At 61.1% G+C, this 55,235-nt stretch carries 60 protein-coding genes and 1 tRNA gene (2 of these 61 only partly in view); 38 read left to right on the top strand and 23 right to left on the bottom strand.

Going from position 1 to position 55,235, the window contains the following annotated elements:
* Positions 1–783, bottom strand: the 5' portion of a protein-coding gene (locus MEFOE_RS05290; RefSeq protein ID WP_067053009.1) for a GNAT family N-acetyltransferase. 60 nt of this gene lie to the left of the window's left edge; the window shows 783 of its 843 coding nt (coding positions 1–783); it begins with the start codon at positions 781–783; the stop codon falls past the left edge of the window.
* Between the two features lie 78 nt (positions 784–861).
* On the opposite strand from MEFOE_RS05290, the gene MEFOE_RS05285 reads away from it, so the two are divergent.
* The gene (locus MEFOE_RS05285) at positions 862–1,644 is read left to right on the top strand and encodes a hypothetical protein (protein WP_067049315.1); all 783 of its coding nucleotides are present in this window, start codon (positions 862–864) and stop codon (positions 1,642–1,644) included.
* Here MEFOE_RS05285 and MEFOE_RS05280 read toward each other — a convergent pair.
* Positions 1,637–2,602, bottom strand: coding sequence for a DHH family phosphoesterase (locus MEFOE_RS05280; protein ID WP_067049312.1), 966 nt, complete (start codon positions 2,600–2,602; stop codon positions 1,637–1,639). The two genes, MEFOE_RS05285 and MEFOE_RS05280, sit on opposite strands and share 8 nt — an antisense overlap.
* 87 nt (positions 2,603–2,689) lie before the next feature.
* On the opposite strand from MEFOE_RS05280, the gene MEFOE_RS05275 reads away from it, so the two are divergent.
* From MEFOE_RS05275 to MEFOE_RS05265, 3 genes are all read left to right on the top strand, one after another.
* A tRNA-Phe gene (locus tag MEFOE_RS05275) sits at positions 2,690–2,763 on the top strand.
* A gap of 402 nt (positions 2,764–3,165) precedes the next feature.
* Entirely contained in the window at positions 3,166–4,512 is a 1,347-nt protein-coding gene (locus MEFOE_RS14680; protein ID WP_328585441.1) for a PKD domain-containing protein, read from the top strand.
* Between the two features lie 568 nt (positions 4,513–5,080).
* Positions 5,081–6,091 (top strand): DNA-methyltransferase, encoded by a 1,011-nt coding sequence (locus MEFOE_RS05265; protein WP_067049305.1) that lies wholly within the window; start codon positions 5,081–5,083, stop codon positions 6,089–6,091.
* Between the two features lie 266 nt (positions 6,092–6,357).
* Here MEFOE_RS05265 and MEFOE_RS05260 read toward each other — a convergent pair whose 3' ends face one another.
* From MEFOE_RS05260 to MEFOE_RS05250, 3 genes are read right to left on the bottom strand one after another with little or no spacing between them, the layout of a single operon-like run.
* Positions 6,358–7,542, bottom strand: a complete 1,185-nt coding sequence (locus MEFOE_RS05260; protein WP_067049302.1) for an ABC transporter permease — start codon at positions 7,540–7,542, stop codon at positions 6,358–6,360.
* The gene (locus MEFOE_RS05255) at positions 7,539–8,219 is read right to left on the bottom strand and encodes an ABC transporter ATP-binding protein (RefSeq protein WP_067049300.1); all 681 of its coding nucleotides are present in this window, start codon (positions 8,217–8,219) and stop codon (positions 7,539–7,541) included. Before MEFOE_RS05255 ends, MEFOE_RS05260 begins: the two co-directional genes overlap by 4 nt.
* A complete protein-coding gene (locus MEFOE_RS05250; RefSeq protein ID WP_067049297.1) occupies positions 8,219–9,439 on the bottom strand; it encodes a COG1361 family protein in 1,221 nt (406 codons plus the stop codon). Before MEFOE_RS05250 ends, MEFOE_RS05255 begins: the two co-directional genes overlap by 1 nt.
* Before the next feature lie 169 nt (positions 9,440–9,608).
* On the opposite strand from MEFOE_RS05250, the gene MEFOE_RS05245 reads away from it, so the two are divergent.
* The gene (locus MEFOE_RS05245; RefSeq protein WP_067049295.1) at positions 9,609–10,226 is read left to right on the top strand and encodes a Yip1 family protein; all 618 of its coding nucleotides are present in this window, start codon (positions 9,609–9,611) and stop codon (positions 10,224–10,226) included.
* Positions 10,227–10,279: 53 nt separating this feature from the next.
* Here MEFOE_RS05245 and MEFOE_RS13670 read toward each other — a convergent pair whose 3' ends face one another.
* The 7 genes from MEFOE_RS13670 to MEFOE_RS05215 all read right to left on the bottom strand — a co-directional run bounded on the left by MEFOE_RS13670 (position 10,280) and on the right by MEFOE_RS05215 (position 15,466).
* A complete protein-coding gene (locus tag MEFOE_RS13670) occupies positions 10,280–10,627 on the bottom strand; it encodes a hypothetical protein (protein WP_153015878.1) in 348 nt (115 codons plus the stop codon).
* Between the two features lie 116 nt (positions 10,628–10,743).
* Positions 10,744–10,950: a helix-turn-helix transcriptional regulator gene (locus MEFOE_RS05240; RefSeq protein WP_067053006.1), complete on the bottom strand. Its 207-nt coding sequence runs from the start codon at positions 10,948–10,950 to the stop codon at positions 10,744–10,746.
* Positions 10,943–11,347 carry a DUF2178 domain-containing protein gene (locus MEFOE_RS05235; RefSeq protein WP_067049289.1) on the bottom strand — a complete coding sequence of 135 codons (405 nt, stop codon included), beginning with the start codon at positions 11,345–11,347 and terminating at the stop codon, positions 10,943–10,945. Before MEFOE_RS05235 ends, MEFOE_RS05240 begins: the two co-directional genes overlap by 8 nt.
* A 69-nt stretch (positions 11,348–11,416) precedes the next feature.
* On the bottom strand, positions 11,417–12,082 hold the full coding sequence (locus MEFOE_RS05230; protein WP_067049287.1) for a DUF4013 domain-containing protein: 666 nt from the start codon (positions 12,080–12,082) through the stop codon (positions 11,417–11,419).
* 144 nt (positions 12,083–12,226) lie between these two features.
* The gene (locus MEFOE_RS05225) at positions 12,227–13,498 is read right to left on the bottom strand and encodes a hypothetical protein (RefSeq protein ID WP_153015877.1); all 1,272 of its coding nucleotides are present in this window, start codon (positions 13,496–13,498) and stop codon (positions 12,227–12,229) included.
* Between the two features lie 206 nt (positions 13,499–13,704).
* Positions 13,705–14,070: a response regulator gene (locus MEFOE_RS05220; protein ID WP_067049283.1), complete on the bottom strand. Its 366-nt coding sequence runs from the start codon at positions 14,068–14,070 to the stop codon at positions 13,705–13,707.
* Positions 14,060–15,466, bottom strand: coding sequence for a PAS domain-containing sensor histidine kinase (locus tag MEFOE_RS05215; protein ID WP_160329492.1), 1,407 nt, complete (start codon positions 15,464–15,466; stop codon positions 14,060–14,062). The genes MEFOE_RS05220 and MEFOE_RS05215 overlap by 11 nt, the downstream gene beginning before the upstream one ends.
* A gap of 144 nt (positions 15,467–15,610) precedes the next feature.
* Between MEFOE_RS05215 and MEFOE_RS05210 the strand changes: the two genes are divergently transcribed.
* Positions 15,611–16,294 carry a 2,5-diamino-6-(ribosylamino)-4(3H)-pyrimidinone 5'-phosphate reductase gene (locus tag MEFOE_RS05210; RefSeq protein ID WP_067049281.1) on the top strand — a complete coding sequence of 228 codons (684 nt, stop codon included), beginning with the start codon at positions 15,611–15,613 and terminating at the stop codon, positions 16,292–16,294.
* A 6-nt stretch (positions 16,295–16,300) separates the two neighbouring features.
* Here MEFOE_RS05210 and MEFOE_RS05205 read toward each other — a convergent pair whose 3' ends face one another.
* Positions 16,301–16,804 carry a hypothetical protein gene (locus tag MEFOE_RS05205; RefSeq protein WP_153015876.1) on the bottom strand — a complete coding sequence of 168 codons (504 nt, stop codon included), beginning with the start codon at positions 16,802–16,804 and terminating at the stop codon, positions 16,301–16,303.
* Between the two features lie 94 nt (positions 16,805–16,898).
* On the opposite strand from MEFOE_RS05205, the gene MEFOE_RS05200 reads away from it, so the two are divergent.
* The 8 genes from MEFOE_RS05200 to MEFOE_RS05165 all read left to right on the top strand — a co-directional run bounded on the left by MEFOE_RS05200 (position 16,899) and on the right by MEFOE_RS05165 (position 26,524).
* On the top strand, positions 16,899–18,545 hold the full coding sequence (locus MEFOE_RS05200) for a 2-oxoacid:acceptor oxidoreductase subunit alpha (protein WP_067049276.1): 1,647 nt from the start codon (positions 16,899–16,901) through the stop codon (positions 18,543–18,545).
* Positions 18,542–19,381, top strand: coding sequence for a thiamine pyrophosphate-dependent enzyme (locus MEFOE_RS05195; RefSeq protein ID WP_067049273.1), 840 nt, complete (start codon positions 18,542–18,544; stop codon positions 19,379–19,381). The genes MEFOE_RS05200 and MEFOE_RS05195 overlap by 4 nt, the downstream gene beginning before the upstream one ends.
* Before the next feature lie 87 nt (positions 19,382–19,468).
* Positions 19,469–20,002 (top strand): ferritin, encoded by a 534-nt coding sequence (locus tag MEFOE_RS05190; protein WP_067049270.1) that lies wholly within the window; start codon positions 19,469–19,471, stop codon positions 20,000–20,002.
* 222 nt (positions 20,003–20,224) lie between these two features.
* Positions 20,225–22,150, top strand: a complete 1,926-nt coding sequence (locus MEFOE_RS05185; RefSeq protein WP_067049267.1) for a methyltransferase domain-containing protein — start codon at positions 20,225–20,227, stop codon at positions 22,148–22,150.
* A gap of 712 nt (positions 22,151–22,862) precedes the next feature.
* Positions 22,863–24,362 carry a DUF2193 domain-containing protein gene (locus tag MEFOE_RS05180; RefSeq protein WP_067049264.1) on the top strand — a complete coding sequence of 500 codons (1,500 nt, stop codon included), beginning with the start codon at positions 22,863–22,865 and terminating at the stop codon, positions 24,360–24,362.
* Between the two features lie 23 nt (positions 24,363–24,385).
* Positions 24,386–24,592 (top strand): DUF2180 family protein, encoded by a 207-nt coding sequence (locus MEFOE_RS05175; RefSeq protein WP_067053003.1) that lies wholly within the window; start codon positions 24,386–24,388, stop codon positions 24,590–24,592.
* A gap of 7 nt (positions 24,593–24,599) precedes the next feature.
* Entirely contained in the window at positions 24,600–25,340 is a 741-nt protein-coding gene (locus tag MEFOE_RS05170) for an MIP/aquaporin family protein (RefSeq protein WP_067049261.1), read from the top strand.
* A 74-nt stretch (positions 25,341–25,414) separates the two neighbouring features.
* Entirely contained in the window at positions 25,415–26,524 is a 1,110-nt protein-coding gene (locus tag MEFOE_RS05165) for a DUF362 domain-containing protein (RefSeq protein WP_067049258.1), read from the top strand.
* A gap of 39 nt (positions 26,525–26,563) precedes the next feature.
* Here the strand turns inward: MEFOE_RS05165 and MEFOE_RS05160 are convergent, their stop codons facing one another.
* Entirely contained in the window at positions 26,564–27,274 is a 711-nt protein-coding gene (locus MEFOE_RS05160; RefSeq protein WP_067049255.1) for a tetratricopeptide repeat protein, read from the bottom strand.
* Positions 27,275–27,361: 87 nt separating this feature from the next.
* On the opposite strand from MEFOE_RS05160, the gene MEFOE_RS05155 reads away from it, so the two are divergent.
* On the top strand, positions 27,362–27,919 hold the full coding sequence (locus MEFOE_RS05155) for a manganese efflux pump MntP (protein ID WP_067049252.1): 558 nt from the start codon (positions 27,362–27,364) through the stop codon (positions 27,917–27,919).
* On the opposite strand, the gene msrA is transcribed toward MEFOE_RS05155, so the two are convergent.
* Complete coding sequence (gene msrA / locus MEFOE_RS05150; RefSeq protein ID WP_067049250.1) at positions 27,912–28,403, bottom strand: peptide-methionine (S)-S-oxide reductase MsrA; 492 nt, start codon at positions 28,401–28,403, stop codon at positions 27,912–27,914. The genes MEFOE_RS05155 and msrA overlap by 8 nt on opposite strands.
* 355 nt (positions 28,404–28,758) lie before the next feature.
* Here msrA and MEFOE_RS05145 point away from each other — a divergent pair, with 355 nt between their 5' ends.
* Positions 28,759–29,442, top strand: a complete 684-nt coding sequence (locus tag MEFOE_RS05145; protein WP_067049248.1) for an endonuclease V — start codon at positions 28,759–28,761, stop codon at positions 29,440–29,442.
* A 37-nt stretch (positions 29,443–29,479) separates the two neighbouring features.
* The gene (locus tag MEFOE_RS05140; RefSeq protein ID WP_067049245.1) at positions 29,480–32,086 is read left to right on the top strand and encodes a heavy metal translocating P-type ATPase; all 2,607 of its coding nucleotides are present in this window, start codon (positions 29,480–29,482) and stop codon (positions 32,084–32,086) included.
* A 164-nt stretch (positions 32,087–32,250) separates the two neighbouring features.
* Here MEFOE_RS05140 and MEFOE_RS05135 read toward each other — a convergent pair whose 3' ends face one another.
* From MEFOE_RS05135 to MEFOE_RS13665, 3 genes are read right to left on the bottom strand one after another with little or no spacing between them, the layout of a single operon-like run.
* On the bottom strand, positions 32,251–32,829 hold the full coding sequence (locus MEFOE_RS05135) for a hypothetical protein (RefSeq protein ID WP_067049242.1): 579 nt from the start codon (positions 32,827–32,829) through the stop codon (positions 32,251–32,253).
* A 17-nt stretch (positions 32,830–32,846) separates the two neighbouring features.
* Complete coding sequence (locus MEFOE_RS05130) at positions 32,847–33,473, bottom strand: hypothetical protein (protein WP_153015875.1); 627 nt, start codon at positions 33,471–33,473, stop codon at positions 32,847–32,849.
* 19 nt (positions 33,474–33,492) lie between these two features.
* Positions 33,493–34,656 carry a hypothetical protein gene (locus tag MEFOE_RS13665; RefSeq protein ID WP_153015874.1) on the bottom strand — a complete coding sequence of 388 codons (1,164 nt, stop codon included), beginning with the start codon at positions 34,654–34,656 and terminating at the stop codon, positions 33,493–33,495.
* Positions 34,657–35,259: 603 nt separating this feature from the next.
* On the opposite strand from MEFOE_RS13665, the gene MEFOE_RS05125 reads away from it, so the two are divergent.
* The gene (locus tag MEFOE_RS05125) at positions 35,260–35,748 is read left to right on the top strand and encodes a pyruvoyl-dependent arginine decarboxylase (protein WP_328585440.1); all 489 of its coding nucleotides are present in this window, start codon (positions 35,260–35,262) and stop codon (positions 35,746–35,748) included.
* 3 nt (positions 35,749–35,751) lie between these two features.
* The gene (locus tag MEFOE_RS05120) at positions 35,752–36,213 is read left to right on the top strand and encodes a hypothetical protein (protein WP_067049229.1); all 462 of its coding nucleotides are present in this window, start codon (positions 35,752–35,754) and stop codon (positions 36,211–36,213) included.
* On the opposite strand, the gene proS is transcribed toward MEFOE_RS05120, so the two are convergent.
* Genes proS through MEFOE_RS05105 form a run of 3 tightly spaced genes read right to left on the bottom strand, consistent with a single transcriptional unit; the run spans position 36,207 to position 39,058 of the window.
* Positions 36,207–37,643 (bottom strand): proline--tRNA ligase, encoded by a 1,437-nt coding sequence (gene proS / locus MEFOE_RS05115; protein ID WP_067049227.1) that lies wholly within the window; start codon positions 37,641–37,643, stop codon positions 36,207–36,209. The two genes, MEFOE_RS05120 and proS, sit on opposite strands and share 7 nt — an antisense overlap.
* Positions 37,644–37,653: 10 nt before the next feature.
* Complete coding sequence (locus MEFOE_RS05110; protein ID WP_067049226.1) at positions 37,654–38,220, bottom strand: stage II sporulation protein M; 567 nt, start codon at positions 38,218–38,220, stop codon at positions 37,654–37,656.
* On the bottom strand, positions 38,213–39,058 hold the full coding sequence (locus MEFOE_RS05105; protein WP_067049225.1) for a DUF63 family protein: 846 nt from the start codon (positions 39,056–39,058) through the stop codon (positions 38,213–38,215). The genes MEFOE_RS05110 and MEFOE_RS05105 overlap by 8 nt, the downstream gene beginning before the upstream one ends.
* 11 nt (positions 39,059–39,069) lie before the next feature.
* Between MEFOE_RS05105 and MEFOE_RS05100 the strand changes: the two genes are divergently transcribed.
* The gene (locus MEFOE_RS05100) at positions 39,070–40,149 is read left to right on the top strand and encodes an NAD(P)-dependent glycerol-1-phosphate dehydrogenase (protein ID WP_067049224.1); all 1,080 of its coding nucleotides are present in this window, start codon (positions 39,070–39,072) and stop codon (positions 40,147–40,149) included.
* Positions 40,150–40,155: 6 nt separating this feature from the next.
* Positions 40,156–40,605, top strand: coding sequence for a UPF0179 family protein (locus tag MEFOE_RS05095; RefSeq protein ID WP_067049223.1), 450 nt, complete (start codon positions 40,156–40,158; stop codon positions 40,603–40,605).
* On the opposite strand, the gene MEFOE_RS05090 is transcribed toward MEFOE_RS05095, so the two are convergent.
* The gene (locus tag MEFOE_RS05090) at positions 40,606–41,490 is read right to left on the bottom strand and encodes an ADP-ribosylglycohydrolase family protein (RefSeq protein WP_067049221.1); all 885 of its coding nucleotides are present in this window, start codon (positions 41,488–41,490) and stop codon (positions 40,606–40,608) included.
* A 57-nt stretch (positions 41,491–41,547) separates the two neighbouring features.
* Between MEFOE_RS05090 and MEFOE_RS05085 the strand changes: the two genes are divergently transcribed.
* The 16 genes from MEFOE_RS05085 (at position 41,548) to MEFOE_RS05020 (ending at position 53,991) form a co-directional block, all read left to right on the top strand.
* Positions 41,548–41,820, top strand: a complete 273-nt coding sequence (locus tag MEFOE_RS05085) for a UPF0058 family protein (RefSeq protein ID WP_235809566.1) — start codon at positions 41,548–41,550, stop codon at positions 41,818–41,820.
* A 5-nt stretch (positions 41,821–41,825) separates the two neighbouring features.
* The gene (locus MEFOE_RS05080) at positions 41,826–43,397 is read left to right on the top strand and encodes a tRNA uridine(34) 5-carboxymethylaminomethyl modification radical SAM/GNAT enzyme Elp3 (RefSeq protein ID WP_067049218.1); all 1,572 of its coding nucleotides are present in this window, start codon (positions 41,826–41,828) and stop codon (positions 43,395–43,397) included.
* Positions 43,397–44,530, top strand: coding sequence for a DNA primase catalytic subunit PriS (gene priS, locus MEFOE_RS05075; protein WP_067049217.1), 1,134 nt, complete (start codon positions 43,397–43,399; stop codon positions 44,528–44,530). Before MEFOE_RS05080 ends, priS begins: the two co-directional genes overlap by 1 nt.
* Positions 44,527–45,222 (top strand): DNA replication complex subunit Gins51, encoded by a 696-nt coding sequence (locus MEFOE_RS05070; protein WP_067049216.1) that lies wholly within the window; start codon positions 44,527–44,529, stop codon positions 45,220–45,222. Before priS ends, MEFOE_RS05070 begins: the two co-directional genes overlap by 4 nt.
* A 153-nt stretch (positions 45,223–45,375) precedes the next feature.
* Positions 45,376–45,654, top strand: a complete 279-nt coding sequence (locus MEFOE_RS05065; RefSeq protein WP_067049215.1) for a 50S ribosomal protein L44e — start codon at positions 45,376–45,378, stop codon at positions 45,652–45,654.
* A 5-nt stretch (positions 45,655–45,659) separates the two neighbouring features.
* Complete coding sequence (locus tag MEFOE_RS05060) at positions 45,660–45,848, top strand: 30S ribosomal protein S27e (protein WP_067049209.1); 189 nt, start codon at positions 45,660–45,662, stop codon at positions 45,846–45,848.
* A gap of 9 nt (positions 45,849–45,857) precedes the next feature.
* Complete coding sequence (locus MEFOE_RS05055) at positions 45,858–46,646, top strand: translation initiation factor IF-2 subunit alpha (protein ID WP_067049206.1); 789 nt, start codon at positions 45,858–45,860, stop codon at positions 46,644–46,646.
* Entirely contained in the window at positions 46,643–46,804 is a 162-nt protein-coding gene (locus MEFOE_RS13315; protein WP_083523345.1) for an RNA-protein complex protein Nop10, read from the top strand. Before MEFOE_RS05055 ends, MEFOE_RS13315 begins: the two co-directional genes overlap by 4 nt.
* On the top strand, positions 46,792–47,538 hold the full coding sequence (locus MEFOE_RS05050; RefSeq protein WP_067049203.1) for a proteasome assembly chaperone family protein: 747 nt from the start codon (positions 46,792–46,794) through the stop codon (positions 47,536–47,538). Before MEFOE_RS13315 ends, MEFOE_RS05050 begins: the two co-directional genes overlap by 13 nt.
* Before the next feature lie 542 nt (positions 47,539–48,080).
* Entirely contained in the window at positions 48,081–49,196 is a 1,116-nt protein-coding gene (locus MEFOE_RS05045) for an endonuclease Q family protein (protein ID WP_067049201.1), read from the top strand.
* A 221-nt stretch (positions 49,197–49,417) separates the two neighbouring features.
* On the top strand, positions 49,418–50,113 hold the full coding sequence (locus MEFOE_RS05040; RefSeq protein ID WP_067049199.1) for an energy-coupling factor ABC transporter permease: 696 nt from the start codon (positions 49,418–49,420) through the stop codon (positions 50,111–50,113).
* A complete protein-coding gene (locus MEFOE_RS05035) occupies positions 50,110–50,400 on the top strand; it encodes an energy-coupling factor ABC transporter substrate-binding protein (RefSeq protein WP_067049196.1) in 291 nt (96 codons plus the stop codon). The genes MEFOE_RS05040 and MEFOE_RS05035 overlap by 4 nt, the downstream gene beginning before the upstream one ends.
* A gap of 40 nt (positions 50,401–50,440) precedes the next feature.
* A complete protein-coding gene (cbiQ, locus tag MEFOE_RS05030) occupies positions 50,441–51,226 on the top strand; it encodes a cobalt ECF transporter T component CbiQ (protein WP_235809565.1) in 786 nt (261 codons plus the stop codon).
* Between the two features lie 8 nt (positions 51,227–51,234).
* On the top strand, positions 51,235–52,392 hold the full coding sequence (locus tag MEFOE_RS05025; RefSeq protein ID WP_067049185.1) for an energy-coupling factor ABC transporter ATP-binding protein: 1,158 nt from the start codon (positions 51,235–51,237) through the stop codon (positions 52,390–52,392).
* Between the two features lie 233 nt (positions 52,393–52,625).
* Positions 52,626–52,805 (top strand): 4Fe-4S binding protein, encoded by a 180-nt coding sequence (locus tag MEFOE_RS13310; protein WP_083523344.1) that lies wholly within the window; start codon positions 52,626–52,628, stop codon positions 52,803–52,805.
* Positions 52,795–53,991, top strand: coding sequence for an NAD(P)/FAD-dependent oxidoreductase (locus tag MEFOE_RS05020; RefSeq protein ID WP_067049182.1), 1,197 nt, complete (start codon positions 52,795–52,797; stop codon positions 53,989–53,991). The genes MEFOE_RS13310 and MEFOE_RS05020 overlap by 11 nt, the downstream gene beginning before the upstream one ends.
* A gap of 50 nt (positions 53,992–54,041) precedes the next feature.
* Here the strand turns inward: MEFOE_RS05020 and MEFOE_RS05015 are convergent, their stop codons facing one another.
* The gene (locus MEFOE_RS05015) at positions 54,042–54,710 is read right to left on the bottom strand and encodes a potassium channel family protein (RefSeq protein ID WP_067049180.1); all 669 of its coding nucleotides are present in this window, start codon (positions 54,708–54,710) and stop codon (positions 54,042–54,044) included.
* 56 nt (positions 54,711–54,766) lie between these two features.
* On the opposite strand from MEFOE_RS05015, the gene rnhB reads away from it, so the two are divergent.
* Positions 54,767–55,235: the 5' portion of a ribonuclease HII gene (gene rnhB / locus MEFOE_RS05010; RefSeq protein WP_067049177.1), read on the top strand. 167 nt of this gene lie beyond the right edge of the window; the window shows 469 of its 636 coding nt (coding positions 1–469); it begins with the start codon at positions 54,767–54,769; its stop codon lies off the right edge, out of view.

Below are 55,235 nucleotides of genomic sequence, written 5' to 3'. Positions count from 1 at the left end.
GCCGCGGTAGATCCTCGTGGTCTCGAAGACCTGCACCATGCCGCGCACCCTCGCGAGGGAGACGGCGACAGGGTTCGGTTCGGGGACATCGAAGAAGACGGGGGCGTCCGGGACCGAAGCCAGCAGGCCGTCGAGCAGAGCCTCCGCGGCGGCGGGAGTGTCGGCAAAGAGGGGGCCGATCTTGTAGCCCTCAAAGCAGGGCCGTATCACGCCGTACCCGGCGATGCCGTCGCGGCCAGAGAGAGCGAGTGCGGTCGCGCCCTCTTGCGAAAGCCAGGGCGCGAGGAATTTCGGCCGTGCCGCGGAGAAGATGCTGGCATCGTAGGCAACGAGGTCAGTGAAGGAAAACGCGGACGCAGGCACCAGGCCGTCGGGCATTGTGCCGCCTCCCGTCCCCCTGTACCTGATATTCCGGTATATGACGTCGAAGCCGAGGTGGTCGTGGTACTTCTGTTGCATCGCAAGGACGCCGTCGCCGCCGATCGTCCGGTCTCCCGCATGGGCGAGTGCGGCCTTTGTGACAGCAAGGCCGTACCCCCGCCCTCTGGCGTCCGGCCTGACGATGAGAAGGCCGAAGAAGGCGAAGCGGTCGCCGTACCGCACCATCGAGGAGCAGGCGATAGGTTCGTCCTCAGCCTCACCGATAAAAAAACCTGCCGGGTCCTGGGCATAGAAGGCGTCGGCGTCATGGAGGCCGGGGTTCCAGCCTTCATCCCGCGCGAGGGCGATGGCGAAGTCGACGTCTTTTCGCTCCATCTGCCTGACAGAGAGCCTGCTATCCATGGAGATCCCTTGCCGCACCGGCACATCTGCCTTTCCTTTCGATCATCCCTATATGGGAGGAGGGCGATTCACTATCCGATGAAGCGGATTGCTGTCAGGACACGCTCATTCGGGGCTGAGGTCGGGACGCCGGCGGTCGACGAACTCGCTCCCTGGATAGAGGAGAGGCGGGGGATAGGCGGTGACCTCACGGCCTATCAGATAGAGCGCTCTTTCGGCCTCCAGCAGGGCGTGGACATCTCCTGCGCGGGCGGGCGCTTCTATGCGCAGCGCGTGCTCGGATGCCTTGAGGGCATCGAGGGTACGGCGGTGACCGGCGAGGTCGGCGTCCGGGCGGAGGAAGCGGTCGTGGATGTCAGGATGCTTGCCCGGCGACAGAAGGGTCTCTGGTTCGCCCTGCCGGCGCCGTCCCTCTTCAAGTTCACGGACGCGTATTATGGCGACGACGACGAGATGACGGAGGAGGTCGTCGATGCCTTCGGCCGCCTGATGCGGGAGATGCGGGACGCGGGCGCGGGCGGCCACGTCCTCATCGCGGAGGAGGCCGGAGAGATCGAACTGGAAGAACTCGCAGGGAAGAAAGCCTGCTTCTTCCCGTTGAAGAGGGATATCGGCCACCTCCAGGCGCTCCTCGAACACCAGACAACGCTGATCACCGACCCGGCCGGGATCGGCGAGGCCGGGCGTCTTGCCGACGAGTACGAGGTCCGCGAACTCGCCCTCCTCCACCCGGCCCACGAAGACCTGATGGCGGCCGCGGGCCACTTCGACGCCGACGAGATCGCGGCCGCGGGCTATACAGAGGAGGGAGAGGAGGAAAGGTGGAAGGCCCTCCGTGAGGAGGCCTATATCCTCAGATAACTTCGGCAACCGCGACGAGGTCGTCGAAGCGACGGTTCTTCTTGAGGAGCCAGAAGAAAAAGCGGTCGATGAGAGTGAAGGGGAGGTTTCCCCCGGCCGCATTCGGGTGGCCGCCGCCGCCGAACTCGCGGGCGATGAGGTGGCTGACCGGCGGGACCGACCTGATGGAGAACCGGCCGTTCGAGGAGACGATCACCTCGATGTCGGTGCCGAGTGCGTCCCTGATCGCATGGGCCGTCTCCGACGGGTAGCCGTAGAGGGGGGCGAAGGCGATCCGGTATTTTTTCCCGTAGATCTTCGCTTCCCTGATGCTCGCCTGGATGTCGGCGTCCATCTCGGCTTTCATCTCGGCATACACCCCCGCCACACGGCGGTCGGTGAACTTTCCCTGCATGAGGAGGTTTCGCACATAGGTGAGGTGCTGGCGGCGCTGGGTCACCTGCCCGAGGACGTCTGACCGCGGGTCCTCCTTCTTCCAGAGGTCATAGTCGCAGACGACCCTGGCAACCTCCGCGGCCGTCCCGTCGCCGGGCATGATATCCCGGGCGACGACGCCGGTGGCGCAGACCGTCGTGTCGATGTGGAGGAGGGAACAGTGCGGTTCGACGAGCGCGGTCTCGGCGGCGGTCCAGCGGTGATGATCGCGCCACTCGACCTTCCAGCCATTCCCTGCCGCCGTCTTCACGATACCCTCGACCCCCTTCTGGTACCCGAGGTCGCTGATCGAGAGGACGTCGAACCGCCCCTTGCAGCCTGCAATGAGGGCGAGGATCGCGGTATACCGACCGACCGACGAGAAGATCGTCGTGATCTTCCCGCACTTCATCCTGAGGACGGCGTCGGCACCGGCGGCGTCGAGATCGTTGTGGGTGAGGTGAAGAACCCCGGCCTTCCTCCCCTCGACCGCGGCGACAATGTCCTCGTCTGTGGTCTTCCTGCCATCGATGACGCTAACCATTACCTACATTCTGGGAGCAGAGGCATAAAAAGGGCGGCGGTGGCAACCGCATCATTTATTAACCGGAAATACCAACATGTAGTGGTCGCCCTAGTAGCTCAGACTGGGAGAGCGCCAGACTGAAGATCTGGTTGTCCCCGGTTCAAATCCGGGCTGGGGCATAGATGGGGATTGTATCAATCCCCGAATTTCTTTTTCTGCACATTTTGATGTGACGACGCCCAGGTGTCGGTGGCAGGCAACCAGTTCCTCGACACGTCCCTGGCCGGGTTTCACGACGGCACCTTTCGTCATGACGACCAATTCCCTCTCTTCCCCGGAGGACAGGCAGGTGCCACCTGAGGGAGCAGACGGCAGGGCCGGCACGTACATGAATGCATTATTATATCTGTCACTTCATCATACTTCCCGAAATCCAGCGGTATGTGGCCATGGCCCATCGGCCGGGAAACCGAGTACGGAGATGCCTGCACGGAGCAGGTCGCCGTCTGCCACCGCCGGACCCGAGGGTTGTCACGGAGGCGAGGCCGCACCACCCGGAAAAAAATGGAGAGACAAAGAGAATGATGCGTACACACAGCATAACCGGAATGCTCCTGCTCTTCGTCCTGTGCATGGCCCTACCAGCAGGGGCGCTGGCCGCAGAAGAGATCAGCCACCTCTCTCTCGCAGGGGGAGCAGGCGACGACACCGCACTGCAGTCCCGGGCGTCCGTCGCCGTGCCGGCGGTCGAGGTGAACACGGTCTGGGAAGGGACGGTGACAGTCGACCCTGACGAGACTTTCATGATCAGGCCGATCAACACCGACACCGACGTTGAGATCAGCCGCAACACCCCGCTCGGAGCACTCGATGCCGCAGCAGAAGCAGGGAACTTCTCGTATGAAGTCTGGGAGGCAGAGTGGGGGTTCTATGTCAACAAAGTCAATGACATCGCCGTGAGTGCGGAAGACAACGAAACGACAATCTGGTGGTTCTATGACGTCGCGACAGCCTATATCACAAACAACGCGACATATAAATCGCTCCGCGACGGCGAGGAGATCAGGCTCATCTACGCACCCCAGACAGACTCCTTCGAACAGACCGTGGAGAGCGCAACCACTGCCGTCGACATGACGATCCGTCTCGCCGGGGAGGACACAGCGAACTTTACGGCAGAACCAACAAGCGGGCCGGCGCCGCTCACCGTGCAGTTCAACGACACGAGCACGGTCAGGGACGTCACCTCATGGTTCTGGGACTTCGGAACCGCCGGCGCCACCTCGACAGAGCAGAACCCGGCGTTCACCTATACCCGGGCAGGCCTCTACAATGTCTCCCTGACAGTGACAGATGCACAGAACAAGACATCGACCGCAACAAAAGAGGGATTGATCAACGTGACCCCGACAAATGCCTCGTCGGCGGTAAACTTCTCCGCGGACGTCACCGCAGGGGAGGCCCCGCTCACAGTCCGGTTTACCGACCTGAGCACGGTGGACAACATCTCCTCGTGGTACTGGGACTTCGGAGACGGTTATATGTCGACACGGCAGAACCCGATCTACACCTACCATGAACCAGGGCTCTTTACCGTCACCCTCACCCTGACAGATGCGGAGAACGTCACCTGGAACACATCGGTGGAAGGCTTCATCAATGTCAGCGAACCCGCAGGGACGGTCGATTTCACCGCAAACAGGACGTCGGGACCGGCCCCTCTGGCCGTGCAGTTTACCGACCTGAGCACGGTCGTGAATATCTCCTCGTGGCTCTGGGACTTCGGCGACGGCAACACCTCGACAGAGCAGAACCCTGCCCATGCCTACACCGGACCGGGCAGCTTTGACGTCAACCTCACCGTGTACGGCGAAAACGCCACACGCGGGCAGGAGATAAAGGAAGACTACATCACCGTCACGGCATAGGGGAGAAAGGTCCCCGACTTTTTTCCCGGCCCTTCTGAGAAGGCGAGGGCCGGGCCCTGTCGCACTCCTGCCGGGGCGGCATATCCTGAGCATATCCCAAAACTCTCGTTCATTCCCCCCATCTCTGCATGCAGGGATCGGGAGAAAATATCATGATCGGGTCGGTATCTTCCTGAATTCCCTGAAGCATAGTGCGAAACCACCGCCTTCCCCGACCTCTCTGCCGGGGGACTGACGCCCCCGGACCCCCGAAACGGGATAGGGTCAGGGAAAAGAGATCCTGATGACGGAGATTGCCCTCCACCCCCTCTCGCAATGATGGGGGGATCGGGGGGTGAAACCCCCCGGACAAGACGCCAGAACAGAATTCAGAACAGAATTTTTCAGAACCGAATGTGAGTCCTTTCATCGGCTGAATCCTTTCATCGGCGTGAATGAGGGTTCGGATCAGTTTTGGGATGACCTCCCTGTGTAACAGGGCAACCGATAAAAACAAAAACAGAGACCGGAATACATCACTAGAGGCAGGACAGGGAAAGAAACACACTGCCGGGTCAGACATGATGACATGAGATCGGTCACTATTGGCAGGAACCTCTTCTACAACGGCGACTGCGTCCGCGGCGCCGCGGAGCACCTTGAGACGGATTCCGTCGACCTGATCATCACCGACCCGCCGTACGGCATCCATGGCGACAGGATGGACCGCCACTACAACAGGGACGAAGAGTTCGTGGTGGACGGCTATGTCGAGATCCCGGAAGAGGAGTACGGGGCATTCAGCGAGTGCTGGATCAGGGAGGCCGAACGGATCCTCAGACCGGGCGGTTCCCTCTATATCGTCTCCGGCTACACAAACCTCTACCACATCCTCCACGCCCTCCGCCAGACCTCCCTTGAGGAGGTGAACCACATCATCTGGAAGTACCCCTTCGGCGTGTACACCAGCCGAAAATATGTCTCATCCCACTACCACATCCTCTTCTACGAAAAGCCCGGGGGAAAGCGGACCTTCAATCTGGAGGCGCGCTTCGGCAGGGAGGAGAAGACAGAGGACGGGGGATGCCTCAACTACCTCGACCGGGAAGACGTCTGGACCATCAACCGGGAATACAAACCGGGCAGGGCGAAGAACAAAAACGAACTCCCGACGGCACTCCTCACCAAGATGGTCCAGTACAGCAGCAACGAGGGCGACCTCGTCTGCGACCTCTTCCTCGGGGGTTTTTCGACGGCGAACGCGGCCATCGGGTTGAACCGGCGTTGTGTCGGTTTCGAGGTCTCGGAGACGATCTTCGCGGCAGGAGCGCGGGAGACGGTCGGAGTACATCCCGGCGAACTCGTGGAGACGCTACGTCGACCTGTCGTCCGCGGCCCGGCAAACCTGAGGAAGAGGTGGCGGCCGGAAGACCTCCGGAGGCTCAGGGTGAGATATCGACAACTCGTGAGAGAGGGGGCGACGAAGAAGACGGCCGTCGACGTCCTGGGGGAGGAGTTCGGCAGGGGGCGGTGGGCGATCAGTTATGCCCTGGAGAGGGCCGGGATCGGGAGCAGGAGGAAAAAAAGAGGGGCGGAGTAGAAGAGGCGTGCTCTGGGTCGACGTGTCTATCTCATCATATGAGGAGAAGCACGTGTCCACCGCCTTCCCCACAATCTATGCCGGGGGACTCCTCGTTATCGCTCGTCGTCCCCTGATCTTGGGATAGGGACCGGGGAGACAGAGCAGAGATCCTGAAGAGGGAGAATTGCAATCCACCCCCTATCCTGATGGTGGAGGGTGCGAGCATTCGTGAGCGGATCAGAAATTCGCCAGAGCCAGAAAAAAAGAAGGCAGGGCTGAGGCCGTCACTCGGCCGCCAGCGCCACGATCGGGGAGAGTTTCGAGGCCTTCCAGGCGGGGTACACGCCCGAGAGGACGCAGACCCCTGTCCCCACCAGCATGCCCCAGACCACATTGAGGAGGACCGGGGGGCTGAAGAAGAACGAGATGTCCTGGAGGACGAGCAGGATCAGCACCCCGCCGCCGAGGAGACTGAGGATGCCACCGATCACCGAACCGATAAAGCCCAGGATCGCCGCCTCGTACAGGAACATCCGGCTGATCTCGCCTCTTTTCACACCGATGCTCTTGAGGATGCCGATCTCCCGGATCCGTTCATTCACCGACATCATCATCACATTGAAGATGCTCACCGCAGCGACGACAAGGGAGATCCCGGCAATGCCCGTCACCACAAGGGAAACCGTGCCGATGATGGAGTTGATCGACTCGATCAGGCCCCGCATGTCCATGATCTCCACGGTCTTCTTCCTGCTGTTGAGGCTCTTCTCGATCGCGTCCTTCACGCTGTCGATCTCGTTGATGTCCCTGACCATGACCAGCACCTGGTCATAGCCATTCGCCTTCCCCTCCAGTTCGTCGTACAGGCGGTCGGCGACGATGATCGAGTTATAGGTGGATATGCCGGCACCGAAACCGCTGTCCTTCAGGATGCCGGCGACAAGGAGACTCTTCTCATGCCCCTCCTCGCCGATCTTCACCCTGCTCCCGACCCTGAGGTCGTGCTCCTTTGCGATTGAGGACGAGACAAGGGCGCGGCTCCCGCCCCTGACCATCACGCCCTCCTCGAGCTCAACCACCCGCGGGAGGTCGTCGGGCGCAAGGCTGTAGATCGAGGCGTAACTCTCCTTCCCTTTTGTCGAGTACGTGACATAACTCGAACGGTACGGGACGACCGGGTTCTTCCCGCTCGCCTTCTTGATCTTCGTGAGTTGCTGCTCGGTGATGAGTTTCTTCTCCGAGGAGACCCCGAAGACGCCCATCCCTGACGAAGAGGGGTAGATACTCAACTGCCCGCCCTTCTCGGCGAGGTCGCCACTCACCGCCACCTGGAGAGCCGAGCCCATGATTCCCATCGAGGTGATTGCAAAGACGCCGATGACGATCCCGATCACCGCAAGAAGGGAGCGGAGGAAGTGGAGGCGCACGTTCCTCTTTGCAAGGTCCATGTAGATATCGGTGAAGATCATGACTCCTCAATCCTCCCGTCCCTGATCCTGATCACCCTGTTGGCATAGGTCGCCGTGGAAGGGTCGTGGGTGACCATCACAATGGTCTTCCCGCTCTGGTTCAGTTCAGTAAGAAGTTCCATGATCTGCACGCTGGTCGTCGAGTCCAGATTGCCGGTCGGTTCGTCGCAGAGGAGGATCGCCGGGTCGTTGATGAGGGACCGGGCGATCGCCACCCGCTGCTGCTGTCCGCCCGAGAGTTCGTTCGGGGTATGGGCGGCATGGCCTGCGTCGATCCCCACGCGTTCCAGGAGGGCGGCAGCCCCCCCGCCGTCGTCGCGCCGCCGGTTCTTGACGATATAGGGATATTCCACGTTCTCCTGTGCCGAAAGGACCGGGATGAGGTTGAACTTCTGGAAGATGAACCCGATGGAGTCACGCCGCAGTTCGGTAAGGGCATCGTCGGAGAGATCCTTCGTGTTCACTCCGTTGATGATGACGTCCCCGGCGGTCGGGGTGTCAAGACAGCCGATCTGGTTCAGGAGAGTCGACTTGCCCGAACCCGACGGCCCCATGATCGCCACGAAGTCTCCCTTCGGTATCGACAGGGAGACATGGTCGAGAGATGTGACGTCCCCTGCAGCCAGGGGATAGATCTTCGTGACGTCCCTGAGGCTGATGACCGCCTCCTCGTCCATCATGGCCTCCGCGAGTTCCTCAGGTCGTCGACCAGACCGGTCTTCTTCACGATCAGTCCGCAGGCGAGGACGGCGAGCACGCCGAGGATGGCGATGACAGGCAGGGGGAGACCGGACTCCGCGTTCTCCGCGCCCTCAGGGGCCTTTTTCTGGACGTATCCTCCCGCCTTGTCGAGCGAAACGGTGGTCGACTGCGTGTACAGGGTGCCGTCCGCGTCCCTGAAGGAGATCAGCAGGGGGATCTGGGTGGCGTTCTCGACACGGCAGTTGAGGTCGAAGCTCGACAGATCGTCGGCCTCAAGACTGCCGAGGACATACTCGGGGTACGGGTTCTCGGGCACGGCCGGGGCGCCTGTGGTGACGAGGACGCCGCGGGCGGTGGTGAGGCCGGCATTGGTGACGTCGCCGCTGATCGAGTACGAACCGAACCCGCCCTTTACCTCGATGTTGTTCACGACAAGGTGGGCCATCGTCTTGGCGTCGCCAAAGACAACAGGGATCTCGGTGCGCGTGGTGTGGGTGTTCATGCCGGTGCGGTAGGTGACCTCAAACCCGAGGGTGGTCTCCTTCGTGGGGGTCACATCGAAGGTGAGGTTGGCAGTGCCCGAGGGCGGGATGGAACCGGCAAAGTGGCCGGTCTGGACCGCCTCGATCCCGTCGCCGAAAGGCACGACCGAGACGCCGCTGATCGGGGAGGAGCGGGGGTTGCCGATGACCAGCTTGATGTGTTCCTTCTTGCCCTCGACAAAGGAGTCGGGGCGGGAGGTGACAAGGACAGTGGCCGGGGTCTCGTCGACCTGGACCGGGATATGGGTGCTCAGGCTACCTCCCTCGCGGAACTCCATGTAGTACCAGGGGTAGTAGGTGCCGGTGTGGGTGTTTGTGTCGGCCTTCACGGTGTAGGTGAAAGTCTGCTTTGCACCGGCACTGATGATGCCTCCGGAGGTTTGTTCGCCGATGGAGGGGATCATTGCGTCCCGCAGGAAGGTGCGCGTGACCAGGACGGCCGTGGCGCCGTTATTGGTCACCTCGATGCTGACGGCGGCGATGTCACCGGGCATGAGGGTTCCGGGTTCGACGGTGGTCTTCGTAACCGAAACCGACGCCTGCGACACAGATTTGTCCGTCGTTTCTTCCAGGGTCTCGATAGCGGACGCAGCAGGTGCGGCGCAGACGAGAAGGATCAGCCCGATGATAAGGGCAAGGCCTGTACGATGCATATGTATAACTCCAGCGCGGGGCCCCTGCCCCGCATGCGTGTAAAATATTATGTACATTTTGTCTTTAATAACTTACCATTTGTCAATAGAAGTATTCATATAGTCTCACAGGACGTACATTGATCTGCAGCAGGGGCCGCAGAGGCGACCCCTCTCCAGGTGAATAGATATGGATAATGACACTTCCCTGATAAACGTCCTCATCGCCCCGAACCGCTTTTTCGGGGCGCTGGGTGCAGGAAGGGAGAGAATCGGTCTCCCTGCATTGATCGTCTTCATCTCAGCGCTCCTTGCCGGAGCCGGAGCCTACCTCATGGCGTCTTCAATGACGATCGATGTCACCGACGTCGACCCGGTCACCATGCAGATGATCGCTGGCACCGTCGCCGCTCTTGTCGTGGTCGTCGGGACGCTCTTCGCCTGGGCGATCGGATCCCTCGTCATCCACGGGATCGTGAAACTCCTCGGCGGCACCGGGTCATTCAGGTCGACGCTCTCCACGGTCGGCTACGCAAACCTTCCGCAGGTCTTCGCAGGCATCCTGACACTCGCAGTCTTTCTCATCTACCACCCTGACGTCAACGCCATCGCCACGGCCGGGCCGGCGGCGCTCGGCGCGATGGCTCCGGCCATGGCCGTCACCGTCATCGTCGGTCTCGTCGTCCTGGTCTGGTCGGTCGTGATCGAGGCTTACGGACTTCTCCACGCCCATGACCTCCCCCTCGGGAAGGCCCTCATCGCCCCGGCAGTCATGGCGATCATCAGCATGATCTTTGGCCTCATCTGAGACAGGAGAACACACATCTGACCGGGCGGTCGTGGGGACCGCCCGGTTCGCTATCACCAGAGATGGACACTCGCCCGACCGCACCGCACGCACATCACCACGTCACTCGCGTAGCGATCGGGCGTCCCGGTTTTTCGGCGCGGTACTTTTTTGATCGTTTCCGGAGACGTTAGGATACACAACGTGATGGGCGACTCAGGATCACTCCGCCTGCGCCTACCAATGAGGAGAGGAGTGGGATGATCGCTCTCTCTCCTCATGAGATCGCTCTCTCTCCTCATGAGATCGCTCTCTCTCCTCATGAGATCGCTCTCTCTCCTCATGATCTCCTGTTCTGTCTTCTCAGGATTGGCCCCGGGAAGGGCGAACCGGAGATCCTGAGGAGAGAGATTGCCATCCAACCCCTATCCAAAGGGTGTCCTGAGAGGAGGGAACTGCGAGACCTTCCCCTCCGCGTGGAATGTCGATCGGAATTCTCCAAAAAAGACGAATCGATATCGCTGGAGCCGGGTAACCATCAGTCCCCGTCAGGAGTGGCCGGACTGAAGACGTCCTCGATGGTGACGCCGAAATAGCGGGCGATCTTGAAGGCGAGATCGAGGGAGGGATCGTATTTGCTCTTCTCGATGGCGATGATCGTCTGCCTCGTCACCCCCAGTTCCAGGGCCAGCTGCTCCTGTGTGAGGTCGTGCATCGCCCGGTACACCTTGAGCCGGTTATTCATCCTCACCCTCGCTCCAGTACGGTTTCATCGCCAGGATCCAGAAAATCAGATACAGAAGGATGATCCCGCCCGAGAGGGAGAGCAGGAAGAACCCATCGTTGACGGCCCGCTCCAGCTGAAGCAGAAGACCGGAGACCACGAAGCCAGCCCCGAAAAAGAGCATCAGGAAGAGAGCGACCCGCAGGGTCTTCAGGGCCACCTGCTCGTCGAGCCTCTCCAGACGCTCGTCCCAGAGCACGCCTTTCACCCGCTGCCGACAGACAAACATCAGGAGGAGGGCGACATAGAAGGAGAGCTCGGCAAGGTTGTCATAGCCAGCAACCAGGGCTGCCCCGAAGACAGCCGCCTCGGCAAGGGCGATCAGCGCAATACAGAGGAAAAAACGGCTTCGATCCATGGACTGTGTAAGTACATGTGTTCGCGAGCCATGTTAATATAACTTGACATGGAGGAGGGAGAAGTCTCCTCACTCCATCGCCAGGTCGTAGACGCGGGAAAAATACCGCGCCTGAAAGACCACCAGCGGGATGAAAGCCAGCACTTCAAGGACGAAGACGACAATGTCCACGGGGATGAGCGCGATGACGGCAATGATCGCGTTCATAAAGGCCGATACGAGCACCACCGCGATGACATAGTCCCAGAAGCCTATGCGATCGACCAGACCCCAGATCGTCCTGACGGAAAATGCGGCAAAGAATCTCCGCTCCCGTGCAAACCTGACACCTGCAAGGTTTGCTATCAGGGCCGTGAAAATATAGACGACGAAGACAACAAGGAAACCGCCGATGATCTCGGGGAGGACGGGCTCGATCGCCTTCACGCCCTCCATCTCGTACACGACGAGGACGTATCCAAAGAGCAGGATACCGGCCACAATCGCCGGGAGAGTGTAGAAGAACCATATCACGAGGAGCTTGATCCCGTCCGCATACGACCGCCACGACCACTCCACCGACGGCGCGGGCTTCTCCCCGCGCATGACCCGCGCAAGATGCCCGAAGAAGACCGGGATGAGCGGGAAGATGATGAGGCTGACCAGCAGCATGAGCACATCCTTCCACCGGCCTGAGAACGCACCCCGCGTGTATTCCGCGGCGTCCATGAACAGTACACTGTAATCCATCGACATGATCCCGCGTGTATCAGGTGTGTGGCCGGGCGATAAGAATGATCTGATGCCGGACAGGGGAGGAAGGGCTACCTCACATCAAAGAAAAAGAGAGAGGGCCGGGAAGAGAAACCCGACCGTATCAGGTTCAATCAATGTTGCTCTTCACCGTATGCGGCATATATGTTGCCCGGTTTTTCCCGGGAAGAGGCCGCACCCCACCCCCCACGCACACTTCTCCTTGTAGGGCCCACAGGGGTCAGGCAGTTCGATGACCATCAACTGCCGCGGCGTCTCGGGCGCACCGGGCGAGTAGGGGTCGACGACCTCGATGGCAATGTCGCCGCGCTCAGGTTTGAAGGAGGTGCAACCTTTGGCACCGGCGGAAGAGAGGATTGCATAGGCGATCCTGTTATCCCACCGGATCTGGCCTCCGGAGGATGTCCCGACCATATTCTCCGGCATCAACGAGGGCTTGCCGACCCACCACATCACGCCCTGGAGTTCCTTCCAGTTCTCAGGGTCGGACCATGAGACGGTCTCGCCAGGGAAGAAGGGATCGTCGGACGGGAAGGTGTACGAGCCGTCCTTATGGTTGATCAGATAGGAGATGCAGTGCAGGATCTCCTCCCAGGAAAGGTCGCTCTCCTCATAGTCCCGCGGGGGAGGGGGTACGCCACGGCCGTATGCAGGGTAGAAATTCGCCGTGTACTCGGTCCCTGACCGGATCGCAGTGTCATAGTCGATGCACCACGCCGGGTAGACGCCGTCCAGTCCTCCGCCGGTGATGGTGGCGGTAAAGAGGGAGGAGACATCAGAGGCGCCTCCCTTGTTATACTGGACAGGGAGATAGGTCACGACGCCTGGCGGCGGCAGAGGGACCGTGTCCCCGCCACGTGCAACTGTGGCATGGGCGGAGACGTACACGGCGGCACGGGTGACAGGGCCCACCTCGATGGGGCCGGTTGTGGTCCTCCCGCCATCGGAATAGCTGGCCTTATACTCGAAGTGTCCGACGATCGAGTTTCCGTTTCTATTCTCCTGGACTGGATAACCGCTATTGCCGGTATTCTCCTGCCAACCCCGGCCGTATCCCGCCTCACTCTTCTTCGACGGGCTCCCGCGGGCCATACCGGGAATAAACCCGGTCTCGATGCATTCCACATCCAGACGCACTCCTTTCAGGGTCCAGCCCCCCGTCGTCGTACAGGCAACCATAAGATTGCCGTTCTCGGTCCAGACTGATACGGTGCCGACAGGAACGGCCCACCCCGCATAGAGAGGTCTTTCAACAACATCGTTCAGAGTCTCCGGGGACCGGAGTTTCAGTGAGTTATACGCGGTGACGTCCCCTTCACCCTCGATCGGAACCGCACAGGCCGGAACAAGAAGCAGGGAGCAGAGCACCAGCACGATACAGAGTAGATATCTCATCATACATCTCCTGTTTTCGCAACAATAGTTCATCGAAAGCATCCGGAATACGATACCACCCCCACAGACAGCACCGCGACCGTCACCCCCGTGACAATCCAGAAAATACTTTCAAAATATATATATGTATCTCGCGTCCCGGAGATCTCGAAAACGATGATACACAAAAGAGAGAATTTCAAAGACCTGAAATAAGGATCAAAAATGTGTCATGGAAAAAACCTCTCCAGCGCCTTCATCAACTCAGGCGGGTACACCGGTTTCTGGAAGACCTTCACGACAGGTCCGCGATATTTTTCATATTCCCCCCCGACAAGAGGGCAGGCGGTGAAGAGCATCACCCGAATAGGGGAGAGGGCGGGATCGGCCATGAGTGCGTCAAGAAACTCCCATCCGTCGAGAGGTTCCATCAGAACGTCAAGGAGGACAAGATCGGGCCGGGAGACACGGGCGATGCCGAGGGCTTCTGCAGCATTCCCTGAGACGACCGGTTCGTACCCGCCCCGCTCCAGGAGGAGCGAGACCATCTCAAGGGTGGGGCGGTCGTCGTCGACGACCAGGATCCTACGCCCCATGATCGCTTCCCTGCCGCAGGACGATCGTAAATGTGCTCCCCTCACCAGGCACGCTCTCGACCCGGATCTCCCCCCCGTTCAGGCGGGCATATCTCTCGGCGATGGAAAGGCCGAGCCCCATCCTGTTGAAGGTCCGGCTCGTCCTTTCCCCGTCGACAAGATAAAATGGTTCGAATATTGTCCTGATCTTCCCGGGCTCGATCCCGATACCATTGTCCTTCACCATGACATACCGGGTGGCACCGTCCTCGGCGTACGAGATCTCGACGACCTTCGGGGGTTCGCTGTACCTGACGGCATTGGTGATGAGGCTCTCAAGAACGATGAAGAACTGGTCATGGTCCGCATCGATCACCGTATTCTCCGGGATCCTGAGGGATAGCGACACATCGGTGCCAAAGTCATGGCAGGCGAGCACCTCGCCGACAATACCCGCAAGGTCGACAGGAGCACGCTCGCACCGCACTTTTCCTCCCTCAATAAGGCTCAGTTCCAGCATCCTGTTCACGGCATTCTTCTCGCGGCTGATATTCTCCATACAGATCCCGAGGATACGGCAGACCTCGTCATCGAGACCGTACTTCTGCCTGTCCTCAAGGAGGAGATAGAGGTAGCCGTAGACCGGTTGGAGAGGGGTTCTGAGTTCGTGGGCCGCCGTGGTGACAAAGTCCTGCCGCCGTTCGACCTCTGCGGCACACCTCCTGACCGCGGCCTCCCCGGCTGAACGTGCATCCCGGAACGCCTTCAGGGAGGCAACATCAAGGACCGAACAGCGGTGTTCGTGCATACCGGGAACGCAGGAAAGGAGCACAGGCACCGGTCGTCCGGAAGGGTCATGGAAAAAGGTCTCGTAGTGGAGGACCGCAACCCCCCTCTCCAGCACCCCGCAGAAGGCCTTCAGATCAGTGCGGTCTTCCCAGAGCGAGGCAAGAGACATGCCTGAGATCTCGTGAACCGGCAGACCCAGGATCCCGGCGAGGGCAGGATCGGCCCGGGTGATCTGGAAACTTTTTGCGTCGAAAAAAAAGGAAGGGCCTTTTTGCAGGATCGAGCCTGGAATTCTGCCTGACCTGGCGCCAAAGAGGGTGACGGCCGTCATCCCCCAGAGATAGAGCATGGTGAAAAGAAAGAGGACGATCGGGTCAACGGCATACCCGCCGAAAGCGAGGAAGAGTGTCACTGCCGTGTACCCTGATGAGAGTGCAGCCGCAGTCCATATCGACCTGTTCGAGTACCAGGTTGCCACGATCACGAGAGGGACATAGTAGAGATAGGAAATAGCGAACCCCGCGGTTTGCACGATCGAATAGATGACGATAAGGGCAAGAAGGCCAATGAGCGGACCATTGATCCCGATCAGGTACAGCCACCGCCTCAGGTCCCAGGGGGAGATCATGGGGGCATTCCAATCCCTCGACATCATGCGCACAGAAATGTGAATCCAACGATTATATATTGCCTTCTTTTTATTTCAAAAAATAACGGCGTTGAAAATAAGAAAACGCGCACAATAAATCAGAGCGGATCAAAACCTCAGAACATGCGTCCGTATGTCTTTGTCAACCTTGCAATGAGCGCCGACGGGAAGATCTCGACACGAGAACGGCGCCAGGTGAAGATCTCAGGTACAACCGATTTTCAGCGCGTCGACCGCATCAAGGCCGGTGCCGACGGCATCATGGTGGGGATCGGCACCATCCTCTCGGACAACCCATCCCTCACAGTCAAGTCTGCGGACCTGAGGGCCGCGCGCAGAGAGGGAGGGCGTGACGAACACCCGGTGCGGATCATCGTCGACTCGGCGGCACGGACGCCGCCTGACGCCGATATCCTCATGAAGGGGGAGGGGCGGAGGATCGTTGCGGTCTCTGCGTCCGCACCCGCAGAACGAGTCAGTACCCTCAGGGAGAAGGCAGAGGTGATCGTCACAGGTGAGGAGGGGGTCGACCTCGGGAGACTCATGGACGAACTCGGCGCCCGCGGCATCGGGCGGTTGATGGTCGAGGGAGGGGGGACACTCATCTGGGGACTCTTCAGGGCCGGTCTTGTCGACGAACTCATTACCTATGTCGGATCGATCGTCATCGGCGGCAGGGACGCACCGACACCTGCGGACGGGGAGGGTTTTGTCGCGGAGGACGCGTTCCCGCGCCTTGAACTTGCGAGTGTCGAAAAGATCGACGACGGCGTCCTGCTCAGGTGGACGGTCAGAAAAAAGGAGTGAATTGGGTTACTTCGTCCCCTTGGCACCGAGGACATTGTCCCAGATCGTGAACTTCGTCAGCGCGTCCTTGCCAAGCGGCCTATCCATCACAACCCAGACCTGGACGCGGTCGTCGCCGGCCGTTCCGGTAAACTCAACGTTCTGCCCCTTCGAAAGAGATTTACCCGAGGGTTTGGTAAGAGACTTTGTCTCGGTCGTGCCGTCTGAGCGGGTGACGGTGGCGGTGAACTCCTTCACATTCTCCTGGCCGAGGCCGCCGCTGAAGGTGACAGTGATGCCGCGGTAGATCGGATCCTTCTGCACCTGCGCAGCGACCAGGTAATCGGCAGGCATGACGTCGGTCGGTTCAGGCTGGAGAGAGACCGTCGGGGCCGTCACGGGCACGGTCGTCACAGGGGTGGCAGTCAGGGTCGGTGTGGGGGTCGTTTCGGGAGACGATCCGGTGCATCCGGCAGAGAGGGCGAAGGCAGCCATTACTGCCAGAACAAGCATGAGAGTAACGCTTTTCATGCTTTCATCTTTGAATCTCCTCTATTTGAGCGTTGCGCCTGCACGGGGCAAACCTATATGTGTGGTCCCGAACCTCCCCCGCTGAGGGTTGACCATGGAAGAGATCTCCATACTCATCGGGGGCAGGGCAGGGGAAGGCATCAATATCGCGGGGACTGTCATCACCCGGATCCTCTCGGCGTGCGGGTTGCGGGCGTACATGTACTACGACTACCCCTCTCTCATCAAGGGGGGACACAATTTCTCTGTCATCAGGGCGGCGGAGGAAGAGGTCCGCTGCCACAGGGAAAAGGTCGATTTCCTCCTTGCGATGGACCAGGAAACGGTGCGGCGCCATGCAGGCCGGCTCAGGGAGGGCGGCGAGGTCATCCGTGACGCGGGTGTCGTGAAGGGCGATGGGATCGGCGTGGACCTCGACACCATCGTGACAGAGGAGAGGGCCCCGCCGATCACCAGGAACTCCGCGATTATCGGGGCCTTCTGCAAGGCCTGCGGGATCCCCTGGACAACGGTCGAAGAGGTCTTCGCGCGGGCGGTCCCGAAAGAGCAGGAGGCGAACCTGCGGGTCGCACGCCGCGGCTACGATGTGTCACGGGAGGTGCTGCGCCTTCCCGCAACCGGCAGAAAACCTCTCCCGACGATCACCGGGAATGATGCGGTCGCCCTCGGCCTCCTCGACGCCGGCATGGAGGGGTACGTCGCCTACCCGATGACACCCTCGTCGAGCATCCTCCACACCCTCGCAGGGCTTGCCGACCGCTTCGGCATCAGCGTCGTCCACCCTGAAAACGAGATCGCGGTGATGCTCACGGCTCTCGGCGCCGCCTATGCCGGCCGGCGCGTGGCTGTCGGCACCTCGGGCGGCGGGTTCTGCCTCATGACAGAGGGCTTCTCCCTGGCAGGCATGGCCGAGATACCTGTGCTCGTCGTCCTCGCCCAGAGGCCTGGCCCGAGCACGGGGGTGCCGACGTACTCGGCCCAGGGGGACCTCCTCTTCGCCCTCTCGGCAGGGCAGGGCGAGTTCCCCCGGATCGTCGCAGCGCCGGGTACGCCCGAGGAGGCATGGTACTGGGCAGGGGCTCTCATGGACCTCGCCTGGCATTTCCAGACACCGGCAATTCTTCTCACCGACAAGAACCTCGGCGAGGGGATTTTCTCCTTCGGGGAGACAGAGAAAAGGCCGGCGCTGGAGTCATCCCTCTGGGACGGGACAGGGGAGTACGGGCGGTATGGGGCCGGGACAGGCGGGGTCTCCCCCATCGCCTTCCCCGGCATCGCGGGGGCGATGGTGAAGGTGAACAGTTATGCCCACGACGAAGCCGGGATCACCACCGAGGACGGGGCGATCGTGGCGCGGATGGCAGAAAAACTCCAGGAGAAAGGGACGACAGCCGCACGGGTGCTCGAAGGCTACCCCTGCGTGACGACCGCCGGCGACCCCGGCGCAGAGACCGCCCTCCTGTGCTGGGGCTCGACGGCAGGCGTCTGCACCGAGGTCGCAGAAAGCCTCGGCCTCAGGGTGGTCAGACCTGTCGTCCTCTCCCCTTTCCCCGAGGCGCAGGTGAAGGCCGCACTTGCCGGGGCCGGGCGGATCGTCGCGGTGGAGGAGAATGTCACCGGCCAGCTCGCCCGTCTTGTGTCCGCCCACGGCATCAAGGCCGATGTCGTCGTCGGGAAGTACGACGGCCGGCCTTTCGCCCTCGAAGAACTGGAGAGGCGTCTGCAGGGGGTGACCGCATGACCTGGATCACCAGGGCGAAGAACACCTGGTGCCCGGGTTGCGGGAACTTCGCCATCGAACACGCCCTCAAGGACGTCCTCACCGACCTCGCAGAGGAGGGGAGGCGGGCCGAGGACTTCGTGCTCGTCAGCGGCATCGGCTGCCATGCCAAGATCGCCGACTACCTCGCGGTCAACAGTTTCTATGCCATCCACGGCCGGACCCTCCCGGTGGCGGCCGGGATCAAACTTGCAAACCCCGGCCTCACCGTCATCGCCTGCGCGGGCGACGGCGACGCCTATGCTGAAGGGCTCGACCACCTTGTCTTTGCGGCGAAGAGAAACCAGGACATCACCGTCATCATCCACGACAACCGGGTCTACGGCCTGACCACCGGCCAGTACACCCCGACCTCGTACGAGGGTTTCAGGGGACGTTCGACGCCCGGCGGCATCAGGGAGAGGCCGATCAACCCGGTCGCACTGATGCTCGCATCGGGAGCAACCTTCGTCGCCCGGACATACACGCGGAAGAGGGACCACCTCAGGGAGGTGCTGACGGCGGCGGTCCTCCACCGTGGCTTCTCCTTCGTGGACGTGCTCCAGGTCTGCGCCACCTACAACAACCTGACGGAGTACTACGACGACCGGGTCTACCTCCTCGAAGGGCACGATACCGCCGACCTGACAGGGGCGATGGGCAAGGCAAGAGAATGGGACTACTCGACCGACGCACCCATCGCCCTCGGCATCTTCTACGAGGAGGAGGCCCCGGCAAATCCCTGGACCGCAATGGGCGGGATCGGGAAGGATGAACGGGAACGCACGATCAGGACCATCCTCAAGGAGAAGACATAGAGATACCGGCGACAATCGCCCATCAGGAGGATCGGCACTCTCAAAAACTATATATCCTGTCTCTCCCAGGGGAAGTCTGGTGATGTCATGATCTCGCACACGATGCTTGAGGCGCTGAACCGACAGATCAACCGGGAACTCTACTCGGCCTACCTTTACCTCTCGATGGCAGCCTGGTTCTCGGCTGAGAACCTGCCCGGCTTTGCGAACTGGATGCGGGTCCAGGTGCAGGAGGAACAGTTCCACGCGATGAAATTTTTCGATTACTGTGCTGCACGGGGAGGGAGATTGACGATGCTCCCGATCGAGGCGCCGCCAAACAACTGGGACTCCCCCCTCGCCGTCTTCGAGGCCACCTATGCCCATGAGCAGAAGGTGACGAAGATGATCTACGACCTCGTCGATATTGCCGCAAAAGAGAGGGATCACGCCACCTCCAACCTCCTGCGGTGGTACGTGGACGAGCAGGTCGAGGAAGAGGAGAACGACACCGAAATCCTGGGCAAATTGAAGAGGGTCGGCACCGACACGAACGCCCTTCTCATGCTCGACAAAGAACTCGGCACGAGGGTCTTCACGCCGCCGGCAACGGCCGGAAGCAGCGGTCAGAGCGCACCCTGATCGCTCCCTTTTTTCCCGGAACGCGCTCCTGCCAGGGGCCTGCCTGCACGGGCCGGGAAGCGGCCTTATGAGGGGTTCGCCTCCAGGTCTCCGGCAAAACCCTATGTAGTACCATCCACCACGATAGCAGATGGGATCTTCAGTACCGCACCGGGCATACCACCTGTACCCGGAAAAATCCGGGCTGGATCGACCATATGTGCATGCTGGAGTGCTGCCTCAATGAACAAACGAAAGCCAACCTCCATTTCGGACGGGAAGAAGAAAAAAATGCAGGAGCGGTCGCTTGGTCCGGTGAACAATCTCGAAGCCCATGTCCCGCCGGAGTGGTGGCGGGGGATCTTCAACCACCTCTACCTCAAGACAGACGGCGACGTGGTCGGCGACGACACCCTGACGGTAAAGGAGATAGACCTCTTTTCAGAAGCGGCCGGCCTCAGGAAGGACGACCGTATCCTCGATGTCTGCTGTGGACAGGGGCGCCACACCCTCGAACTGGCCCGGCGCGGCTTCGCCGCCGAAGGGCTCGACCGTTCCCACTATCTGGTCCAGAAGGCGCGGGCCTCCGCAAAGAAGGAGGGGCTGGATGTCAGGTTCAAGGAAGGGGACGCACGACGTCTCCCGTACCGCACCGACACCTTCGACGCCGTGATGATTCTCGGGAACAGTTTTGGTTACTTCGAGAGCGGGGAGGACGACCACGTGGTTCTTGCCGAAGTCGCCCGCGTCCTCAAGCCGGATGGCAGGATCCTCATCGACATCTCTGATGGCGGGTATCTCAGGGACAACTTCCAGAAGCGTTCCTGGGAATGGATCGATAAAAAACACTTCGTATGCAGGGAGCGGTCCCTCTCGGCAGACGGGGCGCGGCTCATTTCGCGGGAGGTGATCACCCATGTAGAGAAGGGGGTGATCGCCGACCAGTTCTATGCAGAGCGGCTGTACACCGGAGAAAAGATCGAGGAACTCATCTCTTCGGCCGGGTTCTCCGCCATCGGTAGGCACGGCGAGATCGCGACCGAGTCGGCACGGAACCAGGACCTCGGCATGATGGAGAGGCGGATCGTCGTCACCGGCACGATCGCCAAGGCATGGACAGAGCCTGCGAAGGGTGCGGCCTCTGACGTGCGGCAGGTGACGGTCATCTTCGGCGACCCGCGCCTCAGGGACGACATCAAGCCGGACTGTGTCTTCGACGAGGACGACTATGACACCATCAACCGGCTCAAAGAGGCGCTGAAGCAGTTGAAAGGCTACCGTTTCGCCTTCCTTGACAACCACCAGACCCTTATCGCCGACCTGGAGAGAGTGCGCAGCAAGACCGACTATGTCTTCAACCTCTGCGACGAGGGCTTCCTCAACGACCCCTGGAAGGAACTGCATGTCCCCGCCCTCCTCGAGGTCCTGGGGATCCCGTACACCGGGTCGGCCCCCCAGTGCCTCGCGTTCTGCTACGACAAGTCGCTTGTCAGGGGCGTGGCGCGGGAGATGCATATCCCGGTGCCCGAGGCGGTGCTCGTCCGCGGTGAGGAGATCGCCTACGATATCCCCTTCAGGCTGCCTGCGATCGTGAAGCCAAACTCGGGGGACTCGAGTTTCGGGATCACCGAGAAGAACGTCGCGTATTCGTTCGAAGACCTGACGCGTGCGATCTCGTCGATCAGGTCGCGCTTCGGTTTCGAGAAACCGATCCTGGTCGAGGAGTACCTCACCGGCCCCGACCTCTCTGTCGGGATCATCGGCAACCCACCCGAGTCGTACACGGTCCTGCCCATCATCGAGGAGGACTACTCTGCCCTCCCGCCCGGACTCCCCAGGATCTGCGGTTACGAGGCAAAGTGGGTCCAGGACTCGCCGTACTGGAAGATCACCTCCATCAAGGCCGACCTCCCCGAGGAAACAGAGAAACAGATCATCGAGTGGAGCGTCCAGATGACGAGAAGACTCGGCAGCCGCGACTATACCCGCCTCGACTGGCGGCTCTCGGCCGATGGCGAACCGAAACTCCTTGAAGTGAACCCGAATCCGGGATGGTGCTGGGACGGCCACCTTGCCAAGATGGCGAAGATCGCCGGGGTCTCGTATCCCGAGATGATCGGCATGGTCCTGAAGGCCGCGGAAGGCCGGATCGGCGAGAAACGGGCGTGAGCAACGATCCGCAGATCCTGGAGACGTGACTCTGGAAAGGGGCTGTCCACCTCTTTTTTGATCGAAACTGTGAGGCTAACAGAGAAAATCAGGCTCTGTAAAAATCCCCCTCATCCTATCCATTGGTGCCTGCATATCGGCATGAGGGCGGGGATCCTCGGGACACGCCCCGGTCAGATACACCCGGATCTGCCCCCAATCAGGGGATCAAGCCTTCCATTCAGGGCCATATCGAGGAGATCCGGCGATCCTGGCAGACCGGGGCCCGTGTGCGGAACAGGGTGAAATCCGGCAGGACTCAACTCCCTCTGAGCCCGCATATGATTGAAGGTAATGTCATCCCCTCTCCCGGCCCTCCTGGTATCGGGGAGGGGAAGGGAGTGAGGCTGGAAATTGTCCGGATTTTGCCTCGTATTTTCATGACAGAAGAGTCCATGCAGGGACAATACCAAGATGGAAACTATTATCTGAATGGCTGAACCATTCACGCTTTGTAAGGAGGTGAAAATACAGGGCGGCTGCACGAAAAGGCAGGCGTCACCACAGGCCAGACCCTGAGAGAGCGGCAGGGGAGGCACAGAGACACCATCCGGCATTCAGTTTCTCTCAGTCATTCGCTCGACCCGATTTGTATGATACCGGCACACTGCCGAGACCAGAGCTTCCAGAAGAGTGGGAGCACGATGCGACCATTTTGCAGGAGGAGAAAAGCATGAAAGAGATCTATACGAAAATTCTTGACGAGGCCATGGCGGCGCAGCGCGCCGACGTGGAGACGATCAAAAAGAAGCGCGGCACGGCATTCAAGGTGAAAGACGGCAAGGCCTACGTCGACGCCGCGGCGAAGATGAAGGCCGGCGAAGGGCAGAGCAAGGCCGTGATCGACCTCCATGTGGAGTCAGTGAAGGCCCATTACAGGAACCTCTCAGGCCTCACCAACTATGTCCGCCCTGAGGACGACCCCTTTGTCGAGCACTACCAGACGCCTGCCGTCCTCGAAGTCCTCTATGCCGAGGACCCGACGTTCAGAAAGAGCATGGACACCTTCATCAAGGCGATCGGGAAGTCCGAAGCCCTGATCGGCCGCGAGGCGGCGAGGCGGTATGCCGGGTTCTACGGCCCGACCTGCGTCGTCGACTTCGCCCTGATACCGGGCAGCACCTCCAATGTCGTCAACCAGGTCCTCCAGACCGTCAAGATCCCGACAGAGCACAGGCAGGCAATCCTGGCGGCAAAGTCCTGGGGCATGAACACCTCGTACGGCATCGGCGAGGTCTTTGCCAACGCCGTGGAGGCGGGCGACACCCTGGCCGATGCCACGAAACAGGAGGTCAAACAGCTCCAGGCGATCTACGACCACCCGGTCAGGGCGCAGGTCGACCTGATGGAGAAGGCAGGCATGACCTCCTTCGACCCGGCGAAGTACATGGAGGGGTACAAAAAGGACATCGAGCCCTTCGTGAAGGCCGCGATCGACGGCGGCGTCCACTACGGCAACATCGTCACCGTCCCGGCCTACTGCGTCGGCGACATCGCGCACCACATCGCCCAGTCCACCTTCAACATGTGCAAGGACGACGTGGTCATGGGCATCATCGAGGCAGTGACCGAGGTGATGGACAGGAGCGTGCGGGCGGCCCTCGACACGGTCAAAAGTGAGTATCAACTCCTCTCCATCGCCACCGGATCGTCGGCGGCGGCGACCGAATATATCCTCGAACTCGACGGTTTCAACGCCCCGATGGTCGTCGACCTGCTCACGAAGCGCTTCCACAACTTCGTGCAGCTGTACCCCACCCGCGGCGCCGCGGCCGAACTCCACAACTGCGACTTCATGGACATGATCTGGCGCGGCTGGCGGATGCTCGACGCCGCACGGAGGAAGAGGAACGGGTCGGGCGATATGCTGACCCCGAAGGCCGCGGGTTTCCCGGTGGACCTCGCGCCCATCCATGAGAGCGAGGTGATCATGAACCCGCAGCGCTACGCCTACCCGGCGTCGGCGATCACCGTGCGCTACTCGGCCTTGATGCGCCTCGCCGACTACCCCTGTCTGCTGACGAGTGAACCGGTGACGGCGACAATGATGACGAACATCATCGCCCTCCACCCCGAGCAGATCGCCGCCCCGGTGCGGGCCTGCAAGGACTGCGCCTCGGCCTCGATGGTCGACTTCAGGCACGAGTACTGCCAGTGGAGAGAGGCAGTCTGAGGGCATCGCCGCGGGTGAATCCGATGAAATGCTATATCTGCGCACAGGAGGGGAAGACGACCGAGGCCGCGGGGATCTGCATCGTCTGCGGCATGGGCCTCTGCACCGATCATATGGTTCGGAGCGACGTGGACCTCTGGGAAGGGGGATACCCCTTCCCGGCACAGAAGATGAAGAAAGCCCTCCCGAGGATCCTCTGCCCGGAATGCCATGCCGCCCTGCAGGAGTGAGTGACCAATGGTCTCCCTCATGAAGAGAAGCGTCGCCGAACTGATCGGGACATTTGTCCTGGTCTTCTTCGGTGCCGGCGCCGCGGCCGTCACCCTGATGATCGCCCATGGCGCGGAGACGCCGAACCCCTTCAACATCGGGATCGGCGCCCTCGGCGGCCTCGGGGACTGGCTTGCGATAGGTCTCGCCTTCGGGATCGCGATCGCCGCGGTGATCTATGCCCTGGGAAGGGTCTCCGGGGCGCACATCAACCCGGCGGTGACGATCGCACTCTGGGCGGCCGGGATGTTCCCGGCGCGGGAGGTCGTCCCCTATGTGGCGTCCCAGTTCGTCGGCGCGGCCCTCGCAAGCTTCGCATTTGCGGCCTGCGCGGGCATGGACGCCGTCACGGTCGGCGGCCTCGGCGCAACCACGCCGTTTCCAGGCATCTCCTTCTCGCAGGCGATCCTGGTCGAGGCAATCGGCACCTTCCTCCTGATGCTCGCGATCATGGGGGTGGCCGTGGACAAAAGAGCGCCGCCCGGCTTTGCAGGCCTCGTCATCGGCCTCACCGTCGCCGGGATCATCACGACGACCGGGAACATCGCCGGGTCGTCCCTGAACCCGGCCCGCACCTTCGGGCCGTATCTGGGCGACATGGTCCTCGGCGGGACAAACCTCTGGGGCCTCTTCCCGATCTACGTCATCGGCCCGGTCATCGGCGCCGTCGTGGCGGCGTTGCTGTACCGGTGGATCACCGAGGACTAAACCCTCTTTTTTGAGCATCGGTGACCACTCATACACCACATTTTTCCCTGAAGGCGAATACACCATGGGGTATTATGACGAGCAGGGTCTACTTCGCGCGGATCGGCCTTGGCAACGGCCGGGAAAACACCATCACGCGGATACGGAGACTCTTCGACACCGCGGGCCTCGCCTCCTGCATCGAGGAGGGCGACCTGACCGCGGTGAAACTTCACTTCGGCGAAGAGGGATGCGACACCTTCGTCTCGCCGGTCTGGGTGCGGCAGGTCGTCGACAGGATCAGGGACGCCGGGGGCAACCCCTTCCTCACCGACACGAACACCCTGTACTCGGGGCAGCGCGACAACACCGTCGACCACATCGCCACGGCGCTCGGCCACGGTTTCGGCTACGAGGTGACAGGGGCTCCGATCGTCATCGCCGACGGCCTTCACTCGCAGAACTGGCGGGAGGTCGGGATCGACAGGAAGCATTTTGCGAAGGTGAAGATCGCGGGCGACATCCTGGACGCGGAGAGCATGATCGTCGTCTCCCACGTGAAGGGGCACGGGATGGCGGGATTCGGCGGGGCGATCAAGAACCTGGCGATGGGGTGCGCACCTGCCGCGGGGAAGATGGACCAGCACCAGGGCCTCGTCCCCATCATCGAGGCCGGCGCCTGCGCGGAGTGCGCCACCTGCGCAAGGGTCTGCCCGACCGGCGCCCTGGAGGGAGGGCCCGGCGGCATCACCCTCACCACGACGCGGTGCATCGGTTGCGGCGAGTGCATGACCGTCTGCCCGAACGGGGCTATCGACTTCAACTGGAAGGAGGGACTCGTCCCCTTCATGGAGATGATGACCGAGTACGCCCTCGGCGCGGTGAAGGACAAGGCGGGGAGGGTCGGCTACATCAATGTCCTGACGAACATCACGCCCGACTGCGACTGCTGCCCCTGGAGCGATAGGCCGATCGTCCCTGACATCGGGATACTCGCCTCGACAGACCCGGTCGCCATCGACGCCGCAAGTTTCGACCTCGTCAATGCCCAGCCCGGCATGGCCGAAAGCCGTCTCCTCGGCAACCGCGAGCCCGGCGCCGACAAGTTCAGGGGGGTGAACCCGTACAGCGACGGCATGATCCAGGTGAGGTACGGCGAGGAGATCGGCCTCGGGTCCGCGGACTATGAACTCGTCGAGATCTGAGGGCCTCCGGGCCGTCGAAGGGGACTGCTTCCTCTACCTCTAGACACACCTGCCCCCGTATGCGACCGCCTCTCTCCCGCGCAGGGCGATCCCCCGGATATAGACCGCAGGCGCGTAGTCAGGGCAGAGTTCGAGGATTCTGTCGCACGCCTCCACCGCCTCCTCGTACCTCTCCAGGAGGATGAGGGCATAGGCCGTCGCCTTGCGGGCCTCCAGGTGATAGGGGGCGATCTCCAGGGCCCGGCGGTAGGCGGCGACCGCGTCCTCGTGCCTGAACATCATGTCGAGAGTGACCCCCGCCATAAACCAGCAGTCCGGGTTGGCGGGTTCGAGTTCAGCCGCCCGGTGAAACGCCTCCAGTGCGGAGTGCAGGTTCATGCGCATCTTCTCGGCCACGCCCAGGAGGTACCACGCCGGAGCGTATCGGTTGCCGACCCCCACAGCATGCCGCGCACTCTCCACGGCACCGTCCACATCCTCCGCGGCGATGAGGGCATGGGCGCGCCGGGTCCAGACCTCGGGGTCGTCCGGGTTCTCGGCGAGGATGCCGTCATAACAGATGACAGCCAGGTCAGGTTCCCCGTCCTCCTCATGGATGGTGCCGAGCCTGTACAGGGCCCCGGCATGAGCCGGGTCCAGTCCGAGGGCCTCTCTGTACCGGGCCGACGCCGCCGGCCTGTTGCCCTGACTGATGAAAGCGTCCCCCTCCTCGACCATGCGCTCTGCCTCTGTCTCCGTCTCCTTCGGCATAGCCGGACGTAGACGGGATCTGCATTAAAGGATGTGGTGGTATCGACCGCAGGGTTATGTGTGCGGACGCCGACGTCGTACTGCATCATGGATCTTCTCTCAGTCCTCCTCATCTCTGTCGGCCTCGCCATGGACGCCACTGCCGTCTCCATCGCTGGCGGGGTGACTGTGAGGGAGGGACGGGTGCGGACCGCACTCGTCCTCGCCCTCCTCTTCGGCGTCTTCCAGACAGGGATGGCCATCGCCGGTTGGTATGCCGGGACGCTCCTGTACGCGTTCATCTCGGGCATAGACCACTGGATCGCCTTCGTCCTCCTCGCATTTATCGGCGGGAAAATGATCATTGAAGGGCTCAAAGGCGAGGACGGCGAGAAGATCGCCTTCAGCAGCGCCGCCGTCCTCATCATGCTCGCTGTCGTGACCTCCATCGACTCCCTTGCCGTCGGCCTCTCCTTTGCCGCCCTCGGGTCACCGATCCTCCTGCCCTCCGTCATCATCGGGGTCGTCACCGCCCTCCTCTCCCTCGGCGGGTTCTGGTTCGGGACGGTCTTCGGCGGAAAGAACCGGGAGCGTGCCGAGATCATCGGAGGGGTCATCCTCATTCTGATCGGGCTGCGGGTGCTCGCCGACCACCTCCTCATCTGATCCGGCACCCCCCAATCCCTTTTTTCTCGTAGTACCGTTGGTGGTACTCCTCGGCGCGATAGAACGGCCCCGCCGGCACGATCCCGGTGACGATGGGCCGGGAATAGCGCCCCGAACGCTCCAGCCTCTCCCGAGATGCCAGGGCCGCGGCCTCCTGGGCCGGCGTCAGGAAAAAGACTGCGGAGCGGTACTGGGTGCCGATGTCCGGTCCCTGCCTGTTCTTCGTCGTCGGGTCGTGGATATCCCAGAAGACGTCGAGGAGGGAGGCATACGAGACCGCCGCAGGATTGAAGACCACCTCCACAGTCTCGGCATGCCCGGTCCTCCCTGTGCAGACCACCTCATAGGTCGGGTCAGCGATCTGTCCCCCCATGAACCCGACAGCGGTCTCCACAACGCCCTTCACCTCCCTGAACGCCGCCTTCACACCCCAGAAACATCCTGCCGCGAAGTAGGCGCGTTCATACTCTTTCTCTCCGACCATGCACCGGGGTGGAGGGGGAGGGGGATAAGAGTTTGGAGGGAGTGGCGAGGCAGGTGGAGGCGGTCTTGTCATCCCGCAGTACCGTATCTCGTCAGGCAGCGAGGTTCCCTCGAAAATCTTCGTTTATCTCATGCTCGCTTTGCTCGTACCCCACCCCGGAAATAGGGGGAGAATGAACAGAGGATTCTAACATGGGATTATAAGAAGGATCTTAGATTGCCATCCCACTCCTATCTTAATGGCGGGGGGTATGGGAGGATGAACGAAGTGAATCGAGAAAATCTTTGATTTTCGAGCGGCAGCCCCCCGACACAGGCATCCTCACCCTTAAGTACCCCCATCCCCATCCCTCCTCGTGACACCGCGCCACGATCCCGTCCCCTGGCCGACCGGTCCTGCCGACGCCCTCGCCCTCCAGAAGGAACTGCGCCGGTTTGTGGTCCCCGCGGGGTCGCCTGAACCGATCCGTATCGCCGGACTCGACGCGGCGTACTCTGCCGACGGCAGGACGGTCTTCGGGGCGGCCGCGGTCCTCGCCTACCCCTCCCTCAGGTTCGTGGAGGGGGCGACCGCCGCGGTGCCGGTGACCTTCCCCTACATCCCCGGCCTCTTCGCCTTCAGGGAGGGGCCATCCCTCCTTGCCGCCCTCGGTCGGTTGACCTGCCGGCCCGACCTCCTGATGGTTCACGGCCACGGCATCGCCCATCCCCGGCGGTGCGGGATCGCCTCGCACCTCGGCGTCGTCACCGGCATCCCCTCGGTCGGCGTCGCCGACACCCTCCTCTGCGGTGAGGCCGGGGGACCGGACGCATCGCGGGGGTCGGCGTCCCCGGTGACGGAGAAGGGAGAGGTGATCGGGTGCGCGGTGCGGACCCGCCCCTGCGTCAGGCCGGCCTATGTCTCCCCCGGCCACCTCATCGACCTTGCCGGGGCCGTCAGGATAGTCCTCCTGACCACGCCCCGTTTCCGCACCCCCGAACCCCTGCGGGCCGCCCACCGCCTCGCCGCCCTCGCCCGGGACTCCGCCACATTCCGGTGAGGGAGGGTTCATATCAGAAGATACCCAACAGGGGCGTATGGAGACGGAGGAAGAGAAACAGGAGGACCAGACCCGGAAAGAGACCCTCAGGGTCTCCGGCATGCACTGCGCCACCTGCGCCCTCACCATCGAGAAGGCCCTGAAGAACATGGACGGGGTGAAGGGGGCCTCGGTGAACCTCGGCACCGAGCAGGCATCCGTGGAGTACGACCCGGCAAAGGTGAGCGCGACCGAGATCGAGCAGGCCGTCGCGGGCGCGGGCTACGCGGTCGTCACCGGCAGGGCCACCCTCAAGGTCGGCGGGATGATGTGCGCCACCTGCGTGAAGACCATCGAGACGGCCCTGCAGGCCCTGCCCGGCGTCGTCTCGGCCACCGTCAACCTCGGCTCCGAGAGAGCCTATGTCATCTACAACCCCGACACCGTCGGCATCCCGGAGATGAAGGCGGCGATCGAAGACGCCGGATACCAGTACCTCGGCATGGAGGGGGAGGAGACGGGCGAGATAGAAAAGAAGGCCCGTGAAGCCGACCTCCAGGACAAAAAACGGCGCATCATCGTCGGCGCCGTCGCCTCCGCGGTGCTGATGGGGCTGATGTTCGCGATGCCCCCGGTGCCTGTGGCCATGCCCTACCTCCTCCTCGTCATCGCCACCCCGCCCTTCGTCTACCTCTCCTGGCCGATCTTCCTCGGCGCCTGGAGGGCCCTGAAGAACCGGACCCTGAACATGGACGTCATGTACGCGATGGGCATCGGCGTCGCCTTCGCGGCCTCGGTCCTCGGCACCTTCGGGATCGTCCTCACCACCGACTTCCTCTTCTACGAGACCGCCGTGATGCTCGCCACCTTCCTCACCCTCGGCCGGTACCTGGAGGCGCGGGCCAAGGGGCGGACCGGCGAGGCGATCGCCGCCCTCGTACGCCTGCGGCCGAAGACCGCCACCGTCCTCGCGGACGGGAAGGAGGAGGAGAGGCCGATCGATGACGTCAGGCCAGGCGACATCGTCCTGGTCAGGCCGGGAGAGCAGGTGCCGGTCGACGGCACGGTCAGAAAGGGGGAGAGTTATGTGGACGAGTCGATGATCAGCGGCGAGCCCGTTCCGGTCGGAAAGGAAACAGGGTCAGGCGTCGTCGGCGGCACCATCAACCAGGACGGCGTCCTCGAGGTCGAGGCCACGCGGGTGGGCAGGGACACCGTCCTCGCCCGGATCATCAGGCTCGTCGAGGAGGCGCAGGGCACCAAACCCCCTGTCCAGAGGATCGCGGACACCGCCGTCACCTACTTCATCCCGGCGGTCCTCGCCATCGCCGCCGCTTCCTTCCTCACCTGGTACGTCGTCCTCAACTCCACCCTCCTCTTCGCCCTCACCACCCTCATCTCGGTCCTCGTCGTCGCCTGCCCCTGCGCCCTCGGCCTTGCGACCCCGACCGCAATCACCGTCGGCGTCGGCCGGGGGGCCGAACTCGGCATCCTGATCAAGAGCGGCGAGGCCCTGGAGTCAGCCGAGAACCTCACCACCGTCGCCTTCGACAAGACCGGCACCCTGACGAAGGGGAAACCTGAGGTCACCGACGTGGTGGGTCTTGCCGCGGAGAGGGACGAGGTGCTCGCCCTTGCCGCGGGCGTGGAGAGGAACTCGCAGCACCCGGTCGCCACGGCCATCGTCAGGTCTGCCGGAGAGCACGGACTCGCCGTCCCGGAGAGCACGGCCTTCGACACCGTGCGGGGGAAGGGCGTCGTCGCCGTCGTCGAGGGCAGGCAGGTCGTACTCGGCAACAGGGCCCTCCTCGCGGAGAGGGGCGTGTCCCTTGCCGGCGAGGCCGCGGACGCCGCGGGACGCCTGGAAGAGGAGGGAAAGACCGTCTCCTTCCTCGCGGCCGACGGCAGGACCGCCGGCATCGTCGCCGTCGCGGACACCCTCAAACCCACCGCCATGCGGGCGGTCGCCGCCCTGAAAAAGATGGGCCTCTCCGTCGTGATGGTCACCGGGGACAACCAGAGGACGGCCCATGCCATCGCCGGCAGGATCGGGATCGACCGCGTCCTCGCCGAGGTGCTCCCGGACGAGAAGGCCGCCGAGGTGAGGGCACTCCAGGACCAGGGCAAAAAGGTCGCCTTTGTCGGCGACGGCATCAACGACGCCCCGGCCCTCGCCCAGGCCGACCTCGGGATCGCCATCGGCAGCGGGACAGACGTCGCCATCGAGAGCGGGGACGTGGTGCTCGTCAAAGACGACCTGACAGACGTGCCGGCAGCGATCCAGCTCTCCCGGAAGACGATCGGCCGGGTGAAGATGAACCTCTTCTGGGCCTTCGCCTACAATGCCGCCCTTATCCCCGTCGCCGCCGGCGTCCTGTACCCCGCATTCGGCATCACCTTCAGGCCCGAACTCGCCGGCCTCGCCATGGCCGCGAGTTCGGTGACCGTCGTGACGCTCTCCCTCCTCCTCAAAGGTTATATGCCGGAGGCGAAAAGAGGGAAGACGGAGGAAAGAGGCATGGAGATCGATCCGGTCTGCAAGATGAAGGTCGACCCGACGACCGCACAGCACACGAGTGAGTACAAAGGGAAGAGGTATTACTTCTGTGCACCGGGGTGCAAGAAGGCGTTCGAAGCGGAGCCTGAGAAATATTTGAAAGGGTGAGGGGAGAGGAGGGTCTCTCCTCCTCTATCCGCATGATTATGAGGGCATCCCCGAACTCTTATTCATTTCCTTTCGATGAAGACTGCTGTTTTGATTGAGGGAAGAGCGGAGGGTTCATTACCTGAACACGAGGATTACAACAGAGTCGAGATAAAATCCTATTCTCAGAACTCGGAATTGAATCTGTAGATCCCATTTTTATCATAGGCCATGACCATCCCTAGAGACTCATCCCGGTGATCGAAGACCCACCACTGCCGTGTATGCTTGTCAAGGGCCTGAGAGTAATCTTTCGGGAGAGGGCCTGAGATCGGACCTGCAACCCAGACCTTTGCACCGCAATATCCCCCGAATACCTGTCCCTCTTCCTCGTCCACCATGAGATAGAAAGAGAGTCCGTTCTTCATGAACTCAACCAGTACATACGGCCGTTCAAGAACCTCTTCGTCGAATTCCTGCCTGGCCGAGGTGATGTTCCAGCCGTGATCGAGGAGGAGACCGGCGCGGGAGTCGAGGAGGACCGTCGAGACCGTCGAGGTCAGGTTCGCCGTGAAGAGTTCGGGGTCGTTGATCTCGATTGCGGAGAGGTCGACTGCAATGTTGTTGTGGTAGAGTACAGGAAGCGTCGGCGTCTCGTTCACCGGCATCTCGGTCGGCGGAGGGGTCGAGGTGTACCCCGAGCAGACAAGGAGTACGATGAGAGTCAGGGAGGCCAGGAAACAAGGTGTGATTTGATGTGCCATCAATATCCCTCTGCTCGTCAAAAATCAGGATCAAGATAGTAGATATCATTTTTATCATAAATCATGACTTCTTTATCCTCGACAAAAACTGATATACCATTTTTTGTGTAGACTGTCACCTCGTCATTATCACTCCACGTTCCATTCCGATAGTCATAGACATACAACCGCCTCGTGTGCTTATCAAAAGACTGTGAATAATCTTTCGGGAGTGGGCCTGAGATAGGGCCTGCAACCCAGACCTCTGCCCCGCAATATCCTCTGAGGATCTGATCCTTATCCTCGTCAACAAGGAAATAGAAAGAGAGATTGTTTTTCATGAACTCGACCCTGACATAGGGCCGGTCGAGGACTTCGTCGTTGAATTCCTGCCTGACCGAGGTGATGTTCCAGCCGTGATCGAGGAGGAGACCGGCGCGGGAGTCTGAGAGGACAGTCAAGATCGTCGAGGTCAGGTTCGCCGTGAAGAGTTCGGGGTCGTTGATCTCGATTGCGGAGAGGTCGACTGCAACGTTGTTGTGGTAGAGTACAGGAAGCGTCGGCGTCTCGTTCAGCGTGGCCTCCACAGGTGGGGTGGTCGAGGTGCAGCCCGAGCAGACGACGAGAAGCAGGACCAGAAAAAATGGGGAAAGAAGTCTCTTCATGCACATGCCCTCCAGAGGATCAACAATAATCGGTACGAAGCCGTACGCGCGATGGATTTTGCTGAATATCCACATAACAACTATTGATAATCTCTCGTGGCGCGAACCTCGAATAATCTGGCTCTAGATTTATACTCATTGATTGTCCCGAGGACTTATAGGACATATCATGGAAGAGCGTATTGCCAGGCAGATCGTTCAGATCATCGACATGCCAGCCTTCCAGCACGCATGCTGCAGTATTCCGACGTTGCGGCCCGTTAACGCAATCCGTCGTTATCGAACTATACTCGCCAGATGTGTCGTCCTGAAGCACAATAGACCACATGCGACTGGACTCACTCCAGTAAATACGGCCTTTTATCTGATCCCCCGTATTTGTATTGATATATGGTCCTATGATCGTATCACCATTTTGAAGATCTGTCGTGTCACATGCCCACGCTGCGCCCTGCCACCTGTAATTATACTCGATAACAGGTTGAAGTAAGAACTTCGTGTCCACGGGTTCAATGCCATTAAAAAGGTAAATCCTCTCGGTATCTCCATCAAGGGAAGGCGGCGCAGTGGGAACATCCCAGTACGCGGTATACTCAGAGATATATTCCGCAGATTTATCTTGCGCACATTCCAGCCAGTCATTGCCAACCCAACCCCTGACAGCATTGTCTGTGCCCTGATTCGCAGATGAACACTCATCTATGATCAGAAGAATCAGTTCATCCTCAGGGGAGAGGACATAGATTCTATCACCACGATGATAGACCCTTGAATCATTCGGAACCTCGTGAACTCGTGTACAGGACTTTTCAATACCGGCAGGTGTCGGAACACTTTTTGATCGATCATCGCTAACGGACAGCAGGTGAATGCCATTATTATCAAAGACCCGTGTGATTCCATCATTTGAGTGAACAATCACCGAACCAAAGGGGATCCCACATTTTTCATCATCTCTGTTTTTCGTTTCAGATTGAAGATTTACTTCAGATTGAGGACTTAATGTGCCGGAAATGGTAATAGTCTCAATCGACTCGTTCTCCTTCAAACAAGGAAGAGTATATGTACTGAGATCAACACTTTCCCCATTTTCTTCTGCGCTTACCGGCGACACACATACCGCACCCATCAGAAGCATCGTGATGAGCAGGGAACACATCGCCAGGCTCTTCATTTTTTTCATTCGTCTGTTACCTCCGTGAATCTGTCCCGGAAGCAACAACAGAATCGATAAATACCAATACAGCAAAGAATCCGTCTGCCTCCGGGCTAAGGTGGAATCCCATCTGCGGTTGGACGTCGGAGGTGGGATCCCGCCGGAACACCTTTTCTGTGTCCCTGGCAGAGGATATGTCGACGGCATATATACTTGTTATGGCATAATCGTCTATCTATCATTTTATTGCAAAAAGACAGTCCGGAAATGGGGTCATGGACGGATATCACTCTCCACACCATCCCATACTCACAACCGTCTCCTCAGCAACTGATAAATCTGCGAGGGAGGTCGAGGTATGAGAATCATACGGACAACCGGCACGTTCAAAAGTACCCTTCGGCCTTCAGGCACACACCCGGAAGACGTCATCACCAAACACCTCCTCCCGGACGATTGATACGCTGACGAGAATATAATCCTCTCAAAGATTCGATTAAACAGATATAATCGGATAATATCACGAAATCTCGAAAATATTCTGCAAAGAAATATACTTTTAAGTAGAGGGGAACACAAATAGAGAAGCAATTCATTCCATGGGTGATATAGGGGTTGACCAGAACATTTGTGCCAAAAAGGGTGTTTTTTACCTGCGGCGTGGGACGGGATTCCGAGTACCTCGGGTCCTTTGAGATGGCTCTCAGGGCGGCGAAGATCGAGTGTTACAATCTCGTGACAGTCAGTTCGATCCTCCCGCCAAAGTGCCGGATCATCCCGCGTGAGGAGGGTCTTCTCGACCTCGAACCAGGGAGCGTCGTCTTCACGGTTATGTCCAGGATCGCCTCCAACGAACCCCACCGCAGGATTTCCGCATCGATCGGGGTCGCAATCCCCCAGAACATGGAGGAGGAATGGGGTTACTTCGCCGAACACCATGCATTCGGTGACGACAAGGAAAAGGCCGGGCAGTACGCCGAGCACCTCGCGTACAAGATGTACGAGAGCATCACCGACAAAACCCCGGAAAAAACTTTAAATATCACTGAAAGCGCAATCGTGGACGAGGACGGCAGATGGACGACCGTCCTTGCGGCCGCAGTCTTCCTCATGGAGTAATATATGACATCACGTACACGCGCCCACCACACCATCTGTCCGTATTGCAACGAAGAGGTCTATCTCGAGGAGTTGATCGGAGGGAAGTGCCCCCTCTGCGGCGGCACCCTCGAAGACCCGGAGGACGACATCGAGGTCGATGAGGACGGCATCGAGCGCTCCGACCTCTCGTGGCTCATCTGCCACTATTTCCTCTTTAAGAAACTGGACGAACTCGGCGCGAACCCCCTCCAGATCATGCAGGTGATCCAGAAGTTCGACGAAGAGGACATCTTCGGGGAGGACGCCACGGCGACGACCTCTTTCGAGGTCGAAGTCCCGTTCCGCCGCCTGGAACGTATCATACCCAGACGCTGCACCTCCTGCGGCAAACTCTTCGTCAGGGGCGGGAAAAAAGTGATTGCAGGGGATGCCGGCAGGCCGGGTTTCACCATCGCCTACCACTGCCCCCACTGCTCTCAGTAAGTCCGGGCAATTACCGTCGACGTGCCGGGGCGGCCGCAGACAATGCAGCGTCCCTCCGTCTTCACGACATGCGGGCTCCTGACCTCTGTGCCAAGGACGCTCGCATTCGTCTCTTTTTCGATTCTTTCTGCACACGCCTCGTCACCGCACCAGTGCACGACGGCGATGCCTGTCTCGACCGCCTGGACCGCTTCTTCAACGCTCTCCGCAGGAACGAGGTGGGAGGTGAGGAAGGCCTCGGCCTTCTCCCGCAGGCGCAGGGAAAATGCCGCACAGATCTCCGGGATGCGCACGACGATCTCGTCGCGCTTCACCGCCATCTTCTCGCCGTCCCGCGTGGCGACGACGACCGTGCCGGCATCCAGGTCGCGGGGGCCGACCTCGATACGCAGGGGCACGCCCCGCATCTCCCAGTGGTAATACTTCGCGCCGGGCCGCATATCGCGGTCGTCCACCTTCACACGCACACCAGAGGCTTCGAGTTCGTCCTTCAGGGTCGCAGCCGCGGCCGTGACCTCATCGGCCCGCTTCTTCATGATGATCGGGATGATCACCGCCTGCACGGGCGCCACCTTCGGGGGGAGGATCAGGCCCTTGTCGTCGCCGTGGACGCCTATCGTCGCCGCGATGCACCGTTCCGAGATGCCGTAGCAGGTCTGGGAGACGAACTGCCTCTCGCCGTTCGCGTCCTCGTAGGTGATATCGTAGGTCTTCGAGAAGTGGTCGCCGAGGTGGTGGGCGGTCCCAACCTGGAGGGTCCGGCCGTCTGGCATCAGGGCGTCCACCGCCATCGTGTAGTCAGCGCCCGGGAACTTGTCCCAGTCAGGCCGCTTCGAGATGATCACCGGGATGCCGAGGTCGTCGTAGAAACGCGTGTACAGGGACAGGGCGATCTCGACCTGGGCCGCGGCCTCCTCCCAGGTCGCATGGGCCGTGTGCGCCTCCTTGAAGGAGGTGATCTCGCGGAGGCGGATCAGGGGCCTCGTGTGCTTGGTCTCGTACCGGAAGGTGTTGACAATCTGGTACACCTTGATAGGCAGGTCGGCGTGTGACCTGACCCAGAGAGAGAACATCGGGTAGATCGCCGTCTCGCTCGTTGGCCGCAGGGCAAGGGGGATGTCGAGTTCTGACAGGCCGCCGTGGGTGACCCAGTAGACCTCGTCCTCGAAGCCCTTGATGTGCTCGGCCTCCTTCATGAACTCGGTTTTGGGGATGAGGAGGGGAAAGAGAGTCTCTTCATGGCCGGACCGGTCCAGAAGATCGCGGAGGATCGCATAGGTGTGACGCCGCAGGCCGAAGCCGAAGGGGTACCAGACGTACAGGCCCTTGACCGGGTACCTGACGTCCATGATCTCGGCACGCCAGAGCACGTCATTGTACCAGGCGGAAAAGTCGGATTTTAGGGGAAGTGAACCGCTCTCTTCTTCCATGAAAGTAACCTCAAACTACTAAACGTAGGAGTTCGGGCGTTATAAAGGCCTCTATAATGGCCGCCACGGCAAGAAGGGGCACGACAATGCGGAGAAAGAGGCCACCCAACCGGGCGGCATCGGCCGCCGCGTCCCCCTGCCCCCTGGCGTCGGCAAAGACGGAACGGGCAAGGGCGAGGCCGAGGGCCGCGGCGATGAAGATGGCCGGGATTTCGAAGATCCCGTGAGGAGCGAGCCCTGCAAGGAGGCCGAGAGGTCCGACCTTCTCCGCGATCTGGTCGGCAAAGAGGCCGATCACGAGGCCGTTCGAGAAGAGGATGAAGAAGGTCAGGAGGCCGAAAGTGGCGCCGCCAAGGAAGAGGAGGACGCAGGCCTGCAGGTTGTTCAGGAAGATCTTCACGGCGAGCATGACAGGACTGTCGCCGAGGATCTGGGAGAAGACACCCCCCATGATCGTCTCCAGGATCTGGTCTGCCGCCGGGTCTCCAGAAGCGGCGAGGCCATAGCCTCCGACGATGCCGACAGAGAAGATGACGACCGTCGCGGCAAGATAGGGGAGGAACTCCCGCCTAGACATAGATCACCATCCTCATCATGTCCCTGATACCGGGCGCCAGACCGACGACGATCATCGCAAGGACCACCAGGTGCCAGAAGGCCGGGTTCCCCTCCTTCCGGTACATTTCAAGGACATATATCGCGGGGATGATCACGGCGAGTTTCAAGGGGAACATCGAAAAGGCCGTCCCTGTCCACTCGATCAGGTGGGAGCCGACGACATGCTGCTCCACATAGCCCATGGGGTGGAGGTCGATCCCGAAACTCGTGGCGCTCGCGTCGAGCATGTGGCCGGCGATGAGGAGAGTGTACAGGGGGTCGGCGACGTACTCCCAGCGGAGGATGTACCTGAGGAAACCCCAGACCGCCGCGGTCGAGACCGCCGCCATCGCCGGGATCGCAAAGAGGACGACGAAGTCGATCCTGGTGTTGACCGCACCCCACCCGAGGAGGAGAAGCGCCGTCGCTACCGAAAGGGCGATGCCGATCCATCCGTAGACCCGTATCGAGTCGGCGACAAGGCCCTTCACCTCCAGGATGCGGGAGAAGAAGAGTGCGATGACGGTGATGAAGAAGACCACGAAGAAGATGATGGGCGTGATCAGGAGGATGTGGGCGTCCGACGTGATCATCCCGGTGTCCTCGACGACTCGCAGAAGACCGCCGAGCACCACGAAGGGGATCGTCGAGAGTGTGAAACGCCGGTCGACCTCGATCCCGAAACGGCGGAGGCCGCGATAGACGAGCCAGACCGAAAAGATGAGGATGAGGGCGTAGGTGAGCGTATCGACGATCGTGTACGGCTGGCCGTACCTGATCGGATCGATGTAGTATTTGTAGAGGAACTCCCTAATCATCTGTGATCTCAATGGACGGAGAGGATATTAAAGTACTCAGGGAGAAGGTCTTTGACAAGTCCAGATGGATGCAGCTCCCCAGAGACATCCTCATCGGGCATAACGTCCTCAGGGAGATACCTTCGGTCTGTAAGGACCTCTGTTTCGGTTCCCATGCCCTCCTTCTCGCCGGAGAACATACGATGACCGTTGCAGGAGACGAGATCGTCTCCCTCCTCGCGGACACCTGCGATGTGAAGACCTGCATCGTCGGTTCGAACACCGCGGCCGACATCGCACGGATCGAGAGGGAAGGTGCCGGCGCCGACTTCATCATCGGGGTTGGGGGCGGGCGGGTGATCGACACCGCCAAGATCGTCTCGTACAACCTTGACCGCCAGTTCATCTCGGTCCCGACGGCCGCCGCCCACGACGGCATCGCCTCGTCGCGGGCAAGCATCCCGACCCCCGAGGGGAGCGTCTCCCTGAGCGCCCACCCTCCCATCGCGGTCGTGGCCGACACCGGGATCATCGCCGCCGCACCTCCCCGCCTCCTTGCTGCGGGGTGCGCCGATATCATCTCGAACTACACCGCGATCCTGGACTGGGAACTCGCCAACAGGCTGCGGGGCGAACCCATCTCCGAGTACGCGATGGCCCTCTCGAAGATGACCGCCGAGATCATCGTGAAGAACGCCGACGTGATCAGTGGTCTGACCGAGGAAAGCGCCTGGATCGTCATGAAGGCCCTCGTCTCATCGGGCGTTGCGATGAGCATCGCGGGATCGTCCAGGCCTGCGAGCGGCGGCGAGCACAAGTTCTCCCACGCCCTTGATCGGATCGCACCGGGAAAGGCGCTCCACGGGGAGCAGTGCGGCGTCGGGGCGATCATTACGATGTACCTCCACGGCGGAGACTGGCGGTGGATACGGGACTCTTTGAAGAGGATCGGAGCGCCGACAACACCGGCAGAACTCGGGATCGACGACGCAACCGCGGTCGAGGCGGTCCTTGCGGCACGCACCATCAGGCCCGAACGTTTCACCATCCTGGACATGGGCCTCTCGAAAGAGAATGCCGAACGGATCATCAGGATGCTGTACGAGGAGTGATATGGTATGGCAGAAACAAAACCGAAAGTGACCCTGATTGGGAGATGCCTGGCAGAAAAAGGGCTTGAATTCGTGTACGAGGGGCAGGTGGCCGTGTGCCAGACCTGCAAACTCCTGAAGGTGTGCCACAACCTCCAGCCAGGAAAAAAATACCAGATCGTCGAGATACGGAAGAACACCGATCAGGACTGCCCTATCCACCGCGACGGCATCTGCGCCGTCGAGGTGATCGAGGCGCCGATCATCACCCTCATCCCGGCAGACCGGGCGATCCTCAACTCGACGGTCAGGTATGAACCTGTCTGCACAAAGACCGACTGCCGGGGTTACCTCCTCTGTCACCCCGACGGCATCATTGAAGGGGAGAAGTACCTTGTCGCAAAGGTGCTCGGTAATGCCCCCGACGTCTGCGAGAAGGGAAAGAACCTGAAACTCGTCGAACTCAGGCCTGTCTGATCAGGCGTGCTCCGCAGCGGCCCAGAGCCGCTGCGCCAGGGCAAGGAGTTGGCCGGTGTGCCTGAAACCCACGAGCCAGCGGTGGGGTATGGTGGAAAAACCGTAACAGGCACCGGCAAGGGCACCGGCGATCGCCCCGACGGTATCGGCGTCGCCCCCCAGGTTGACGGCCCGCAACACCGTCTTTTCAAAACCGTCAGCACTCATGAAGACGGCGACGGCGCAGTGGGTGGTCTGGACGGCGTCGAGGGAGGGCTCGAGGGGCCAGGCATGGAAGTTCCCGACCCGTTCAAGCACCTCCGGGTTCTCGCAGCGGTCGAGGGCGTGACAGAAGGCGCTGACCTTCGGCATCCCCCGGCACATCTCCGAGATCATCAGGTTCACGAAGGCCGAGCATTCCCCGGCGACCGGGTCATGGTGGGTGAGGGCCGAGCAGGCAAGGCTCATCTCTCGCACACGGACAGGCGCATAATAGATCCCGAGCGGCGGCCCACGCATCACGCTCCCGTTGGTCCTGCTCCCCCTGTTATGGATATGAGCGATCCGGGCCGCGTCTTCAGGGCTGAAACCCTCCTTGATGAGGGAGAAGACCATCCGCGAGGTGGGGCCGTAGTACTCCGGCGCGCGATCAAAACCCGTAATGAGGCGTTCTACGAAGTCTTCGGGCAAAAAGCCCCTGCAAAAGACGAGGGACTGGGCCAGCCCCACGGCCTGCAGGGTGTCGTCGGTATATTCGCCCCGTGTCATGCCGTGGATCCCTCCGCCGACCATATTTGTCACGGTTTTTTCCGGCGGCGGAAGGCCTTCGAGGGGCGCACCCAACGCGTCCCCCACTGCCAGTCCAAGGAGCGTGCCTGCTGCGTTCTGGTAGGGGAATATAAACATCACCAATAAGTTATATCAACCTCCGAAAAAATGTATTTTTTGAAGTTAGGTGATTGCGTGCAGAAGGAAGAGTTGCTCCATTTACACATGTTGCTGATGCACATCAAGAAGTATTACGAGACCACCACAGGAGAGGAGGTCTACACCCCCGACTATGATGTGCTTCATGTATCCCCCGCCCATATCCACAAGAACAAGATCACTCACAAAAAAGCGATCCTCGCCCTTGGTGAAGACCTCGTTCACCAGCTGCGGACAACCCCACACCTCCGCCAGCTGGAGAACATGCACGAAGCGACCACTAATGAGGTCGTAATGCAAGAACATTAACCGGTATGGATGATGTCGAAATCTACCGGGAGATAATCTCCCGGATCTCTTCTTCCCCCTGCGACCCCGCAGACCTCCAGCGGATCAAGATCGAGGTCTGTCGGGAGCACAGTTGCGCGGTGGTCCCGAAAAACTCTGCCATTCTTGCTGCAGCCACCCCACAAGAGGCAAAGCGGCTCCGTCGCCTCCTCCTGGTCAAGCCGACGCGGACGATCTCGGGCGTCGCCCCGGTGGCCGTGATGACCTCGCCCGCACCCTGTCCACACGGGAAATGTCTCCCCTGCCCTGGCGGGCCTGACCACCCCTTCCACTCGCCCCAGAGTTATACGGGACAGGAACCTGCGGCCCTGCGGGGCGCCCAGAACGGGTACGACCCCTATGAACAGGTGCAGGCGCGTCTCTCCCAGCTTGAGGCCCTCGGCCACTATGTGGACAAGGCCGAACTGATCGTGATGGGCGGGACGATCACGGCACGGCCGCGGGAGTATCAGGAAGAGTTTGTCACATCCTGTATCCATGCAATGAACGAGTACGGCACCGGGACGCACCGGCCTCTCCCCCCCATGGACGAGGTCTTCGCCGGGAACGAGCAGGCGGCAGTGCGGTGCATCGCCGCCACTTTCGAGACGCGGCCAGACTGGTGCCGGAGGGAGCACATCAACGGCATGCTCGACCTCGGGGTGACCAAGGTGGAACTCGGGGTCCAGCACACAGACGATCGGATCCTCGCCTTCAACAGGCGCGGCTGCACTGTCGGGGACGCCGTGGAGGCGAACACAATGCTCCGCGATGCCGGGATCAAGGTCGGTTTCCATATCATGCCGAACCTGCCCGGGAGCGACCTCGAAGAGGACAGGGAAATGTTCCGGACCCTCTTCGACGACGAACAGTTCAGGCCGGACTTCCTGAAGATCTACCCGACGCTCGTCACGCCGGGATCGGAGATCGAGGCGCTCTGGCAACGCGGCGAGTATGCACCGTACCCGGAAGACGATCTGGTCGGGCTCATCGCCCATGCGAAGGCCCTCCTCCCCGAGTATGTCCGTCTCCAGCGGGTCCAGCGCGACATCCCGGCACGGCTGATTGTGGCCGGGTCGCGCCACTCCAACTTCAGGCAGCTCGCGCAGGAGAGGCTCAGGGCAGAGGGGGGGACATGCCGGTGTATCAGGTGCCGGGAAGCGGGTAGGCACCCGGCCGGCGCGGAACCGTCCTTCCGCGACCTCGCATACCGGTGCTGCGGCGGCGAGGAGCACTTCATCCAGGCCAAAGCAGGGGACGCCCTGATCGGGTTTGCGCGCCTCAGGTATCCGGGCGAGGTCTTCAGGCCGGAACTGGAAGGCGCCGCCCTCCTGCGCGAACTCCATGTGTACGGGACGATGGTCCCGATCGGGGAGGACGGTGAGGAGGGAGAGTTCCAGCACCGGAGTTTCGGCAAAGAACTTCTTGCCAGGGCCGAGGCGATGGCGGAGGATGAGGGATACGGGAGGCTTGCCATCAACAGCGGTATCGGCGTCCGCCCGTACTACCGGAGTCAGGACTATGAACGTGAAGGTCCATATATGGTAAAGAGGCTTTGATGAAACCCGCAACCCTCGAATTCGTCCGGCAACGCTTCATGTCGTATTACCAGCAGGGCCACCTCAGTGTCCCGCCGGCGCTCGAAAACCGGGAGTGGGGGTTCATCTTCTTCGACGCAAAGCCCGAGGTGCGAATGCGGCGGCATCTTGGTTTCGGGTCGCAGGACGAATGCCTGGAGTATATCAGGTCGATGGTCCCGTCCCATGCCTATTACTCGACGGCGTACTACACGAACCCGGCAGCAGGGACGATGGGGGAGAAGGGCTGGACAGGGGCCGACCTGATCTTCGACATCGACGCCGACCACCTCATCCGCGGCGTGCCCTATGATGCCATGCTCGCCCGTGTGAAGGAGGAGACGGAGAAACTCCTCGACATGCTCACCGGTGAACTCGGCTTTTCGGCGCGCACCCTCTCCCTTGTCTTCTCGGGCGGACGGGGTTATCACGTCCATATGCGCGACCCGAGGGTGAGGGGCTGGGAGAGCCGCGAACGGCGCGAGGTCGTGGACTACCTCTGCGGGACCGGGATCGAGCCGCAGATGCTCTTCGCCGCGGGGAACGGTTCTTCCGGGTGGCAGAAGCGTTTTTCCGTCGCCATGAAGATCTACGCGGACCGTCTTCTCGCCGGCGGCGAGAAGGCCGCCCTGAAACACCTCAAGGGAATGAAAGGAGTCGGCGAGACCTATGCCGGTCGGTTCCTCGTGGCCCTGCAGAACTTCGGCGGCGAGGAGGAGCGCCCCACAGACGCACTCCTCACCTCACCGGTGATGCAGACTCTTCTCTCCGCGGAAGGGGGCGAACTGCTCCCCCTCCTCAAAAGTCAGGCGGCCCTCGTCGATGAACCGGTGACGACCGACATCAAACGGCTGATCAGGATGCCGACCTCCCTCCACGGCGGGAGCGGCCTCCGGGTCGTCGAGATCCCGCCCGGCGACCTCGCCGGGTTCGACCCCCTTGTCGACGCGGTCGTCTTCGGGGAGCGCGAGGTGAAGATCGACCTTGCCTTCCCGCTCGCGATGCCGATTCTCGGGAACACCTGGAAACTGAGAAAAGGTACGAACGTCGTTCCCGAAGCCCTCGCGGTCTTCCTCTGCTGCCGCGGGATTGCCGAGATCGGAGGCAGGGCATGAGCGACTTCCTCAATGACATCCGTCTGATCGTCTGGAACGAGAAGGAGAGCGGAAAACTCTCCGAGGTCCCCGGCGACCTCTTCAGGAACGGAAAGAAGAGCCTTGAAGAGATCCAGGCGCGTATCAGGGAGTTTTCCAACCCGCTCTCCGAGGAGGCGGCAGAACTCCTCGACCAGTACCACAGCACCCGGGAAACGCTCAACACGATCATTAAACTCCGCCTCAAGAAGATCCTCAAACTTGCCGAGGCCCAGATCGAGGAGCGGTACTACGACAAGGACGAGGTGAAACTGATGCTCCCTCCCGAGCGGGCCATGTTCGACGCGGTCTGCCGGGAGATAGGGGTCTGCCGCGACACCCTCATGGGAGAAACCGCAGGAGAGGCGGACGCCGTGAAAGAAACCCTCAAGGAAGACCACCCTGCCGAAGGCAGCACGCCCTTCGATTTCGGGGAGGAGGCCTTCTTTGAGGATGAAGGTCCGGTGGCGCCGGCGGCACCCGAAGAGAAAGCCGCAGCCGAAGCCACAGACAGAACCGCCGTCGTACTCATGAAGCAGGATGTGCCAGGATTCATGGGGCTCGACGGCCGGACGTACGCCCTCGAGGAGGAGGACATCGTCACCCTTCCGAAGGGGAACGCGGAGGTCCTCTGCGAACGCAACATAGCCTTAAATATAAGGCTTATCAAATAATACAGGTATTCGAGAGAATAGTTTCGGAATATGGCCGCGGAAAAAATCTTCCGGATCTTTGCCGGTTTGGGATTTCCCGCGGGGAAAAGCGTATTCCGGCACTGCCGAAACGGCCCGTAACCGGGCCGAAAGAGATCACGAGGGGCTTATATCATGAAGATGCCAGCAAAATTCAAGGCCTACTGTCCGTTCTGCAGATCGCACGAGACGCATGAAGTTGAAAAGGTGAAAAAGGGACGCACCAGCGGCCTGCACTGGATCGACCGGCAGAAGGCGCGCAGAGGCAAAGTAGGTAACATGGGCAAGTACTCCAAGGTGCCCGGCGGCGACAAGCCGACCAAGAAGGTCAATGTCAGGTACCGCTGCACGAAGTGCGGGAAGGCACACCTCCGTGCAGGCTGGAGAGCAGGCAAATTCGAGATTGTGGAGTGAGAGATATGGTACGTCAGCACCGTGAAAACAGAAGCAAATTCCTCAGGGTCAAGTGCCCGGACTGCGAGAACGAACAGGTGATCTTCGAGAAGGCCAGCACGGTCGTGGACTGTGCGGTCTGCGGGCATGTGCTCGCCGAGCCGACCGGCGGGAAGGCAAAGATCAACGCAGAGATCAAGGCCGAACTCCAGTGAGACCGTCCGATGCATGAACTGAATGAATGGCCGGAAGAAAGCGAACTCGTCGTTTGTACGGTAGAGGACGTTAAGGACTTCGTGGCATTTGTGCGTCTGGACGAATACGAGAACAAGAAAGGGCTCATCCACATCTCCGAGGTCGCCACCGGCTGGATCAAGCATATCCGCGACTTTGTCCGTGAAGGGCAGAAGATCGTCTGCAAGGTGCTCAATGTCGACGCCGACCGCGGGCACATCGATCTCTCCCTCAAGGACGTCAACGACCACCAGAGGCGGGAAAAGATCCAGGAGTGGAAGAACGAGCAGAAGGCCGAGAAGTGGATCGGTTTTGTCGCCAATGACACCGGCGCCGACCTCCATACGATCACAGAGGCCTTTTACTCCTCCTACGGCCTGCTGTACCCGGCTTTCGAGGATATCGTCATAAGCGGCGAAGCGACCCTCACAAAATTCGGTTTCTCAAAGCAGGTCAACGACGCTCTGATGGTCGTCGCCAACGAGAACGTGAAGATCCCGAAGGTGACGATCACCGGCACCCTTGTCCTCTCATCGATGAAACCTGACGGTGTGAACATCATCAGGCGGGCTCTCAGGAGCGCACAGCCGAAGATCGACGATGTCGATATCGAACTCACCTATTTCGGTGCGCCGAATTACCGGGTCAAGGTCACCGCCCCGGACTATAAGCGGGCCGAGAAAGCCATCGAGAAGGCTTCCAGATCCGCGATCGGCGTCATGGAGCGGGCGGGCGACACCGGCAAGTTCGTCAGAAAACAAAAGGCAAAGAGTGCATGAGCGGGCGGATCAGGTATTGCGAGCATGACCGCCGCTATACCCTATTTTTAACCTGCCCGATCTGCGGGTCGCCGACACGGTCGGCCCACCCTGCACGGTATTCACCGCAGGACCGGTACGGTGACTACCGGAGAGAGGCAAAACGATGGATGACATAAATATCGACTTTTTAACCGAAGAAGAGGTCAAGGCCGACGTCCTCATCGAAGGACTGCCGGGCATCGGCCAGGTCGGCAAACTCGTCGTCGAGCACATGATCCAGGAACTCGGGGCAGAGAAGATCGTCGACATCACCTCCATCTTCCTTCCGCCGCAGGTGCTCATCGAACCCGGCGGCCGGGTCCGCCTCCCAAACAACGAAGTATACCTCTGGAAGAACGACGAGGGTCGTTCGATCGCTTTCCTGATCGGCGACTTCCAGAGCACCTCGAATGAGGGGCATTACCTCCTCTGCGAGGCCTACCTTGACATCGCCGAGGAGCTCGGGGTGAAGAGGATCTACACCCTCGGCGGCTATGGTGTCGGTCACCTCACCGAGGAGTCGAGAATCCTCGGGGCGGCCAACGACGAGAGCCTTGCCGCAGGGATCGTCGTCGCCGGCGGCGTCATGACCGGCGAGGAGCCCGGCGGGATCGTCGGTGCTTCGGGTCTGCTTCTCGGCCTTGCTGCCATGCGGGAGATCGAGGGGATCTGCCTGATGGGTGAGACACCGGGATATGTCGTCGACCCGAAGAGCGCAACCGCAGTCCTTGCCGTCCTCTGCCGCCTCCTCGGGATCACGGTCGACGCCACCCGGCTTGCCGAGCATGCCGCAGAGGTGGAGAAGATCCTGGCGAAGTACGAAGAGATGGAAAAAGGGCGGGAAGAAGAAAAACTGACCTATATCGGATAATTTTTTTCTCTTTTTTTCGGGGCGTGTTTTTTCTTCGAGCGAGTCGTTGGGTTTCACGTTTCTTCGATCTGAAATCAAGAACCACAGATATTCGCTGTGCAGACGAAGTGAGCTCAAGAAGACCGATAGGTCTTCGCTGCCCGGTCCCACGGGACGAGCCGCTGATCTACTGCCTTCCTCATACTCTGAGCGGGGGACTTACGCCCCCGAACCTCGAATATCAAAGATTTTCTCGACTTCCTCCGGTCGTCCCCCGAAAACAGGATAAGACGGGGAAGGATAAACCCTGCATATCGAAGAAGACTGCCATCCACCCCCTGTCCTAATGGTGGGGGGACCGGGGGGCTTTGACCCCCGGAGGAAGACGCAGATCCACTGCCTTTCCCCATACGGTCTACGGGGGACAGACGCAAAAAATGAAAGATTTCCTCGAACTCGCTATCGCTCGCTGCTCCCGGACAGCGAAACCTTCGGTTAATTGACCACCCCGACCCTCCGGCATAGACTAATCCCGATAGACGGCAGAATAATCTGCCAGAACCATGTCAGTCTACGCCGACTTCCACATTCATTCGCCCTATTCCATGGCGACCTCGCCCTCGATGACGCCGGAGAGCCTCCTTGCCGGTGCGGCCATGAAGGGGATCAGCGTCCTCGGGAGCGGGGACGCCCTCCATCCTGCATGGCGGAAGGCATGGGAAGAGCACGAGAACGACACCGGCATCGCCGTCCTCCCGACAGCAGAGGTGGAGGGGAAGGGGAGAGTCCACCACCTCATCCTCATGAAAGACTTCTCCGCCTTCGAGGAGCTGGCCGGCATCTTCGCACCGCATAGCAAGGACATCGCCACGGGTGGGCGGCCGCATGTCCACCTCACCGGCGAGGCGATCGCCGCCGCCGTCCACGACCTCGGCGGCCTTGTCGGGCCGGCCCATGCCTTCACCCCCTGGACATCCCTCTATGCGGCACATGACTCGGTGGCGTCGTGCTATGGCGGGGAGACGATCGACTTCCTGGAACTCGGCCTCTCGGCCGACACCTCGTACGGCGCCGGGATACGGGAACTCGACGGCGTCCCCTTCCTCTCGAACTCAGACGCCCACTCCACCCACCCCGCAAAACTCGGGCGGGAGTTCAACGGTCTCGACCTCAACCGCGTAACGCCGGAGGCCGCCTTCGACGCGGTGCGCCGGGGAAAGATCACCCTCAATGCCGGATTTTTCCCGGAGGAGGGGAAGTACAACAGGACCGCCTGCACACGGTGCTATACCCCGTACTCCCTAGAGGAGGCCGTGCGTCTCGGCTGGACATGCCCTGAGGACGGCGGCCAGATCAAGAAAGGGGTCTTTGACAGGGCGCGGGAACTGGGCGGCGGCGCACCCTCGGAGAGGCCGCCGTATTACCATGTCATCCCCCTCGGCGAGATCATCAGGGTCGTACTCGGCGTCTCCTCGGCCACGACCAAGAAGGTGGAAGCGAGATATTACCGCCTGGTAGAGACCTTCGGGACAGAGATCGCCGTCCTCGCCGAGGTACCGGTCGCCGAGATCAGGGAGGCCGACCCGGCGGTCGGCGCGGCGGTCGAGGCCTTCAGGGAGGGGCGGGTGCATCTAGTCCCGGGCGGCGGCGGGAAGTATGGAACCTTCACTCTCCCCTGATGCGCCAGCCACTGCCCTCCCGGCACCCGGGCCACTGCCAGGCATAGCCGTGGAGAGATCTTCTCCACCCTTTTTTTCCGCCGGAAAGACTCCAGATCCCTCAGGCCCCTCCTCGACAGGGAGGCACTGGACGCACCCAGAAAAAGACAGAGATAAATACGGCTGGCACAAACCAAATTATTGTTACCTTAATGCAAATTAATTTGATAGGATGATATGACATGCACATCATGGAAGGATTCCTCCCACCAGCCTGGTGCCTCTTCTGGTTCCTGGTCTCGGCGCCGTTCATCATCTACGGGATGTACCAGTTGCGAATACTGATGCGGGAGAAGAGAGAGACCCTCCCCCTCCTTGCCGTCGCGGGGGCGTTCGTCTTCGTCCTCTCCTCCCTCAAACTCCCTTCAGTGAGCGGGAGCTGCTCTCACCCGACCGGCACAGGCCTCGGGGCGATCCTCTTCGGCCCCTGCATCACCTCCATCCTCGGACTGATCGTCCTCCTGTACCAGGCGATCTTCCTCGCCCATGGCGGCCTCTCCACCCTCGGCGCGAATGTCTTCTCCATGGGGATCGCAGGGCCCATCCTTGCCTGGGCGATCTATAAAGGAGGCCAGAAGACAGGGCTCAACACATACCTGACAGTCTTTCTCGCCGCCGCCCTCGCCGACCTCTTCACCTACGTGGTGACCTCGGTCCAGCTTGCCCTCGCCTTCCCGGCCGAAGTCGGCGGTTTCGCCACCTCATTCGCCGCCTTTGCCACCGTCTTCGCAGTCACGCAGGTCCCCCTCTCCATCATCGAGGGTGCGGTCATCGCCCTGACCTTCAAGTACATCATCGATGTCCGCTCCGAGATCCTGGTGAAGCTCGGCGTCCTCACCGACGCGGCGGCCGGCCGTCTCAGGGGGGTGGGGGCATGAAGTATGCCCTGGAGATCGCCGTCCTCGCGATCGTCCTTGTCTTTGCCGCGTCCATCCTCGTCGTCCTCTCCACCGGCGAACACGAATGGGCCGGGGCCGACGACCAGGCCGAGGACGTCATCAAGGAGATGACAGGCTCGGAGTACGAACCCTGGACAACACCAGTCTACGAACCGCCAAGCGGCGAGATCGAGTCCCTCTTCTTCTCGCTTCAGGCAGCGATCGGAGCCCTCGTGATCGGGTTTTTCTTCGGGTATTATTACCGCGGACGACAGATCACTACCTGAAACACCCCGATTTTCCGGGTACAGGTGAGGACTGCAGAGGATGATGGAGAACATACTGGACGATTATGCCCAGCAGAGCACGTTGCGGGAGACCGACACGCGGGCAAAACTCCTCCTCGGCGGCGGGGCGATCGCCGCCGCCCTCATCTCCGCAGGCCCCATCGCCCCGGCCTTCATCGCCGCGTCCATGGCGGCGATCACCGTCGGGATCGCGCGCATCCCGGCGCGCTTCTACGCCGCACTCCTCACCATCCCCCTCTCCTTCGCCGTCCTCTCTGCGGGCGTGATCCTCTTCCTCTCCGGCGGCGGTGAGACCGTCTGGAGCATGCCGATCAGCGGCATCACCCTCGCTGTCACGACAGGGAGCGCCAACCAGGCCGCCCTTGTCCTCGCCCGGACCTTCGCCGGGATGTGCGCCCTCTTCTTTATCGCTCTCACCACGCCCATGGTCGAGATCTTCACGGTAATGCGCTCCCTCAGGCTGCCACCCGAGTTCGTCGACCTTGCCATGCTCATCTACCACTTCATCTTCGTCCTCATCGGCGAGGCGGTGGCCACCCGGAATGCGCAGGAGATCAGGCAGGGCTATGCCGGGTTCGGGAACTCGGTGCGGTCCTTCTCGATGCTCGCGGGGACACTCTTTGTACGGGCATGGGAGAAAGGCGAGGAACTCATCCTCGCCATGGACGCCCGGTGCTATGACGGCATATTCCCGGCCTGCGGCGGAGAGACGACGCTCTCCCGCGGGGGTGCCGCGGCCGTCGCCGCCTACCTCATCCTGTGCGGTTCGCTCGCCCTCCTGACTGGCGGGATACAGATATTCTGAGAACGACCATGACAGCAGCAATCGAATTCCAGAACGTGCACTTTGCCTACCCCGACCGCCCCGAGTCCCTGAAAGGGATCGACATCGCCGTCAGCAGAGGGAGCAAGGTCGCCCTTGTCGGTCCGAATGGCGCGGGAAAGACGACCCTTCTCCTGATGTGCAACGGGATGCTCAGGCCGACGAAAGGGAGGGTCCTCGTCGGCGGCAGGCCGGTGGCGTACGACGCCCGCTCCCTCCGCGAGGTACGGAGGTCGGTCGGCCTTGTCTTCCAGAACTCCGACGCCCAGATCTTTGCCCCGACAGTCTGGCAGGATGTCGCCTTCGGGCCGGCGAACCTCGGCATGCCGCAGGAGACGGTGAAAAAAGTCGTCGGCGACGCCCTCCACTATGTCGGCCTCTCCGGCTACGAGAAACGCCCACCTCACCACCTCTCAGGCGGGGAGAAGAAGAGGGTCGCCATTGCGGGGGTGCTCGCGATGGACCCCGAGGTGCTCGTCTTCGACGAACCGACAAGTTCCCTCGACCCCGCGACCTCCGAGGAGGTGATGGACCTCCTCGACGAGATGAACCATGGCGGCCGAACGATCCTCCTCTCGACGCACGACGTCGAACTCGCCTACCGCTGGGCCGACAAGGTCGTGCTCATGGAGGCCGGGGCGGTGCTCAGGATGGGAGCGCCAGAAGAGATCTTCGCCGACAGCACCCACCTCGCCCGGGCGCGCCTCAAACCCCCGACCGTGCTGGACCTCTTCCGGGAACTGAGGGGCCGGCGCGTGCTGGCCGACGCCGCACCGCCGAAGAGCGCACTCGCCTTCACCGACCTCATCGAGTGCCGTCTCCGCGGCGGCGTGAGCCGCGACGGCCACGGCATCATCTATCTCAGGGACGTCGCTGGCCCTGACGGCACCACCGCACTCGCCCATCTCCTCGCGGGGAGCGCACCGGTGTGGGTCGGCGCCATGGGGACGAAGGCAAAGAAGGTGGCGCGGGAGGCGGGGATAGACCTCGACTTCACCTACGGCGTCATCGACAAGTGCCTGTTACGCGCCGTGAACGGCGAAGACTCCCTGATCCTGACCTCGGGCGGCATGGTCGCCCATACTGTCGAGAGGATCGCCGGATACACCCGGACGAGCGGCCGGGAGATCGCGGTCAGGCAGGTCTGAGAGAAGGACAAAGAGCACCGGTTTCGCGGCAGCATTCTCCCTGATAGCAGGCCCCCGCGGGTCACCGCCGGACCAATCCGTCGGAGGGATACGGATCCCGGCACCACAGGAAAAGAACCGGTCGATTGTCCATATCCCTGAGATAATCCCTGCAATTACCCATATTTCCGGAAAGGCCGACGGCAGAAAAGGGAAGATAAGATTAATGGAAAGGCGGTATAATACTGATTACAATGCTTCAAATTCACCGGGAAATATGTGGCTACTGCGGCGCATGTGTTTCGGTCTGCCCTGAAGGGGCTCTCGAACTCGTCGATGCGTACCTGACAGTCGAGAGCGACATCTGCCGCTGCTGCGGCATCTGCACGAAGGCCTGCCCGCTCGGAGCTCTGGAGGTGACCGATGAAGAATGAGTACGACGTTCTTGTCGTCGGCGGCGGACCCGGAGGGGCCCTTGCAGCATGGACCGCTGCCAGATTGGGTCTCTCGGTCTGCCTGATCGAGAAACGGCCGGCGATCGGAGCACCGGTCCGGTGTGCCGAAGGGATCGGCAAAGAACTCCTGAAGAGTTTTATCGAGCCCGACCCCCGCTGGGTCTCCGCCGATATCAAGAGGGCGCGGATCGTCGCCCCTGACGGCACGACCATCGCCCTCGATGAGAACAAGGCCGGCGCAGAGGTCGGCTATGTCCTCGACAGGAAGGTCTTCGACCGCGAACTCGTCTGGCAGGCATCGAAGGCAGGGTCTGATGTCTTTGTGAAGACCCGCGCCGTTGCCCCGATCATGGAAGGGCGCCACGTCCGCGGTGCCGTCGTCGAGTGCTGCGGAAAGAGGCAGGATGTGAGGGCGAAGGTCACCATCGCCGCCGACGGCGTCGAGGCGAAATTCGCACGCTGGTGCGGCATCGACACCACCATCCCGCTGACCGAGATGATGAGCTGCATCCAGTACCTCGTCACCGATATCGATATCGACCCGAACTCGAACGACTTCTACCTCGGCAACGACGTCGCCCCGCAGGGCTACCTGTGGGTCTTCGCCAAGGGCGAGCGGAGCGCCAATATCGGCATCGGCATCCCGGCGTCGAAGAACAAGCCCGATATGCGGGCACGGGACTATCTTGACAGGTTCATGCGCGAGAACTTCCCGAACGGCAAGATCATCGAGTGCATCTTCGGCGGCGACCCGGTATCGAGGCCCCTCCCCTGCACGGTGGCCGACGGCCTGATGATCGTGGGCGATGCTGCACGTGTCGTCGACCCCATCACCGGCGGCGGTATCGGCAACGCCATGATCACCGGCAGGCTTGCCGCGGAGGTGGCGGCGAAGGCAATCGCACAGGGCGACACCTCGAAGGAGGCCCTGATGCCCTACGACGCCGGGTGGCGGCAGGCGAAGATGGGCAAGACCCTCGAGCGGAACTATAAGGTGAAGGAGTACTTCATCACCCTCTCCGACGAGAAGATGAACACCCTTGCCCAATCCATCGAAGGCATCAACTTCAGCGAGATCACGGTAATGGCCCTCCTCACCGAGATCATCAAGAGAAACCCGAAGATGCTCCTCGAACTCAAGGGACTGACACACGCCCTCATCTGAATAAAGGTTAAAAAGAGGCCAGGTCCTGACGGGCCTGCCGCATACTTTTTTTATTCCCCGGCCTTTTTCAGCTGCCTGTTGAGGATGTCGAGACACTCGGACTCGGCTTCCTTCTTGGTAAAGACGGTGATATTGTCGCCCGGCCGGATCTTCACCTGCCCGCTCGGGATGATCAGTTCGCCGCCAGCCCGGCGGATGGCGATGAAGACGAAGTTCTTCACTTCGAGTTCTTTGATCTCGTGGTCGATGATCGGCGCACCGTCCTCGGCGACGATCTCGAAGATTGTCCCGCCAGGGATGGAGGCAAGCTGCTGCATGTTCGGGTTCTCGGCCCAGTAATACAGGCGGTTCGCCACAAGTTCGTCCGGGTTCTCGCTGATCTTCACGCCGACCTCCTTGAAGAGGGCAGAGTGTTCCTTCTGGTTCACGATGGAGACGACGTTCGGGACATTGTAGCGTTTTGCCAGCCAGCAGGTCATCAGGTTGACGGCATCGTCGCTCGTGGTGGCGACAAGGCTCTGCGCCCGGTCGATCCCGGCATCGTCCAGGACAGAACTGTCTGTGGAGTCGCCGGTGATCGCAAGCACATCATAGTGGTCGAGGATATCGTTGCACTTCGACTCGTCCTGGTCGATGACGACGACAGAATCGCCGTGTTCTGCGGATATCGCCGTCAGGTTTCGTCCAATTCCCCCGAGGCCCACGATGATGAGGTACATCTACACCAGTTTGCCGCCCCTGTCTTGAAATATCTTGTGCATCGTACCCTCTTCCCATGATATGCGGCGTCGACGAGGCCGGGAAAGGCGCGGTCCTCGGCCCGATGGTGGTCGGGGCGGTCGGGTGCGAGAGGGAGGCCGACCTGCCGGCAGGGGTGCGGGACTCCAAGGCCCTCACCCCCCGGCAGCGCGAGAGGCTCTATGCCGAGATCACGGGTTCCTTCCCCTGGACAGTGGTCGAGATATCGGCGGCCGAGATCGACCGCCTGCGCCGGGAGATGACCATGAACGCCCTGGTGGCCCGGGGGCATGCCGACGCGATCCGCGCCCTCGCCCCGCTGACCGCCTATGTCGATGCCTGCGATGTGAACGAGGAGCGGTACGGGACGACGGTCGCCGCGCTCCTGGGCGGGGCCTGCACGGTCGTCGCCCGCCACCACGGCGACGCCCTCTTCCCTGTCGTCTCGGCCGCCTCCATCGTCGCAAAGGTGACGCGTGACCACGCGATCGAGGCACTGCACGCCG

It is taken from the genome of Methanofollis ethanolicus, from assembly GCF_001571385.1.
Lineage (GTDB): Archaea > Halobacteriota > Methanomicrobia > Methanomicrobiales > Methanofollaceae > Methanofollis > Methanofollis ethanolicus.
This window is presented reverse-complemented; position numbering and strand designations above follow the sequence as displayed.

Coding starts and splice junctions, on each gene's coding strand:
- MEFOE_RS05285 (WP_067049315.1), top strand. CDS start 862: ATGAAGCGGATTGCTGTCAGGACACGCTCATTCGGGGCTGAGGTCGGG.
- MEFOE_RS05280 (WP_067049312.1), bottom strand. CDS start 2,602: ATGGTTAGCGTCATCGATGGCAGGAAGACCACAGACGAGGACATTGTC.
- MEFOE_RS14680 (WP_328585441.1), top strand. CDS start 3,166: ATGATGCGTACACACAGCATAACCGGAATGCTCCTGCTCTTCGTCCTG.
- MEFOE_RS05265 (WP_067049305.1), top strand. CDS start 5,081: ATGAGATCGGTCACTATTGGCAGGAACCTCTTCTACAACGGCGACTGC.
- MEFOE_RS05260 (WP_067049302.1), bottom strand. CDS start 7,542: ATGATCTTCACCGATATCTACATGGACCTTGCAAAGAGGAACGTGCGC.
- MEFOE_RS05255 (WP_067049300.1), bottom strand. CDS start 8,219: ATGGACGAGGAGGCGGTCATCAGCCTCAGGGACGTCACGAAGATCTAT.
- MEFOE_RS05250 (WP_067049297.1), bottom strand. CDS start 9,439: ATGCATCGTACAGGCCTTGCCCTTATCATCGGGCTGATCCTTCTCGTC.
- MEFOE_RS05245 (WP_067049295.1), top strand. CDS start 9,609: ATGGATAATGACACTTCCCTGATAAACGTCCTCATCGCCCCGAACCGC.
- MEFOE_RS05240 (WP_067053006.1), bottom strand. CDS start 10,950: ATGAATAACCGGCTCAAGGTGTACCGGGCGATGCACGACCTCACACAG.
- MEFOE_RS05235 (WP_067049289.1), bottom strand. CDS start 11,347: ATGGATCGAAGCCGTTTTTTCCTCTGTATTGCGCTGATCGCCCTTGCC.
- MEFOE_RS05230 (WP_067049287.1), bottom strand. CDS start 12,082: ATGTCGATGGATTACAGTGTACTGTTCATGGACGCCGCGGAATACACG.
- MEFOE_RS05225 (WP_153015877.1), bottom strand. CDS start 13,498: ATGATGAGATATCTACTCTGTATCGTGCTGGTGCTCTGCTCCCTGCTT.
- MEFOE_RS05220 (WP_067049283.1), bottom strand. CDS start 14,070: ATGGGGCGTAGGATCCTGGTCGTCGACGACGACCGCCCCACCCTTGAG.
- MEFOE_RS05215 (WP_160329492.1), bottom strand. CDS start 15,466: ATGATCTCCCCCTGGGACCTGAGGCGGTGGCTGTACCTGATCGGGATC.
- MEFOE_RS05210 (WP_067049281.1), top strand. CDS start 15,611: ATGCGTCCGTATGTCTTTGTCAACCTTGCAATGAGCGCCGACGGGAAG.
- MEFOE_RS05205 (WP_153015876.1), bottom strand. CDS start 16,804: ATGAAAAGCGTTACTCTCATGCTTGTTCTGGCAGTAATGGCTGCCTTC.
- MEFOE_RS05200 (WP_067049276.1), top strand. CDS start 16,899: ATGGAAGAGATCTCCATACTCATCGGGGGCAGGGCAGGGGAAGGCATC.
- MEFOE_RS05195 (WP_067049273.1), top strand. CDS start 18,542: ATGACCTGGATCACCAGGGCGAAGAACACCTGGTGCCCGGGTTGCGGG.
- MEFOE_RS05190 (WP_067049270.1), top strand. CDS start 19,469: ATGATCTCGCACACGATGCTTGAGGCGCTGAACCGACAGATCAACCGG.
- MEFOE_RS05185 (WP_067049267.1), top strand. CDS start 20,225: ATGAACAAACGAAAGCCAACCTCCATTTCGGACGGGAAGAAGAAAAAA.
- MEFOE_RS05180 (WP_067049264.1), top strand. CDS start 22,863: ATGAAAGAGATCTATACGAAAATTCTTGACGAGGCCATGGCGGCGCAG.
- MEFOE_RS05175 (WP_067053003.1), top strand. CDS start 24,386: ATGAAATGCTATATCTGCGCACAGGAGGGGAAGACGACCGAGGCCGCG.
- MEFOE_RS05170 (WP_067049261.1), top strand. CDS start 24,600: ATGGTCTCCCTCATGAAGAGAAGCGTCGCCGAACTGATCGGGACATTT.
- MEFOE_RS05165 (WP_067049258.1), top strand. CDS start 25,415: ATGACGAGCAGGGTCTACTTCGCGCGGATCGGCCTTGGCAACGGCCGG.
- MEFOE_RS05160 (WP_067049255.1), bottom strand. CDS start 27,274: ATGCCGAAGGAGACGGAGACAGAGGCAGAGCGCATGGTCGAGGAGGGG.
- MEFOE_RS05155 (WP_067049252.1), top strand. CDS start 27,362: ATGGATCTTCTCTCAGTCCTCCTCATCTCTGTCGGCCTCGCCATGGAC.
- msrA (WP_067049250.1), bottom strand. CDS start 28,403: ATGGTCGGAGAGAAAGAGTATGAACGCGCCTACTTCGCGGCAGGATGT.
- MEFOE_RS05140 (WP_067049245.1), top strand. CDS start 29,480: ATGGAGACGGAGGAAGAGAAACAGGAGGACCAGACCCGGAAAGAGACC.
- MEFOE_RS05135 (WP_067049242.1), bottom strand. CDS start 32,829: ATGGCACATCAAATCACACCTTGTTTCCTGGCCTCCCTGACTCTCATC.
- MEFOE_RS05130 (WP_153015875.1), bottom strand. CDS start 33,473: ATGAAGAGACTTCTTTCCCCATTTTTTCTGGTCCTGCTTCTCGTCGTC.
- MEFOE_RS13665 (WP_153015874.1), bottom strand. CDS start 34,656: ATGAAAAAAATGAAGAGCCTGGCGATGTGTTCCCTGCTCATCACGATG.
- MEFOE_RS05120 (WP_067049229.1), top strand. CDS start 35,752: ATGACATCACGTACACGCGCCCACCACACCATCTGTCCGTATTGCAAC.
- proS (WP_067049227.1), bottom strand. CDS start 37,643: ATGGAAGAAGAGAGCGGTTCACTTCCCCTAAAATCCGACTTTTCCGCC.
- MEFOE_RS05110 (WP_067049226.1), bottom strand. CDS start 38,220: ATGTCTAGGCGGGAGTTCCTCCCCTATCTTGCCGCGACGGTCGTCATC.
- MEFOE_RS05105 (WP_067049225.1), bottom strand. CDS start 39,058: ATGATTAGGGAGTTCCTCTACAAATACTACATCGATCCGATCAGGTAC.
- MEFOE_RS05100 (WP_067049224.1), top strand. CDS start 39,070: ATGGACGGAGAGGATATTAAAGTACTCAGGGAGAAGGTCTTTGACAAG.
- MEFOE_RS05095 (WP_067049223.1), top strand. CDS start 40,156: ATGGCAGAAACAAAACCGAAAGTGACCCTGATTGGGAGATGCCTGGCA.
- MEFOE_RS05090 (WP_067049221.1), bottom strand. CDS start 41,490: ATGTTTATATTCCCCTACCAGAACGCAGCAGGCACGCTCCTTGGACTG.
- MEFOE_RS05080 (WP_067049218.1), top strand. CDS start 41,826: ATGGATGATGTCGAAATCTACCGGGAGATAATCTCCCGGATCTCTTCT.
- priS (WP_067049217.1), top strand. CDS start 43,397: ATGAAACCCGCAACCCTCGAATTCGTCCGGCAACGCTTCATGTCGTAT.
- MEFOE_RS05070 (WP_067049216.1), top strand. CDS start 44,527: ATGAGCGACTTCCTCAATGACATCCGTCTGATCGTCTGGAACGAGAAG.
- MEFOE_RS05065 (WP_067049215.1), top strand. CDS start 45,376: ATGAAGATGCCAGCAAAATTCAAGGCCTACTGTCCGTTCTGCAGATCG.
- MEFOE_RS05060 (WP_067049209.1), top strand. CDS start 45,660: ATGGTACGTCAGCACCGTGAAAACAGAAGCAAATTCCTCAGGGTCAAG.
- MEFOE_RS05055 (WP_067049206.1), top strand. CDS start 45,858: ATGCATGAACTGAATGAATGGCCGGAAGAAAGCGAACTCGTCGTTTGT.
- MEFOE_RS13315 (WP_083523345.1), top strand. CDS start 46,643: ATGAGCGGGCGGATCAGGTATTGCGAGCATGACCGCCGCTATACCCTA.
- MEFOE_RS05050 (WP_067049203.1), top strand. CDS start 46,792: ATGGATGACATAAATATCGACTTTTTAACCGAAGAAGAGGTCAAGGCC.
- MEFOE_RS05045 (WP_067049201.1), top strand. CDS start 48,081: ATGTCAGTCTACGCCGACTTCCACATTCATTCGCCCTATTCCATGGCG.
- MEFOE_RS05040 (WP_067049199.1), top strand. CDS start 49,418: ATGCACATCATGGAAGGATTCCTCCCACCAGCCTGGTGCCTCTTCTGG.
- MEFOE_RS05035 (WP_067049196.1), top strand. CDS start 50,110: ATGAAGTATGCCCTGGAGATCGCCGTCCTCGCGATCGTCCTTGTCTTT.
- cbiQ (WP_235809565.1), top strand. CDS start 50,441: ATGATGGAGAACATACTGGACGATTATGCCCAGCAGAGCACGTTGCGG.
- MEFOE_RS05025 (WP_067049185.1), top strand. CDS start 51,235: ATGACAGCAGCAATCGAATTCCAGAACGTGCACTTTGCCTACCCCGAC.
- MEFOE_RS13310 (WP_083523344.1), top strand. CDS start 52,626: ATGCTTCAAATTCACCGGGAAATATGTGGCTACTGCGGCGCATGTGTT.
- MEFOE_RS05020 (WP_067049182.1), top strand. CDS start 52,795: ATGAAGAATGAGTACGACGTTCTTGTCGTCGGCGGCGGACCCGGAGGG.
- MEFOE_RS05015 (WP_067049180.1), bottom strand. CDS start 54,710: ATGTACCTCATCATCGTGGGCCTCGGGGGAATTGGACGAAACCTGACG.